This is a genomic window from Brevundimonas sp. (genome assembly GCF_036677305.1).
Taxonomy (GTDB): domain Bacteria; phylum Pseudomonadota; class Alphaproteobacteria; order Caulobacterales; family Caulobacteraceae; genus Brevundimonas.
The window spans coordinates 1-42,529 of sequence record NZ_JAKFEB010000174.1 but is presented as its reverse complement, the minus strand read 5'-3'; the positions used below and the strand labels follow the sequence as shown (position 1 = coordinate 42,529).

Below are 42,529 nucleotides of genomic sequence, written 5' to 3'. Positions count from 1 at the left end.
TCCGCGTCAGGCGCCAGGCCGGCGGAGGCGGTCTCGACGCCGGGGCGGGAGGCGAAGACCTGCTCGGCGGTGGGGGAGCGGAGGCGGTTGCGGGAGCAGAGGAAGAGGAGGTTGGTCACGCCTGACCCGCTACCATTGAGAGCACATCGCCAGTAAGAACAAACTCATGTCGTCGTCCTTTACCTGCCCAACCTGCGGCCTCATTCACGACGGCTTCCCTGCCCTGGTGTTCCAGGGACCTGCGGCGTGGGATTGGGCGACCGACGAGGAACGGAAGGCGGACTGGTCACTTCAAAGCGATTTCTGCCGCTTCAAGGACATCGACTTCTATGTTCGATGCGTTCTGGTGCTGCCGATTATCGACACCGAGCAGACACTGGAGTTCGGAGTCTGGTCGACGTTAAGCAAGGCCAATATCGACCGATACCGGGATAGTTTCGAGGACCACGACCAGTCGAAACTGGGGCCGATGTTTGGCTGGTTTTCGAACGAGCTTCCCGGCTACCCGGACACAGCCGGGCTCAAATGCCATGTGCTGCCGCGAGACCATCGACAACGTCCGCTGATTGCGTTGGAACCGATCGACCATCCGCTTGCGATCCACCAGCGAGACGGGATCACGATTGAAGAGGCAACCCGCTACTTCCACACGCACGCGGATTCGACGTGAGCCGAGCCCTAAAGCGGAATATTATCGTGCTTCTTCCACGGATTGCTCTGCTGCTTGTTCTTCAGCGTCCGTAGCGCCCGGATCAGGCGCCGCCGGGTCCCGTGCGGCATGATCACGTCGTCGATGTAGCCGAGGCCCGCCGCCACGAAGGGGTTGGCGAACTTCTCCTTGTACTCGGCCTCGCGCGCCGCCAGCGCTTCCGGATCGCCGGCTTCCTTGCGGAAGATGATCTCGACCGCGCCCTTGGCGCCCATGACGGCGATCTCGGCCGAGGGCCAGGCGTAGTTGACGTCGCCGCGCAGGTGTTTGGAGCTCATCACGTCATAGGCGCCGCCATAGGCCTTGCGCGTGATGACGGTCAGCTTGGGCACCGTGGCCTCGGCATAGGCGAACAGCAGCTTGGCGCCGTGCTTGATCAGGCCGCCGTACTCCTGACGCGTGCCGGGCATGAAGCCGGGAACGTCGACGAAGGTCACCAGCGGGATGTCGAAGGCGTCGCAGAAGCGCACGAAGCGGGCGGCCTTGCGGCTGGAGTCGATGTCGAGGACGCCGGCCAGGACCTGGGGCTGGTTGGCGACGACGCCGACGGTCTGGCCGTCGAGGCGGCCGAAGCCGGTGACGATGTTCTTCGCGAAGTCCGGGCCGATCTCGAAGAATTCGGCCTCGTCGACCGTCTTCAGGATCAGCTCCTTGATGTCATAGGGCTGGTTCGGATTGGCCGGGACCAGGGTGTCGAGGCTGGCCTCGTCGCGCTCGGGATCGTCATAGCTGTCGCGGACCGGGGGCTTTTCGCGGTTCGACAGGGGCAGGAAGCCGATCAGGCGGCGGACCTCGCTGAGGGCCTCCAGATCGTTCTCGAAGGCGCCGTCGGCGACGCCGGACTTCTGCGAATGGACGCGGGCGCCGCCCAGGTCCTCGTGGGTGACCACCTCGTTGGTGACCGTCTTCACCACGTCGGGGCCGGTCACGTACATGTAGCTCGTGTCCTTCACCATGAAGATGAAGTCGGTGATGGCGGGGGAATAGACGTCGCCGCCGGCGCAGGGGCCCATGATGACGCTGATCTGGGGGATGACGCCCGAGGCCAGGGTGTTCTGGAGGAAGATGTCGGCGTAGCCGGCAAGGGCTTCCACGCCTTCCTGGATGCGGGCGCCGCCGGCGTCGAACAGGCCGATGATCGGGGCGCCGTTGGTCAGGGCCATGGTCTGGATCTTGACGATCTTGGCCGCGTGGGCGCCCGAAAGAGAGCCGCCGAAGACGGTGAAATCCTTGGAGAAGACGTAGACCAGACGGCCGCCGATGGTGCCGCGGCCGGTGACCACGCCGTCGCCGGGGATGCGCTGGGCCTCCATGCCGAACTGGGTCGAGCGGTGCTCGACGAACATGTCGGTTTCCTCGAAGCTGCCCTCGTCCAGCAGGACGTCGATGCGTTCGCGGGCGGTCAGCTTGCCCTTGCCGTGCTGGCTGGCGATGCGTTTCTCGCCGCCGCCGAGGCGGGCGCCGGCGCGGCGCTGTTCCAGCTGTTCGAGGATGGTCTTCATGCGGCGTCTCCTTGAGCGCTGGCTTAAGGAGACGCGCGGGCGGAGGCAAGCGACCCTAGCCGGAGAATCCCTCGCCGAGGCGCGGGGTCTCGACCATGCCGGCCAGTCGCTGGAGTTCGGCGACATGGGCGGCAAAGGCGCGGCGGCCCTGGGCCGTGAAGGCCGCCCAGGTGCGCTGGCGGCCGTCGCTGGCCTGTTTCCGGAGCCTTATGTAGCCAGCGTCTTCCAGCTGTTTCAGATGTTTGGACAGGACGGAGTCCGAGACCGCGAGGGCCTCGCGGATCATGGCGAACTCCGCCTCGTCCGCCGCCGACAGGATGCCGCAGATCTGAAGCCGGCCGGGGGCGTGGATGACGGCGTCAAAACCGCTCATTCGCCGACCCCGGTTTCGCGCCGGTAGACGCGCCGCCACTGACGGGACCCGATCATGCAGAAGACGAAGGCGACGGCCATGAGGCCGGCCGCTCCGAGCGCCAGCATGACGCCCGAGGTTGCGAAATGGTTCAGCAGGATGGCGAGCACCATCAGCGGGAGCATCGCCAGACCCAGGCCGATGCCGACCCAGCGGGCGCGCCGCGGCGACAGGCCGGTGATCCCGACGCCCAGCCGGTCCGACTCGCGCCGGAAAAGCACGGCCAGCAGGATCACGCCGACAGCGACGCCGAGCGTGTTGAGGGGCATGTCCAGCACCTGCGTCCCGACCATCATGGCGCAGATGGCGGAATAGCTGAGATCGTATCGCCGTGACCCGGCCGCGACCCTGCGCTGGACATCGCGCTGGGAGCGCTGGATCGCAGCGAGCGCCTCGGCGGGCGTCGTGTTGTGGTCCGGGTCGGCCATGGCGTCTTCCTCACTTTCCGAATTGGAAAATGATCGAGACTTTCCAACTTGGCAAGCGGAAACTTTCCAACATGGAAAGTTAGCCGAGGGCGCGGAACCACCGGTCCAGCAGGACGGCCTCGGCGCGGCGGCCGGCGGTACGCGCGGCGGCCTCCTCATCGACGCCCCACTGGCGCTCCTGGAAGGCTTCGTCGAGGCGGCTGAGCTCGAAGGCGGCCTCGCCCGACACGACGCCGCGCTGGACGGCGAGGCCGAGGACGGCCGAGCCCAGCAGGGGCACGGCGGTCGCGAGACCCGTCAGGGCGAAATCGTCCAGCCGCAGGGCCAGATCCTCCACCCGGGCGATGGCCGCCGGGTCCTGGGCCCGGTGGACGATGCCCTCGGCCGGCTCGAGAACCACGCCCAGCTCCAGCGCCGCCCAGTCGCGCCAGGGCGTCCATTCGCGGGCCTGTTCGAGGGCCAGCGAGGTCGGGTGGTCGGCGAGGTAGCAGAGCAGGTCCGAACCGGCGAAGGCGGCGATCTCTTCGGCCACGGGCTGGCGGGCCTGACTGACGCGGTCGATGGCGGTGGAGGCCAGACGGGTGGCGGGCATGGTCGCCGGGTCGATGAACTCGCCCTGGGCGGCCCATTCGTCGGCGACGAGGCGGGCGGCGGCCTCGGTGGGCAGGATCAGTTGGGCGTGGGCGGGGGTCTTGGGCGTGCGGCCGTCGAGCGTGACCGCCCAACCCCCGTCCCGCTCCGCCACGTCCGCCGTGGTCCAGAAGCGTTTGAGGCGTTCCTCGGACTCGCGGAAGCCCTTGCGGGCGGCGACGTTGGGATCGAGGGGCGGGATGTGGCTCATGCGGGTCTCAGGCGGCGCGGGTCAGGTCGGCGAAGCCGTCCAGCACCACGGTCAGTTCGGAGAAGGATCGGGCGACGTGACGGGCCCCGGCGGCCTGCTGTTCCTCGACCGTGTGAAAGCCCCAGGCGACGCCCAGCGGCAGGACGCCGGCGTTGACGGCCATCGTGATGTCGTGAGCGGTGTCGCCGATCATGACGGTGCGCGCGGGGTCGCTGTCGCAGGCGGCCATGGCGGCATGGAGCATGGCGGGGTCGGGCTTGCCGGGGCCGTCCTCGGCGCAGTGGGAGGAGATGAACAGGTCGGCCCAGCCCTCGCGGGCCAGGTTGCGGGTCACGCCGCGGCGGTTCTGGCCCGTCGCCAGCGCCAGCCGCCAGCCGTCGCGGTGCAGGCGGCGCAGGGTGGTCATGGCCTCGGGGTAGAGCGGCTCCTCGTGGCCCTCGGCGTACATGCGGTTGAAGCTGGCGCGGAAGCCGGCGACGAAACGGGCCAGTTCCTCAGGGTTCAGACCGGGCTCCAGGACCGCCATGGCGTGCTCCAGCGACAGGCCGACGATCTGCCGGACGCGGTCGTAGTCCGGTTCCGGCAGGCCGATGTCGCGCGCGGCCTCGCAGGCGGCGCGGTGGATCGAGGCGCGGCTGTCGACCAGGGTGCCGTCGATGTCGAAGACTGCGAGGGGGCGGCTCACCTAAACACCGTGCATCCCCGCGAAGGCGGGGACCCAGGCTTGAGCGGCGGCAAGGGCGGTTAGTATTCTGGCGGCGCCGTCGTCCGGCAGCGGGGCCGTAGCCAAAACCTGGGTCCCCGCCTTCGCGGGGATGCACGGAATTGGAGAAATCATCGCTGCCGTCTCACCCCTTCGAACGGATCGCTCTCGTTGCCCTCGGCCTCCTCGAAGCCGAAATGGGCGAAGCCGGCCTTCATTTCGGCGCTCAGCGGGGCCTCGACCTTCAGCATGCCGCCGCGCGGATGCTCCAGCTCGATGCTGCGGGCGTGGAGCTGCAGCTTCAGAGGCCCTGACAGCTCCTTCGACTTCTCGTCCCCGTATTTGGGGTCCCCGAGGATCGGATGGCCGATGCCCGCCATGTGGGCCCGAAGCTGGTGCGTCCGGCCGGTGAAGGGGCGCAGGGCCATCCACGAGGCGCGGTGGGCGGCGCGGCTGATGGTGGCGAAGGCGGTCTCGGCCGGCTCGGCGCGCGGGTCCTTGCGGTCGGCCGGGCGCATCATCTCGAAGTCGTTGATGCCGGTCTTCTTCAGCGGCATGTCGATCTGGCCGGCCGAGGGCTTGGGATTGCCGATGACGATGGCCCAGTAGGTCTTCTTCGCCTGACGCCGGGCGAAGGCGCCGGCCAGCCGCTTGGCCGCCTCGGGACCCTTGCCCAGCAGCAGGACGCCGGAGGTGTCGCGGTCGAGGCGGTGCACCAGACGCGGGCGGTCCATCCCCTCCCCCCAGGCTGACAGCAGGCGGTCGACGTGGCGGCTGGTCTTGGTGCCGCCCTGGACGGCGAGGCCGTGGGGCTTGTTGATGGCGATGACCATGTCGTCCTCGTAGAGGACCAGCGACTTGGCGAATTTGATGTCCTGGGGCGACAGGGTGTGGACGTCGCCGGCCTGACGCGAGGTGTCGTCGGGGATCGGGGGCACGCGCACGGCGGCGCCGGCGGTCAGGCGTCCTTCGGGCTTGATGCGGGCGCCGTCGACGCGGATCTGGCCGCTGCGGGCCATCTTCTGCACCTGGATGTTGGACAGGTGCGGCCAGCGCCGGCGGAACCAGCGGTCCAGCCGGATGCCGTCCTCGGCCTCGGCGACATAGAGGGTCAGGACCTCGCGCTTGGGGGCGGGCTCGGCGTCCTTGATGGGTTCGTCGGTCAAAGGGCGGCTCCGAAGGCGCGGCGGGCGACCATCAGGCCGATAAACAGGGCGGCGATCGACAGGACCACCGAGGCGGCGACGTATCCGGCCGCCAAGGCGAATTCACGGCGCTCGATCATCAGGGCGGTTTCCAGCGAGAAGGCCGAGAAGGTGGTGAAGCCGCCCAGCACGCCCATGGCGGCGAAGAGGCGCAGGCTTTCGCTGTGAAGCCCGCCGCGGAAGGCCAGCCAGCCGACCAGCGCGCCCATCAGCAGGCCGCCGACGACGTTGGTCGTCAGCGTCGCCCACGGCCAGCCGGTCGACGGAACCAGACGGGCGACGCCATAGCGGGCGACGGCGCCGAGGGCGCCCCCGGCTGCGACGATCAGAAAACGTGTCATGATCCGGCGCTTATACCCGACGCGGCGGCAAAACGAAGGAGGCGCGCATGCTCGACCTTGGACTGGCGATTGCGCACCACGTCCTCGTGTTCGGACTGGTCGCCATGCTGATGGCCGAGCGCGTCATGGTGCAGGCGCCGGTCATCGATGTCCCGAAGCTGGCGCGGCTGGACGCCGGATTCGGCGCCACGGCGGGCCTGATCCTGGCCGTCGGGGCCTGCCGCGTCGTCTTCGGCGGCAAGGGCTGGGCCTTCTACGAGGCCAACCCCTTCTTCTGGGCCAAGCTGGCCGCCTTCCTGATCATCGGTCTGGTTTCGATCGCGCCGACAGTCCGTTTCATGGTCTGGGCGCGAGCCGTGAAGGCCGATCCCTCGTTCCAGCCGGACGAGACCAACCGGCGCAAGGTGCGCACGGCGCTGGGCGTGGAAGCCCTGCTGCTGGTTCCGCTGCTCGGCTTCGCGGCGGCCATGGCGCGATATCCGTTCTGACCGAAACTTCACTTGCCGACGCACAGGGTTAACGCCGATACCTGAGCCATGGCGCAGCTTCGCGCCATGAGGGAAGACCATCGGCCCGGGGGCGGCGATCCGCCATACTGCCGGGCTCAGGGGATCAGGGACCGCCGAAGCGTATGTCGCACGACGATCATCACCACGGGCACGGCCACGATGCGCACGGCGCGCCTTTCGACGGCGGCCACGGCGGTCAGGGGCATGACGCCCGGCTGCACGGCGCGATCCCGCCCGCGCCCAATCCGCCGCCGCCCGGCGCCGCGGACAGCCCGCACCGCGCCGCGCCCCAGCCGACGCCCCGCGCCGCCGAGCCGCTGCGCGAGGGCGAGGGCATCCTGAGGCCCATTCAGGACAGCGAGTATTTCTCGACCGCCCCGGGCGCCGAGGCGATCGTCTCGGCCCATATCGACGAATATTTCAACCAGCCGCTGGACCTGTTCCCCTTCTGGGAAGACGGCCGCAAGCCGGATCGCTTCCACGTCCTGTTCAACCGCCAGATCGAGGAGCGTTTCCCGATCGACCAGGACATTCGCAGCCATGTCCACAACTACGGACGCGGCGTGTTCGGGGCGCTGATGGTTCACATCGGGGTCAAACGGCTGAACCAGGCGCTCGCGCTGATCGCCTTCGCCGCCCTGGCGACGCTGGGGCCGACCTGGTTCACGGGCTGGACCGGATCGCCGCAGACGGGCCTCGGGCTCGCCATCGGGGCGATGATCGTGTTGTTCGGCCTGTGGTGGGGCGTCCAGGCGGTGCTGTTCACCCAGTACCGGTTCCGGCTGGAGAACGATTCCTACGAGATGTCGCGCGAGATCGTGCAGCGGACGCGCGAACTGCAGAACCTGTTCACCTCGGCCCGGGCCATGGCCGACCAGGCCGAGACCCAGTTCCAGATGGACGGCAAGGGCTGGGGCGCCCGCGCCATGTATCTGACCCGGCTGACCATGTGGCTGGGCGCGCGGATGGAATACCTCGAGAAGTACGTCCAGATGGAGCTGTGGCGCGTGCGGCGCGAGCGCTACTGGACCCGCTGGCTGCAGCGGTTCGCCACGCCCCTGATCCTGGTCGTCTGGCTGGTGCTGTTCGCGCTGGAGCCGGTCGCCGGCGACATGATGACCTTCCGAGGCCTGCAGGGGCTGGCGGTCGTGCTCGGGGTGCTGGTCAGCTGGGTTTCGTACGTGCGCTGGCGCACGCCGATGGAGGCCATCCAGCAGAAGCTGGGGGTCGAGGGCTGGGTCCGCTACGCCTCGCTGGACGTCGACAACGCCGTGGGCGAACAGGTCCGCCGCGACAAGGAACGGCTGGTCGAATACCGGGCGCTGACGCGGGGCCGGTGAAACTATCCCGCCCGTGCATCCCCGCGAAGGCGGGGACCCAGGCTTTAGCCTCGCCACCGACGCCCGGGGTTTGCGTTGGTTCGTTCAATCAGTCCGGTCGCCGCTTAAACCTGGGTCCCCGCCTTCGCGGGGATGCACGGATAGATCTTACCGCCGCAGCGAGCTCTGGACTTCCCGCGCGTCATAGGCGTTCGGGCGGTCCGGCCGGGGCCCGTTGCCCATGATCACCTCGAGGGTGGTCGAGGTGGCCGACGGGCCGCTGAAATTCAGTCCGACGCCGATGCCCACCCCGGAGGTGGAATAGTTGCCGTAGCGGCCGCCGTCGTAGGAGCTGCCGCCGAACCCGACGCCGACATTGGGCTGGAAGCTGCCGCCGCTGTCCGGGCGGCCGTCGATCCAGCGCTGGGTGACCTCGAACCAGTCATAGCCCTCCGAGGTGGTCAGTTCGGCCGCGCGCAGCAGGGCGTAGTCCGCGACGGGTCCAGCAGCGCCGACGCCGTTATAGGTGACGCGGTAGCGGTTGGATTCGATGCGCTGCTCGGCATAGCCCTGCCCGCCCGGCTTGGCTTGCATGCCATAGGGGGCCAGGCTGGCGCAGGCCGACAGGGCCAGGCCCGCGGCGACGATCAGGGGCAGGGTGAAACGGGTCATGACGGAACTCTCCGGGCGTTTCTGAAATAGCGCCGGGGAATGGCGGAGGTTCCTGTGTGCGCCAGCCGATAAAGGCTGGTCAGAGACCCGCCGCCGCCTTGAGCGCCTCGAAATCCTCGGGCGGGGGCGCCTCGACGGTGCGATAGCCGCCCTCGGGATGGGGAAAGACCAGTTTCGCCGCGTGCAGCATCAGGCGGGGCGCGGCGCGGCCGGCAAAGGTCAGGGCCCCGCCATAGCGGGCGTCCCCGGCCAGCGGACGGCCGATGGAGGCCATGTGGACGCGCAACTGGTGCATCCGGCCGGTCGCCGGATCGAGCTCGACCAGCGCGCCGTCGTCGGAGGCGGACAGGGTGCGGTAGCGGCTGAGGGCGGGCTGGGCGCCGGGCGTATCGGGGGCGACGGCGCGCATGTAGCTTTCGCGGCCGATCTCCTGACGCAGCAGCGGCTTGTCGATGACGCCGCCCGCCGGTTCGGGCGCTGCTGAGACGAGGGCCAGATAGGTCTTCTTGAACCGCCGCGCCTGCATGGCCTTGCCGAGGAAACCGGCGGCCGGCTTGGTCTTGGCCGCCAGGATGACGCCCGAGGTGTCGCGGTCCAGCCGGTGGACCAGATCGGGCCGCTTCCCGTTCGAGCGGGCGAAGGCCCACAGCAGGTCGTCCAGCGTATGCGCCTGGATGCGGCCGCCCTGGCTGGACAGGCCCGCGGGCTTGTTGAAGGCGATCACGGCCTCGTCCTCGTGGATGATCCACGAACGGACGGCGGCGATGTCGTCTTCAGACAGGGAGGCGGGGGAACGGTCGGTCACGCGCCTGCATAGGCGAAAGACCGACCGTCCGTCAGCCCCTCAGCGCAGGACGCCCGTCTTCTGCAGGGTCCAGGCGTACCAGATGAAGAAGACGCAGGCCGCGCCGATGACGATCTGCATCGGCCACATCGACCCCATGGCCTCCATGCCGTTCGACATGCCGAAGGCGTAGACCGCGCCGGCCAGCCAGCCGAGGAACGAGACGGCGAACACAGGGGTCGCCCACTTGCGGCGGAGCAGCAGGAACAGCCCGCCCAGCAGGCCGCCCCAGACCCCGATGGCCCAGGCCGCGTGGGTCCAGGCGGGCATGGCGTTGAAATATTCCAGCTGGGCTGCGGTCATGCCCATCTGGGCGAACCATTCATCACGGTTCGTCTGGGTCATGACGTAGTCGACACAGCCGAAGCCGTTCCACAGCACGCTCACTATGCCCACCACCCACAGATGCCAGGGCGTGCGGGTCGTCATTGAAGTCGTATCGGTCATCATCCCCTCCCAAGGTCGATCGATGGGCGGAGGCTAGACCCAAAAACGGTGTTACGGCAACGGTCAGTCGGGGTCCGCGGCCGGGGCGTCGGCCCGCATCGCGGCCCAGCGCTCGAGCCGCTCCTTCACCTTCGCCTCATGCCCCTCCCCCTTCGGCGCATAGAAGGTCCGGCGCTCCATGCCGTCGGGGAAGAAGTTGGCGCCCGAGAAGCCCTCGGGGGTGCTGGGGTCGTACTGGTAGCCCTTGCCGTAGCCGAGCTGTTTCATCAGCTTGGTCGGAGCGTTGCGGATGTGCGCCGGCGGCATCAGCGAGCCGGTCTCGTGCGCCGCCTTCTTCGCCGCCTTGAAGGCCTCATAGACCCCCACGGACTTGGGCGCGGTGGCCAGATGGACCACGGCCTGGGCCAGGGCCAGTTCGCCCTCGGGACTGCCCAGGAAGTCATAGGTATCCTTGGCCGCGTTCGCGACCAGCAGGGACAGGGGGTCGGCCTCGCCGATGTCCTCGACCGCCATGCGCACGATGCGGCGGGCCAGATACAGCGGATCCTCGCCCCCGTTCAGCATCCGCGCCAGCCAGTAGAGGGCGGCGTCGGGATCGGAGCCGCGCACCGACTTATGCAGGGCGGAGATCAGGTTGTAGTGCTCCTCCCGGCTCTTGTCGTAGGCGGGGGCGCGCTTCTGCAGGATGCCGGCCAGGGCCTGGACATCCAGCGGATCGGTCGAGGTCAGGTCGAACAGCACCTCGGACATGGTCAGCAGATAGCGGCCGTCCCCGTCGGCGAGCGCGAGCAGCGCCTGACGAGCTTCGGGGGTCAGCGGCAGGGTCTTGCCCTCCTGCCCCTCGGCGCGAATCAACAGTTGATTGAGAGCCTCGTCGTCGAGGCGTTTCAGGACATAGACCTGCGACCGTGACAGCAGCGCCCCGTTCAGTTCGAACGACGGGTTCTCGGTCGTCGCGCCGACGAGGGTGACGATCCCCTCCTCCACGAACGGCAGGAAGCCGTCCTGCTGGGCGCGGTTGAAGCGGTGGATCTCGTCGACGAACAGCAGGGTCGACTGGCCGGCGGCGCGGCGCATGCGGGCGGCCTCGAACGCCTTCTTCAGATCGGCGACGCCCGAGAAGACCGCGCTGATCTGCTGGAACTGATAGCCGGCGGCCTGGGCCAGCAGGCGGGCGATGGTGGTCTTGCCGGTGCCCGGAGGCCCCCACAGGATCATCGAGCCCAGACGCCCGGCCTCGACCATGCGCCGGATCGGCCCGCCGGGCCCCAGCAGGTGATCCTGGCCCACCACCTCGTCGAGGGTGCGGGGGCGCAGGCGGTCGGCCAGGGGCGCGTCGGGAGGATGGATGCCGGAGGCTTCGAACAGGTCGGTCATGCAGGTCCAGAGATAGGCGTTACCGCCGGGGTTTTCACGCGTTAGTATCGGATCGGACGCAGGAGACCGGCGATGACGGACGACACGGCTCAAGGCCCGGCCACAGGTCTGGCCCCTCACCTGACCATCCCCTCGCGCGGCGGTCAGGCGGCGATCGAATTCTACACCCGGGCCTTCGGGGCCGAGGAGGTCCGGCGGCACATGGCCGAGGACGGCGAGCGGGTGATGCACGCCTATCTGACGATCAACGGCGCGGCCGTCATGCTCAACGACGAATTCCCGGAGTTCAACGGCGAGCAGGACATCGTGCCCAGGGGGGTGACCATCCACCTTCAGGTCGACGACGCCGACGAATGGTGGAACCGCGCCATCCTGGCCGGCGGCGTGCCCCTGTTCCCGATTGCCGACCAGTTCTGGGGCGACCGCTACGGCCAGCTGAGAGACCCGTTCGGCCACACCTGGTCGATCGGATCGCCGATCCAGGGCTAGCGCACCAGCAGGGTCGCCTGCTGACCGCGGCGCTGGATCGTGACTTCCGAGCCTCGCGGAACGTTGGCCAGCTGGGCGGTCGAGGTGACGTTGCGGCCGTCGACAGCCACGATCAGATCGCCCCGGGCCAGAAACCGGCTGGCGAAGCCCCGCCGGTCGACCGCGCCGACCACGATGCCGTCGGTGAACGGGTCCGCGCCCAGCCGGTCCGCCAGGGCCGGGTTCAGGGCGATGATTTGCGCCCCCGAGAAGACGCCGTTCTGGACCACGGTCGCCTTGTCCACGTCGGCGTCGCCGGGCAGCGGCTGGACCCGCGCGTTCAGCGTCTCGGCCCGGCCGTCGCGCAGCACGGACACGCGCACGGTCTCGTTCGGCTCGCGGGTTCCAACCCTGTAGTTCAGTCCGCCCTGATCGTTGATCTCGGCCCCGTCGACGGCGGTGATGACGTCGCCGGTCTGCACGCCCGCGCGCGCCCCCGGACCGCCGGCGTAGACCTCGGTGACGACCAGTCCCTGCGGACGGTCGAGGCCGAGGCTGCGGGCGACGTCGGCGCTGACCGCCTCGCCCTTCACGCCCAGCCAGGGCCGGACCACGGCCGTGGCGCCGCCGACGGCCGAGTCCACCACCCGGCGCACCGCCGCCGCGGGCACGGCGAAGCCGACGCCCGAGGATGAGCCGGAACGCGAGAAGATGGCCGTGTTGATGCCGATCAGGTCGCCGTCCATGTCGACCAGCGCCCCGCCGGAGTTGCCGGGATTGATGGCGGCGTCGGTCTGGATGAAGGAGCCGGAATCCGAGATGCCCGTGTCGGTCCGGTTCAGGGCCGAAATGATGCCGTTGGTCACCGTCTGGCCGACGCCGAACGGGTTGCCGATGGCCAGCACCAGATCGCCGATCTGCTGTTCCTCGCGGTCGTCGATGTTCAGGGTCGGCAGCCGCTCGTTGACGCCCTCCAACTGCAGCACGGCGATGTCGGACCGCTCGTCGGCCAGAACGACGCGGGCCTCGAACTCGCGCCGGTCGTTCAGCACGACCTTGATCTGCTGCATGCCGTTGATGACGTGATAGTTGGTCACCACCACGCCCGTGTCGCGCACGATCACGCCGGAGCCGACCGAGCCGACCTGCTGTTCGCGGGTGCCCTGGCCGAACATGGACCAGAACGGGTCCTGCACGCGTTGAACGCCCCTCGCCGAGACATTGACCACGGCCGGCGCCGCCGTGCGCACCACGGGGGCGAAACTGGCCTTCATCGACATGGAGTCGCCCGGGACGATCCGGTTGTCGGCGAAGACGCCGTCCTGGGCTTTCGTGTCGTTGGGCTGGCCGCAGGCGGCGAGCAGCAGGACGGAGGCGATGGCGAGCGTACGGGTCTTCATGGTCATCCGGTTCAGTCAGAAACGCACAGGCGACGCCATTCCGCACCGGCTTTTGGACCGGATCAAGGCGTTGGCGGGGCCTCAACGGGCAGGGCGTCGCGACGTTCCTGACCCCGCCCCACCAGCCAGCCGATCACCGCCGCCAGAAGCAGGACCAGCGCCGCCAGATAGAAGGACAGGCCCGGCATCTGGATGACCGCGAACTCGCCGACAGACCGCGAATAGACCCAGCCGAAGAACAGCGGCGACATGACGCCGGCGATCGAGGCCACGCTCATGTTCGCGCCCTGAAGCTGGCCCTGTTCGTCCTCGCCGACGCGGCGGGTCATCAGGGCCTGAAGGGTGGGCATGGCGAGGCCCCACAGGGCGTTGGGCAGCATGGCGGCGATGAACCACAGGCCGTCCGGGGCCCAGCCCATGGCGGCGATCCCGACGGTGCCGCCGATGAGGCCCAGCACCATCGTCCACCGGTCGCCCAGCCGTTTGACGACCGGTCCCACCAGAACGCCCTGCACCAGCATGTCCAGCACGCCGACGAGGGCCAGCAGCAGGCCCACCTCGCGCGGCCCCCAGCCGTAGCGCCAGGCCGCATACAGCACGAACACCGCCGAGAAGACGTGGTGGGCGAAGTAGAGCAGGAAATTCACGACCGCCAGGCCGCTGAGCTCGGGGTGGCGGCGCAGCAGGATCAGGGAGCCGACGGGATTGGCCCGCTTCCAGCTGAAGTCCATCCGCTTGTCGACCGGCAGGCTCTCGGGCAGCACCATCAGGCCGTACAGGAAGGCCACGGTCGACAGGCCGGCGGCGAACCAGAAGGGCACGCGGGGCCCGAACTCGCCAAGGAAGCCGCCCAGGACGGGCCCCAGCACGAAACCGCCCGAGAAGGCCGCGCCGATCAGCCCATAGGCCCGGGCCCGTTTCTCGGGCGCGGTGATGTCGGCCATATAGGCGTAGACGGTGGTGAAGCTGGACGAGGTGATGCCGGCGATGATCCGCCCCACGGCCAGCCACCACAGGTCCGGCGCCAGGGCCATCAGCACATAGTCCAGCGCCAGGCCCGCGCAGCTGATCAGGATGACGGGGCGGCGGCCGTACTTGTCCGACAGCGAGCCGATGATCGGCGAACAGACGAACTGCATCAGGGCCCAGAGCGCCACGAAGACGCCGTTGATCACGCCGGCCTGGGCGTTGGAGCCGACGAAGTCCTCGATCAGCCGCGGCAGGACGGGGATGATGATCCCCATGGCCACGATATCCAGCACCGCCGTCACGAAGATGAAGGCGAGCGCGGCGCGATGGGTGCGGAAGCGGTTGAGGGCGGACATGGGAGGCCTTGTGGGGGACGGGCCTTCTAGCCGACCCGCATGCGCCCGTCAGCCCTGTGGTAAGGTCAGGGCGGAGGCCCCATGACCAACTTCCTTCAGGTGACGCCCTTCCTGCATGTCGCGGACCTGCAGAAGGCGCTGGACTTCTTCACGGACATTCTCGGTTTCACCGTGCCGTTCCGACAGCCGGGCTACGCCTACATCCACCGCGAGACGGTCGGCTTCCGGCTGTTGCAGACCGAGGACTGCGAGGCGACGCCGGGCCATCGCCGCTTCGCCTATTACATCGACGTACGCGACGTGGACGCCCTGTACGCCGAGCTGAAACCGAAGCTGGACACACTGCCGCCCGGGGACGTGCACGGCCCGGCGGACAAGCCCTATCACCAGCGCGAACTGCTGGTGCTGGCTCCGGACGGCGAACTGATCGCCTTCGGCATGGCCATTCCGCAAGCCGAGGTTGCGAAAGCTTAATCCGTCGACGTCTTGCGCGAACCGGCGGCGCAAGGCCAAGCTGACGGCATGACAACCGTGATCGAAACCCGTGGGCTGACCAAGACCTACGGAAAAGTGCGCGCCCTCGACGGGCTGGACCTGTCGATCCCGAGGGGTGGCGTCTATGGCGTGCTGGGCCCGAACGGGGCCGGAAAGTCGACGCTGTTCCGCATCCTGCTGGGCCTGATCCGGGCCTCGGACGGGACGGCGACGGTGATGGGCGGCGGCGTCGGCGACGTGGCCGCCATGCGCCGCATGGGCTCGATGATCGAGACCCCCCGCTTCCCGCCCTACATGACGGCCCGCCAGGTGCTGCGCTGGCTGGCGCTGGAGCACGGCGTGGCGGCCGAGGCCGATATTCCCCGCTGGCTGGACCGCGTCGGCCTGACCGAGGCCGCCGACCGCAAGGTGCGCGGCTTCTCGGTCGGCATGCTGCAGCGTCTGGGCGTCGCCGGCGCCCTGCTGAGCAAGCCCGAACTGGTCATTCTGGATGAACCGACCAGCGGCATGGATCCCCCCGGGATTCAGGAGATGCGGGCCCTGATCCGGTCCCTGGCCGACGACGACGGCGTGACGGTGGTCCTGGCCAGCCACCAGTTGCTGGAGGTCCAGCGCGTCTGCGATCGCGTCGCCATCATGAACCGCGGCAAGCTGGTGCGCGAAGGCGCGGTCAGCGAACTGACGGCGACGGGCGAACGCCTGCGCCTGTCGGTCAAGCCGGTGGAGCGGGTCGCTGAAATTCTGGGCGCGAACGGGGCCCGGGACGGCGGAGCGGTCCTGGCCAACATCGCCCGCGCCGAAGCCCCCGCCCTCATCAAGGCCCTGGTTGAGGCCGGGATCGAGATCGACGAGGCGCGCTGGGTCGGCGCCGATCTGGAGAGCGTGTTCATGAGCGAGACCGGCCATCAGGAGACGCCCCATGCTGGTTGACGCCATCCGCGCGGAAAGCTTCCGCCTGTCGAAGAACAGGACGGCCCTGTTCTGGAGTCTGTTGTTCGTGCCGATCTTCTCCCTGGTCATCGGGGCGATCACCAGTTTCGTGCTCAAGGGCAGCGAGACCAAGATTCTGGGCGACGCCCAGATGCCGCCCGAGCTGAAGGAAGCCATGGGCCGGGGCACGCTGGATATGGGCCATGCCCTGGTCGCCGGTGCAGGCGGACTCGCCAACCCGCTGGTCCTGTTGTTCGTCCTGATCGGCGCGGCCACCCTCTATGCGGGCGACTACCGCTGGGAGACCTGGCGGCTGATCAGCGCGCGCAACAGCCGCTCCAACCTGCTGCTGGCCAAGCTGACCACGGTGGCGGGGCTCGCGCTGGCGGCGATGGCGCTGATGCTGATCGCCTCGCTCGCCGAAAATCTGATCCGTGCGGCGGTGTTCGAGCGTCAGCTGACGTTCTCCATGACGGGCGGGATGGCGGGCCAATTCCTGGCCTTCACCGGCCTGTCCTGGCTTCGGATCCTTCAGTTCACGATGATGGGGATGCTGGCGGCCGTGGTGACCCGGTCCCTGCTGGCGGCGCTGTTCATCCCGCTGGTGGTCGGCGTGGCGCAGTTCTTCTCGCCGCAGATGCTGGTGCCTATGGGGATCACTCCTGACGCCTGGCTGGCCGTGCTGGTGAATCCCGGCTCGGCGACCGACGCGGTCAAGGCCCTGATCGAGGGCGGCGCCAGTGCGGCGGCCCTGCCCGACGGGATGGCGGTCAAGGCCTGGACCAGTCTTGCACTCTGGACCTTCGGTCCGCTGGCGGCGGCCCTCGCCTGGTTCCCGAGGCAGGACCTCTCGAAGGAGTAGGACCATGCTTCCGGTTCAGGCCGCCCTCCTTCTCGCCCTGGCCAGCCCCGCGACGCAGGCGCTCCCCGGCGCCCAGGTTCCGGCGGCGGGCGACCCCGTCGAGATCGAGGACGTGCTGGTCACCGGCCGGCCGCTGCGGGAAATGATCGAGAATTTCGTCGACGAGGTCGCGGAACCGCCCCGGGGGCGCGGCCCCGCCCGCTGGGACCGCAAGGTTTGCGTCGGCGTGGTGAATCTGAGGCGCGAGCCCGCCCAGGTCATGATCGATCGGGTGTCGCGCGTCGCGCTCGATATCGGTCTGGAGATCGGCGAGCCAGGCTGCAGCCCGAACATTCTGGTGCTGGCGACACACGACGCCGTCGGCCTCGCCACGGCCCTGATCGAAACCCGGCCCAACGCCTTCCGACCGAACTATGCAGGGGCCGCGCGCAGCGCCGCCGCACTGGAGCGGTTCCGGACCACGGACGACCCGGTTCGCTGGTGGCACGTGGCCATACCCATCGATTCCGACACGGGCGTGCCCGCCGTTCGAATGCCGGGAGAGGCCCCGCCCAGGTTGGCGACGCTCGGAGGCCTGTTGAGAACCGAGTTCCGCAACGACCTGCGCCGCGCCTTCGTCATCGTGGACATCGACCGGGCGGTCGGGGTGAATTTCCAGCAACTCAGCGACTATGTGGCCATGGTCGCCTTCGCCCAGATCGACCCGGAAGCGGACCTCACACCCTATCCGACGGTGTTGAATCTCTTCCAGGCCCCGTCCGCCGTCGACAGCCTCACGGACTGGGACCGGTCGTATCTGACCGCCCTCTATGACGCGGAGTTGAACCAGAAGAACCCGGACTCGCAGAGCGGGGCCGTGAGCGGCGCCATGGTCCGGGACCGCGAGCAGGCGCCTCCGGCCCGGGAATAGGTCAGAACCGCTTTTCCATCCACACATCGCAGCGGGCGTAGGGCGTCGGCTGCGGCGGCAGGTCGACGAAGCCGAACCGGCGGTACAGGGCGATGGCGTGGGTCTGGGCCTTGTTGGTCTCGAGATACAGGCGCGGCGCGCCCCCTGCCCGCGCGGCGGTCTCGCAGGCGTCGAGCAGCCGCCAGCCCAGATTCCGGCCGCGCAGGTCCGCGAGGACCATCATCTTGCCGACCTCATAGCCGCCGTCGGCCATGGCCATCAGCGAGCAGCAGCCGACGGGTCGTCCGTCCTGCTCGGCGATGAAGATGAAGCCGCCCTTGTCGAGGATCGCGCCCTGCGGGTCGCCCAGAACCAGCTGGTCCTTGGCCTCCAGCGCATAGCCGCCGGCGATCAGCCAGTCCTCGTTCAGCGACCGCCAGGCGGCGGCGTGGTCCGGGCGATAGTTTTCGATGGAGACTTCGGGTGTCGTCATGGGCCCTCCTCTCTTCATCTGGGCGTTCGATCCGCAAAGAAAAGGGCGGCCGGCGCGAACCGGCCGCCCTTCTCTTTTCGCCCCTGACCGCGGATCAGAACGTCTTGCGCACCGTCATGCCGAAGATACGCGGCTGCCCGACCGTATAGCCCAGGCGGGCCCGGCCGCCGCGTTCACGGTCGAACGACAGCAGGGCGTTCTCGTCGAAGACGTTGTTGACGTAGATGATGAAGTCCAGACCGCTGTCCATCGACACCCCGCCGCTCAGATTGAAGAGCTCGTAGCTGGGCAGTTCGAGGTCCAGCACCGTCGCGTCGTTCCCGGAGGCCCCGCCGAACGGCAGGCCCGAGACGAAGCTGCGCGGATTGTCTTCCTGATCGCTGGCCTGGGTGAAGCGGCTGCCGACGTGCTGGAAGGAGGCGGTGATATAGCCGTCCGCATGATCGTTGATCGGGCGGGTGTAGGTGGCGTTGAGCGAGATCTGGAACTCGGGCACCGACGGCAGGCGGTTGCCTTCCCGGATGCCGCCGATGACGGCGCCCGTGCCGTCCACGACGGTGGAGTCGAACTGGGCCTCCACGAAACTGCCGGAAACCCCGATCTCGAGGCCCGGCATGATCTCGCCGTAGAACTCCGCCTCCAGACCCATGGTGTGGGCCTCGGGCACGTTGAACACCACGCGCGACGAGCACGAGCCGGCGTCCAGCGTCGTCTGCAGGTTCTCGATGTCGGTGTAGAAGGCCGCCGCATTGAGGGTCATGCCGCCGAAGCGGGACTTCACCCCGGCCTCGTAGTTCCACAGCTTCTCGTCCTCATAGGACTGGAATCCGCCGAAGATGGCGGCGTCCTGCGGCGTGCAGAGGGGCAGGTTGAGCGGATCGTTGACGCCCCCGAGCCGGAAGCCCTGGGCCGCCTGGGCGTTGAAGGTGACGTCGTCTGACAGTTCATAGCTCACGAGGACGCGCGGGTTGAACCCCTGGGACGAGGTCGTGTCGGTCTGGTCGTCGCCGTTGGCGAACAGGCCGCCGGAGGTGAAGCGGCGCTCTTCCTTGAAGTCGTAGAAGCGGCCGCCGCCCGTGACGGTCCACTGGCCGAAGTCATAGCTGGCCTCGCCGAACACGGCCGCCTGGTCGATGTCATACGGAAGGTCGGCGTTGTAGGGCGAGTCAGCAGGGAAGCCGTTGGCGACGGCGGCCGACGTACCGGCGCCCAGAACGGCGTCGGTGAAGGCGTCATAGCCCGGTGTGGGCAGGCGCTGGCTGTAGCGGCGCTCGATCCGGGAATAGAAGACCCCCGCCAGCCACTGGAAGGGGCTGTCGCTGTCCGAGCTGAGCCGGGCCTCCTGGGTCAGTTGCTTGAGATCGGTCGTGTCGACCAGGGTCGACGGCAGGGTCACCGCCGCCGCCGGATACCCCAGATCGACCGACACGCTGCCCGTCAGCGAACTGGCGTCGCGGTTCAGCAGGATGCTGCGGTCGATATAGGTGCTGATCGAATCCAGGACGACGCCGCCCATGTCGAACGACATGGTCAGGTCGGCCAGCATGGAATCGTCGGCGAAGCTCTCGCTGAGCAGCAGATACTGCTCGCGCTCGCCCATGGTGATGGCCGGCCGGGTCGTGGTGAAGGGGTTGGCGAAGAGGTTGAACGCCTCCTGCCGGTTGAAGCCGTCGGCGCGGATCTCCTGGTAGACGATCCGCGGCGTGATGCTGACCGCCTCGTTCGGCTGGAACAGCACGGCCAGGCGGCCGCCCGTGCGGTGGCCGCCGTTGACGTTGTCGGTCCGCCGCCCGCCCTCGCCGAGGGCGTCGACATAGCCGCCGTAGTTGGTGTGATAGGCGACCGCCCGCACGGCGAGCATGTCGCTCACCGGCACGTTCACCGCCGCCTTCAGGTGGCCCCCGACCGTCTCGTTGTCGACCAGGTTGACGTTGCCCTCGATCAGGCCGCCGTGCTGGTTCAGCTGGGGCTGGTTGGTGATGTAGCGGATGGTGCCGCCGACCGATCCGGAACCGAACAGGGTCCCCTGGGGTCCCCGCAGGGTTTCCACGCGGTTCAGGTCGAACAGGTCGAAGTCGGGCGTGAACAGCGACAGCGAGATCACCGACTCATCGAGGTAGACGCCGACCTGCTCCTTCACGCCCGGCTGGTCGCGCACGACCTGGCCGGCGGAAACGCCGCGCACGGCCACCTGGCTCTGCCCCGGCCCGAGGTTCTGGATCGTCAGGCCGGCGACATTGCGCGACAGGTCCTCCAGATTGACCGCGCCCGATCGCTGGATGTCTTCCTGGGTCTGGGCGTTGATCGAAAAGGGAACGTCCTGGATCGTCGAGTCGCGCTTGGTGGCGGTGACGATCACCTCGTCCAGAACGGTCGGCTCCTGGGTCTGGGCCGCGGCGATCGAGGGTGCGCCGGCAAGAGCGGCGAAGGATGTGGCCGCGAGAAGCGCGGAACGCTGCAGGACGTTGAACCGGGTTAAGCGACGCATACGAGTCCCCTTCCGAAAAATTCTCCTGAAAGAGGAAAGTACCACGTCGCACGCCAAACGGGCGTCGCCGGGCGGCTCCCGGTTGCCCAAGACCGCTCGCCTGTCTCGAATTTGTCACGATTGGGTACGGCGCCGGACAAGGAAAAAGGGCGGCCGGTTCGCACCGGCCGCCCTTTTCTCAAGCCCCTGACGGGAAGCGTGCTTACGCTTCGTCGTCGCCCTCGATGGCGTAGACCGGACCCGAGTCCAGGCCCTTGGCGTCGGCGTCGCGGTCGACGAACTCGATCACGGCCATGGCGGCGTTGTCGCCGTGGCGATAGCCGGCCTTCATGATGCGGATGTAGCCGCCGTTACGTTCGGCGTAGCGCGGGCCGATCGTCTCGAACAGCTTGCCGACCTGCGGAACGTCGCGGACCTGGCTGATGGCCTGACGGCGTGCGTGCAGGTCGCCCTTCTTGGCGAGCGTGACCAGCTTCTCGACGAAGGGACGCAGTTCCTTCGCCTTGGGAAGCGTGGTCGTGATCTGCTCGTGCTTGATCAGCGACGCAGCCATGTTGGCGAACATGGCGGTCCGGTGTGCGCTCGTACGACCGAGCTTGCGATAGGCGGCGCCGTGGCGCATCGGGGTCTCTCCTACTCAACCCTGGTATCCGGCTTGCGGACCTGGGGCTCTCTCATTCTAACCGCTCCGCGACCCGACGGGCCAAGGGCGGAGGGTTGAAACTAGATCTGGTCGTCGAACTTCTTGGCCAGGTCTTCGATGTTTTCAGGCGGCCAGTTCGGCACATCCATGCCGAGGCTGAGCCCCATCGTCATCAGGACTTCCTTGATCTCGTTCAGCGACTTGCGGCCGAAGTTCGGGGTGCGAAGCATTTCGCCCTCGGTCTTCTGGATCAGGTCGCCGATGTAGACGATGTTGTCGTTCTTCAGGCAGTTGGCCGAACGCACCGACAGTTCCAGCTCGTCCACCTTCTTCAGCAGGGCCGGGTTGAAGGGCAGATCGGGCTTGCCGTCGGCGGCTTCCACGGCCTTCTTCGGCTCGTCGAAGGTGATGAAGATCTGGAGCTGGTCCTGCAGGATGCGCGAGGCGTAGGCCACCGCGTCAACCGGCGAGACGGCGCCGTTGGTTTCGACTTCCAGGATCAGCTTGTCATAGTCCAGCGACTGGCCCTGACGGGTCGGCTCGACGCGATAGGCGACGCGCTTGACCGGCGAATACAGGGCGTCGACGGCGATCAGGCCGATCGGGGCGTCTTCCGGACGGTTCAGCTCGGAGGCGACATAGCCCTTGCCGTTCTGGACGGTCAGTTCCATGCGCACCGAAGCGCCTTCGTCCAGCGTGCAGATCACGTGGTCGGGGTTCAGCACCTCGATGTCCGACGGGACGTCGATCTGGCCGGCCGTGACGGCGCCGGGGCCCGTGGCGCGCAGGGTCATGCGCTTGGGGCCTTCGGCGTGCATGCGCAGCGCCAGTTGCTTGATGTTCAGCACGATGTCGACGACGTCTTCCCGCACGCCTTCCAGCGACGAGAATTCGTGGACGACGCCGTCGATCTGGATCGCGGTCACGGCGGCGCCTTGCAGCGACGACAGGAGAACGCGACGCAGGGCGTTGCCGAGCGTCACGCCGAAGCCGCGTTCCAGGGGCTCGGCGACCAGGCGCGACTTGCGCTGCGGGTCGGAGCTCGCCTCGATCTGCGGCTTCTCGGGACGGATCAGCTCTTGCCAGTTACGTTCGATCATGGGTGTCCCTCGAAAACGGAGCGCCGGTCCCTCGCTCCTCGTCAGGGGCGGCAGGACCGGCGGAGATAGTTAGTCGGTCGGAGTTCGCTTAGACGCGGCGGCGCTTGGGCGGACGGCAACCGTTGTGCGGCATCGGCGTGACGTCGCGGATGGTGGTGATGGTCAGGCCGACCGACTGCAGGGCGCGCAGGGCCGACTCGCGGCCGGAGCCGGGACCCGAGACGTTGACTTCCAGCGTCTTGACGCCGTGTTCCTGCGCCTTCTTGCCGGCGTCTTCGGCGGCCATCTGGGCGGCGTACGGGGTCGACTTGCGCGAACCCTTGAAGCCCATGTGTCCGGCCGACGACCACGAGATCGCGTTGCCCTGGGCATCGGTGATCGTGATCATGGTGTTGTTGAAGGACGCATTCACGTGGGCGACGCCCGAGGTGATGTTCTTGCGCTCGCGCTTCTTTACGCGACCCGGTTCCTTGGCCATCGTTATCTCTTACTTCTTCTTGCCGGCGATCGGCTTGGCGGGACCCTTGCGGGTGCGGGCGTTGGTGTGCGTGCGCTGACCGCGGACCGGCAGGCCCTTGCGGTGACGCAGGCCGCGGTAGCAGGCCAGGTCCATCAGACGCTTGATGTTCATCGACGTCTCGCGGCGCAGGTCGCCCTCGACGGTGTGATCGCGGTCGATGGTCTCGCGGATCTGCAGCACTTCAGCGTCAGTCAGCTGGTTCACGCGGCGGGCGGGCTCGATGCCGACCTTGGTCGTGATTTCCTTGGCGGCGTGGGCGCCGATGCCATGGATGTACTGCAGCGCGATCTCTACGCGCTTGTTGGTCGGGATGTTGACACCAGCGATACGGGCCACGAAGCTCTCCAGATACGCGTTGGCGGACGCAACAAACGCTCCGGTCAACAGACCAGGAGCGCCGACGCCCTTCGCGGAAGCGCGCCTTATACAGGGGATTCACTCCGCGTCAACGCCTGACGCGGCTGCGGCCTGCGCCGGTCAGCGTCCGAACTGGACGAAAACCGTCACCCGCTGCCCCTCGACGGGCCGTCCCGAGGCGCTCATCGGCGGGCGGAAGCGGAAATAGGTCTCGGCCACGGTCACGGCGGCGGGCCCGAACCCCTGCCCCGGCGGCGTCTCGCTGACGATCCGGCAGGCGTCGAGGCGCTCGTCCAGGCGGATGACGCAGTTCACGGACCCGCGACCCGAGCGGCGGCCCCGGGGAATGACACGGAAGATCTCTTCCTGGCTTGCGCCACGGATGAACCGGGGGCCGATACCGCCGGAGCCTGAGCCTTCTCCGTCGCCGTCGCCCGTGCCGGTCCCGTTCCCCGTGCCGCCCTGCCCCATTCCGGGCGTCGGGCCGGCGACCGGGGCCGCGCCGACGACCAGAGCAGGCTCCGGGGCGGGCCTGGGAGGCGCGGGCAGTTCCGCCTTCGGGGGCGGTTTGGGCGTGACGTGGACGCGCGACGGCGCGGCCGGCTTGCCGCCGCCGGGATCAGGCGTGGGTTTCAGGGGCGGAGGCGGAGGCGGCGGAGGCGGGGTCGGACGGAACAGCACCACGCTCATCGGCGGGAACGGCGGCAGCATGGGCGGGGTCGGCTGGGGGCGTGCGACGATGGCGAACACCAGCGCGTGCCCGGCCGCCACGACCGCCACGATGCCGGCCGTGCGCAGCCGCTTCCTTGTCAGCCAGTGGGGTTTGATCTTCACGCTCCTGTCATGCCACCGGGGACATGAACGCGCGGGAGCGCCAAAAGGTCAGGCCTGGTTCAGGTCGCGGGGCCGTCCAGCGCCGCGTCGATGGCCGCGGCCACATCGGCGATCGCGCCCATGCCGTCGATCTCGGTCAGCAGCCGCTTGTCGGCGTAGTAGGGCAGAAGCGGCGCGGTGTTCCGGTTGTAGGCGTCCAGCCGGACCTTGAAGCTCTCGGGATTGTCGTCCGGACGGCCCTGGTCGGCGTAGCGTTTGCTGATCCGTTCCAGCAGGGCCGTGTCGTCCACCTTCAGGCGAACCACGCGGTCGATCTTCTTGCCCAGCTTGGCCAGCATGGCGTCCAGCGCCTCGGCCTGGGCCACGGTGCGCGGGAAGCCGTCGAAGATGGCGCCCCCGGCGTCCTCGGCTTCTTTCAGCCGGGCCTCGATGAGGGCGATGACGATGGCGTCGGACACCAGGTCGCCGCGCGACATGATGGCCTGGCACTCCTTGCCGAGCTCGGAGCCCGAGGCGATGGCCTCGCGCAGCATGTCGCCGGTGGAAAGCTGGACCATGCCGCGGCTCTCCACGAGCCTCTTGGCCTGGGTGCCCTTGCCCGCCGCGGGCGGTCCGAACAGGATCAGGTTCATCGCCGCCCCTCCCCCGAAGGTTCTAGCGCCGGGCCGGGGCGGTCACGCCCTTGCCCGGGGTTCGGCCTCGGCCGCGCAGCTTGGCCTTCTTGATCAGGCCCTCGTACTGGTGAGCCAGCAACTGGGACTGGATCTGCGCCACCGTGTCCATGGTCACCGAGACCACGATCAGGATGGAGGTGCCGCCGATCACCGCCGGGCCCATGCCCGAGTTGGCCATCAGCATTTCCGGCAGGAGGCAGACCGCCGTGATGTAGGCGGCGCCGATCACGGTCAGGCGGGTCAGGACATAGTCCAGGTATTCCGCCGTCCGCTTGCCCGGCCGGATGCCCGGCAGGAAGCCGCCGTATTTGCGCAGGTTCTCGGCCGTGTCCTCGGGATTGAAGGTGATCGAGGTGTAGAAGAAGGTGAAGAAGACGATCAGCGCGCCGTACAGCAGCATGAAGATCGGGCGGCCGTGCTGCATCTCCGCGGTCACGACCGGCAGCCACGCCATCCACGACGGCAGGTCGGCGTTGGCCGTCATCTGGGCCACCGTGGTCGGCAGCATCAGCAGCGACGAGGCGAAGATCGGCGGGATGACGCCGGCGGTGTTGACCTTCAGCGGCAGGAACGAACGCTCGCCCCCGGCCATGCGGTTGCCTTCCTGGCGCTTCGGATACTGGATCAGCAGCCGGCGCTGGGCGCGTTCCATGAAGACGATGAAGACGACGACGCCGATCGCCATGGCGGCGAAGAACAGCAGGGTGAAGGCCGAGATCTGACCCTGCTGGGCCAGGCCGAACATGCGGGCGATGGTGCCGGGCAGGACGGCGACGATGCCGGCGAAGATGATCAGAGAGATGCCGTTGCCGACGCCGCGCGCGGTCACCTGCTCACCCAGCCACATCAGGAACATGGTGCCGCCGGTCAGGACGGTGACGGTCGAGACGATGAAGAACAGACCGGGCTGGTCGATCAGGCCGGGCTGGGCGTTCAGGCCGACGGCGATGCCGGCCGACTGGAACAGGGCCAGGACCACGGTCAGATAGCGGGTGTACTGGTTGAGCTGCTTGCGGCCGCTTTCGCCGCCTTCCTTCTTCAGCTTCTCCCAGGGCGGATACACGGCGCCCATCAGCTGGACGATGATCGACGCCGAGATGTAGGGCATCACGTTCAGGGCGAAGACGGCCATGCGCTCGACGGCGCCGCCCGAGAACATGTTGAACATGTCCAGGATGCCGCGCTGGCCTTCGGGGTTCTGGAAGAACTGCAGGAAGGCTTCCGAGTTGATCCCCGGGATCGGCACATAGGTGCCGATGCGGTAGACCAGCAGGGCCAGGATCGTGAACAGCAAACGCTTGTGCAGCTCGGTCGCCTTGGCGAACGAGCCCATGTTCATGTTTGCTGCGAGTTGTTCGGCGGCCGAAGCCATGTGTCGTCACCCCGACTGATCAGAACGCGGCGCATCGGACAGGAATCCGTCGCCACGGTCCAGATAGGCGAAGGGCGCCCTCTTAGCGAGAGCGCCCCTCAAGCTTATTTTTTGGCGGCGGTCCGGGTCGTGCGAGCCGAGATCTTGTTGGCGTCGCCACGGGGAGCCTTGGCGGCCGGAACCTTGCCCTTGGCGGCGTTGCGCTTCTCGACGCGCGCGGCGGCCTTGGCTTCAGCAGCGATACGCTCCTGAACGACGGTGCCGCCGGCGGCTTCGATCGCCTTGACGGCGCCGGCCGAGGCCGACCAGACGACCAGGTTCAGCTTGGACTTGATCTCGCCGGTGCCCAGGATGCGGACGCCGTCCTTGACGCGACGGATCACGCCGGCCGCGACCAGGGCGTCGCCCTTGATCTCGCCCTTGATGTCCAGCTTCTTGGCGTCCACGGCGTCCTGCAGGCGCCACAGGTTCACTTCGGCCAGCTTCAGCGCGTTCGGATTGTTGAAGCCGCGCTTGGGCATGCGCATGTACAGCGGCATCTGGCCGCCCTCGAAGCCGCCGATGGCGACGCCCGAACGGGACTTCTGGCCCTTGACGCCGCGACCGGCGGTCTTGCCCTTGCCCGAGCCCGGGCCACGGCCGACGCGCATGCGCTTCTTGTGGGCGCCTTCGTTGTCGCGGATTTCGTTCAGTTTCATGTGCCTGATCCTTTCGGGTGCTAGCGCCCGGGTCAGACCCGGACTCGGCTGTTGTTCTGATCTCCCTCCCCTTTATGGGGAGGGTGGCCGCGAAGCGGCCGGGTGGGGAGGGCTCGACGAGACATCCCCGAAACGAATTGAAGGCGGCCTATAGCCGCCCCCACCCCGTCGCCGCAAGCGGCGACGTCCCTCCCCACAAGGGGGAGGGAGAATTACGCACGTTACTTTTCGACGATCTCGGTCAGGTGGGCGACCTTGGCGATCATCCCGCGGACCGAAGGGGTGTCTTCCAGCGTGGACTCGCGGCCCATGCGGTTGAGACCCAGACCCATCAGGGTGGCCCGCTGGTCCGACTTGCGGCGGATCGGCGAGCCCGTCTGACGGACGGTGACGGTGGTCTTGGATTCAGTCTTGGCCATGGTCTCAGGCTTCCTGGGCTTCAGGCGCCGCTTCCGGAGCCGAGGCGCCGTCGTTGCGACGGCCCATCAGATCGGCGACCTTCTTGCCGCGCTTGGACGCGACCTGACGGGGCGACGACTGGACCTTGAGGGCCTCGAACGTGGCGCGGATCATGTTGTAGGGGTTCGACGAACCGGTCGACTTGCCCACGACGTCCTGGACGCCGAGGGTTTCGAGCACGGCGCGCATCGGACCGCCCGCGATGACGCCGGTCCCGGGAGGGGCGGCGCGCATCATGATCTTGCCGGCGCCCCAACGGCCCGAGCCGTCGTGGTGCAGGGTGCGGTTCTCGCGAAGCGGAACGCGGATCATGGTCTTCTTGGCTTCTTCGGTCGCCTTGCGGATGGCTTCCGGCACTTCGCGCGCCTTGCCGTGACCGAAGCCGACGCGGCCCTTGCCGTCGCCGACGACCATCAGGGCCGCGAACGAGAACCGGCGGCCGCCTTTGACGGTGGCTGCGACGCGGTTGATGTGAACCAGCTTCTCGACGATGTCCGAATCCGGACCGTCGACGGCGGGAGCGTTGCGGTTGTCACGACGGTTGCGATCGTTGCCGCCGCCGCCGCGTTGGGGTGTTTGCGCCATCTGTCGCGTCCCTTAGAAGTTCAGGCCGGCTTCACGCGCGGCATCAGCCAGCGCCTTCACCCGTCCGTGATAGATGTAGCCGCCGCGATCGAAGACGACATCCTTGATGCCCTTCTCGAGGGCGCGTTCGGCGACCAGCTTGCCGATCAGAGCGGCGGCTGCGACGTCCGAACCCTTGGCCTTCTTGCCCTTCTCGCCTTCCAGCGAGGAGGCCGAGGCGATCGTGACGCCGTTCAGGTCGTCGATGATCTGGGCCGAGATGTTCTTGTCCGAACGGTGCACCGACAGGCGCAGACGGCCGTTGGCGACAGCCTTCAGGCGGCGGCGGGTGCGCTCCGTACGGCGCTGGGCTTGTTGTCGAAGAGAAAGAGCCATGACTTACTTCTTCTTGCCTTCCTTGCGCCGGACCTTTTCGCCCGTGTAGCGCACGCCCTTGCCCTTGTAGGGCTCCGGCGGACGCAGCTTGCGGATGACGGCGGCGATCTGACCCACGGCCTGCTTGTCAGCGCCCGTGATCTTGATTTCCGTCTGCTTGGGCACCGCGAAGGTGACGCCGGCAGGCGGCTGGATGTCGACGTCGTGCGAGAAGCCGAGCTGCAGCGACAGGGCGTTGCCCTTCATCGCAGCGCGGTAACCCACGCCGACCAGGTCCAGGCTCTTTTCAAAGCCCGTGGTGACGCCGACGACCATGTTGTCGACCAGGGTGCGGGACAGGCCCCACATGGCGCGCGAACGCTGGTTGTCCTCGCGGATGGCCAGGTTCAGGCCGTCGTCGCCCTGGGTGACTTCGATTTCTTCAGCCACGGTCCAGGAGCGTTCGCCCTTGGGACCCTTCACCGAGACGGTCTGGCCGTCGAGCGTGACAGTCACGCCCTTCGGGATCTCGATGGTGCGTTTTCCGATACGGGACATCTTAGTAGACCCTGCAGAGGACTTCGCCGCCCACCTTGGCTTCGCGAGCCGCGGTGTCCGACATGACGCCCTTGGACGTGGAGAGGATCGAGATGCCCAGGCCGTTCTTGATCGGCTTCAGGTCGGAGATCGCGGAGTAGACGCGGCGGCCCGGCTTGGACACGCGAGCGATCTCGGCGATGACCGGCTGGCCGTCGAAGTACTTGAGCTCGATCTCGAACTGCGGGAATTCGCCGGGGTTCTGAACCAGCGAATAGCCGCGGATGTAGCCTTCGTCCTGCAGCACGTCGAGGACGCGCTGACGCAGACGGGAAGCCGGGGTGAGCACCTTGGAACGCTTGCGCATGTGCGCGTTCCGGATGCGAGCGATCATGTCGCTCAGGGGATCGTTGATCATCATGTCTGTCGCTCCCCTTACCAGCTGGACTTGGTCAGACCCGGGATCTGACCCAGGTTGCCGAGTTCGCGCAGGGCGATCCGGCTCATCTTGAGCTTGCGATAGAAGGCCCGCGGACGGCCCGTCACTTCGCAGCGGTTACGAATCCGGTTGGCGGCCGAGTTGCGCGGCAGCTTGGCCAGCTTCAGGCGCGCTTCGAAACGCTCCTCAAGCGGGAGGGATTCATCGTTGGCGGTCGCCTTCAGGGCGGCCCGCTTGTCGGCGTACTTCGCGACGAGGGCCTTGACCATCTCGTTGCGGTTTACGGCGCTTTTCTTAGCCATGGTTTCTTTCCCTTCCCGCTCAGTTCGTCACGAACGGGAACTTGAACTCGGTGAGAAGCGCGCGTGCCTCGTCATCGGTCTTGGCCGTGGTGCAGACGATGATGTCCATGCCCCACATCTGGTCGATCTGGTCGTAGTTGATCTCGGGGAACACGATGTGTTCCTTGAGGCCCATGGCGTAGTTGCCGCGACCGTCGAACGAGGTCGGCTTCAGGCCGCGGAAATCCTTCACGCGCGGCAGCGCGATCGTGATCAGGCGGTCCAGGAACTCGTACATCTGGTCGCCGCGCAGCGTGACCTTGCCGCCGATGACCATGCCTTCGCGCAGCTTGAAGCCGGCGATGGAGTTGCGGGCCTTGGTGGCGACGGGCTTCTGACCGGCGATGGCGGCCAGATCCTTGAGGGCCGCGGTGGCCTTCTTGGAGTCAGCCACGGCTTCGCCGATGCCCATGTTGAGGACGATCTTGTCCAGCTTGGGCATCTGCATCGGGTTGGTGTAGCCGAACTTCTCGGTCAGCACGCCCTTGATGCGCTCGTTGTAGTCGCCCTTGAGGCGCGGGGTGTATTTGGTGTCGGCCATCAGATGACGTCTCCCGTCGTCTTGGCGAAGCGGACCTTCTTGTCGCCTTCGATCTTGAAGCCGACGCGGGTGGCCTTGCCGTTGGCGTCGGCGATCGCGACGTTGGACAGGTGAAGCGACGCTTCCTTGTTCTTGATGCCGCCCTGGGGGTCGGCCTGGGTCGGGCGGGTGTGGCGCTGAACCATGTTGATGCCTTGCACCAGCACGCGGTTCGTCGCCGGCAGGACCTTGGTCACCTTGCCGGTGCGGCCCTTGTCCTTGCCGGTCAGGACGACGACGTTGTCGCCCGATTTGATCTTGGCGGCCATGACTACAGGACCTCCGGAGCCAGAGAGATGATCTTCATGTGGTTCTTGGCGCGCAGTTCACGGGGAACCGGGCCGAAGATCCGCGTGCCGACCGGCTCGTTCTGCTTGTTGACGATGACGGCGGCCGACTTGTCGAAACGGATGACAGAGCCGTCCTTGCGCATGATGTCCTTGGCGGTGCGCACGACGATGGCGCGCACGACGTCGCCCTTCTTCACGCGGCCGCGAGGAATCGCTTCCTTCACCGAAGCGACAATCGTGTCGCCCACCGAGGCGTAGCGGCGCTTGGAGCCGCCCAACACCTTGATGCACATGACCCGGCGAGCACCCGAATTATCGGCTACCTCCAGGTTAGTTTGCATCTGGATCATGAGATCCGATCCTTCTTACGAGGCCGAGGCCGAGGAGTCCGACAGGACTTCCCAGCGCTTCAGCTTGGACTTGGGGGCGCACTCGATGATGCGAGCCTGGTCACCGACCTTGAGGGCGTTCGCTTCGTCGTGAGCGTGGTACTTCTTGGACAGGCGCACGATCTTTTTCAGGACCGGGTGCAGCAGCGTGCGTTGGACGACGACGACGACAGTCTTGTCGCCCTTGTCGGAGACGACCACGCCTTCGAGAACTCGTTTGGGCATCTTCGTTTCCTTAACCCGCCGCGCGGTTCGCACGCAGAAGCGTGGAAATACGGGCGATGTCCTTGCGCACTTCCGAAACGCGATGGGTCTTTTCCATCTGGCCGGTAGCGGCCTGGAAGCGCAGGTTGAACTGTTCCTTCTTGAGCTTCAGCAGCTCGTCGGACAGCTGGTCGGGCGTCTGGGCCCGGAGGTCGGCGATCTTGGTCATGCTCCGACGTGCTCCACGTGCGAGACACCGGCGTCGAGGCGGGTGACCACCTTCGTACGGACCGGCAGCTTGGCGGCGCCAAGACGCAGGGCCTCACGGGCGATGTCGTCCGGCACGCCGTCGATTTCAAACAGGATCCGGCCCGGGTGGCAGCGCGCCGCCCAGTGATCCACGGCGCCCTTGCCCTTACCCATGCGGACTTCGGCCGGCTTGCCCGTGACGGGCAGGTCGGGGAAGACGCGGATCCAGACACGGCCCTGACGCTTCATCTGGCGGGTGATCGCGCGGCGGGCCGCCTCGATCTGACGCGCGGTGATGCGTTCCGGCTCGACCGTCTTCAGGCCGTAGGACCCGAAGTTCAGCGAGAAGCCGCCCTTGGCGGCGCCGTGAATGCGGCCCTTGAAGGCCTTGCGGTACTTGGTTTTCTTCGGTTGCAGCATGACTTAGCCCTCACGGCCGCGGCGGGGACCACGGTCACCGCGCGGACCGCCACGTTCACGGCCTTCGTTGGACGACGGGCCGGAAGCTTCCTGGGCCCAGCGCTTGTCCTGCGCCATCGGGTCGTGCTCGAGGACTTCGCCTTTGAAGACCCAGACCTTCACGCCGATGATGCCGTACGTCGTCTTGGCCTGGATGAAGCCGTAGTCGATGTCGGCGCGCAGGGTGTGCAGCGGCACGCGGCCTTCGCGGTACCATTCCATCCGCGCGATTTCAGCGCCGCCGAGGCGGCCCGAAACGTTGATGCGGACGCCCTTGGCGCCGAGACGCATGGCCGACTGCATCGCGCGCTTCATGGCGCGGCGGAAGGCGATACGGCGTTCCAGCTGCTGCGCGATGTTCTCGGCGATCAGCTGGGCGTCCGTCTCGGGCTTGCGCACTTCGACGATGTTCAGGTGAACTTCACCCTCGGTGCGCGCCGAGATGTCCTTGCGGAGCTTCTCGATGTCGGCGCCCTTCTTGCCGATCACGACACCCGGACGGGCGGCGTAGATCGTCACGCGGCACTTCTTGTGCGGACGCTCGATGATGATGCGCGACACGCCGGCGGCGTTCAGGCGTTCCTTCAGCCACGTGCGCAGCTTCAGGTCCTGGTGCAGCAGGCTGGCGTATTCGGCGCCGCGGGCGAACCAGCGGCTGTCCCACGTCCGGTTGACGCCGAGGCGCAGACCGATCGGATTGATTTTCTGACCCATCAGGCGGCCTCACCAGCTTCGCGCACCACGATGGTGATTTCCGCGAAAGGTTTCAGGATGCGCGACGAGCGGCCACGAGCGCGGCTCGCGAAACGCTTCATCACCAGGTTCTTGCCCACGAAGGCCTCGGCGACGACCAGGTTGTCGATGTCGAGGTTGTGGTTGTTCTCGGCGTTCGACACGGCCGAATACAGCACCTTGCGGACGTCGGTGGCGATGCGCTTGCGGCTGAATTCCAGCTCGTTCAGCGCCTTCTGCACCGGCAGGCCGCGGATCGACTGGGCGACCAGGTTCAGCTTCTGAGGGCTGATCCGGACGTTCACCAGCTTGGCGCGCGCTTCGGTCGGGGCGACCCGACGTTCATTTTTGGTCTGGGCCATCAGTTATTTCCTTTTGGCCTTCTTGTCCGCCGCGTGCCCGGGGAACGACCGGGTCGGGGAGAACTCGCCGAACTTCATGCCGACCATTTCTTCGGAAACCGCCACCGGCACATGCTTGAGGCCGTTGTGGACACCGAAGGTCAGGCCGACAAACTGCGGCAGGATGGTGGAGCGGCGCGACCACGTCTTGATCACGTCCTTGCGGCCCGACGACGCTGCCGTCTCGGCCTTCTTCAGCAGATACCCGTCGACAAACGGGCCTTTCCAGGAGGAGCGGGCCATCGGTTAGCGAGCCTTCTTCACGTGGCGGGTACGGATGATGAACTTGTCCGTAGCCTTGTTCTTGCGGGTGCGGGTGCCCTTGGTGTCCTTGCCCCACGGCGTAACCGGGGTGCGACCGCCAGAGGTCCGGCCTTCACCACCACCGTGCGGGTGGTCGATCGGGTTCATGGCGACGCCGCGAACGTGCGGACGCCAGCCCATGTGACGGACGCGGCCGGCCTTGCCGAGGTTCTGGTTCATGTGGTCGGGGTTCGAAACCGCGCCCACCGTGGCCATGCAGCCGTCCAGGACCATGCGAAGCTCGCCCGAACCCAGACGGATCTGGGCGTAGCCGGCGTCGCGGCCGACGAGCTGGGCGTAGGCGCCGGCCGAGCGGGCCAGCTGGGCGCCCTTGCCCGGCTTCATTTCGACGTTGTGGATGATCGTGCCGACCGGCACCGAGCGCAGCGGCATCGCATTGCCCGGCTTCACGTCGACCTTTTCACCGGCAACCACCGAGTCGCCCGCCTTCAGGCGTTGCGGCGCGATGATGTAGGCCTTTTCGCCGTCCTCATAGACGATGAGGGCGATGAAGGCGGTCCGGTTCGGATCGTATTCCAGGCGTTCGACGGTCGCCGAGGCGAACTTGCGACGCTTGAAGTCGATCTTGCGGTACAGCGTCTTGGCGCCGCCGCCGCGGAAGCGGACGGCGATACGACCGCCGGCGCCGCGACCGCCCGACTTGGTCAGGCCTTCGGTCAGCGACTTCTCGGGGCGTCCTTTATGGAGCTCCGAACGGTCGATCAGCACCAGGGCGCGGCGGCCCGGCGACGTCGGATTGTAAGTCTTCAAGGCCATCTGATCAGAGCCCCGTGGTGACGTCGATCGACTGGCCTTCAGCCAGCGTCACGATCGCTTTTTTGATGTCGACCCGACGGCCCATGATGCCGCGGAAGCGCTTGGTCTTGCCCTTTTGAACCAGGGTGTTGACCTTCAGGACGTTGACCTTGAACAGGCTTTCGACCGCAGCGGCGATCTCGTCCTTGGTCGAGGTGCCGGAAACCCGGAACACGACCTTGTTCTGCTCCGACAGGATCGTCGCCTTCTCGGTGATGATCGGCGACAGGATGGTGTCGTAGTGTTTTGCGGTGGGGTTGGCGCCAGCCATCACGCGGCCTCCTTCTTCGTCTTGGCAGCCGGTTTGGCGGCCTTGGAAGCCTCGGCTTCGCGACGCGACGGGGTGTAGTCGGCGTAGGTGGCTTCGATGGCCTCGACGGCCGCCTTGGTCAGCACCAGCTTGTCCGCGCGCAGGATGTCGTAAACGTTCAGGCCGGCGTTCGGCAGGACGTTGACCATCGGGATGTTGCGGGCGGCCAGGCCGAAGTTGGTGTCGACTTCCGGGCCGGCGATGATCAGCGTGCGGGTCCAGCCCAGCTTGCCGAGCGTCTCACGCAGACCGGCGGTCTTGGCGTCCTTCAGCGAGATGCTGTCGACGACGACCAGGTCGCCGGCGACGACCTTGGAGGACAGCGCATGGCGCAGGGCCAGGGCGCGGACCTTCTTGGGCAGCGAGAAGCCGTGGTCGCGAACGACCGGGCCGAAGGCGCGCGAACCACCGACGAACTGCGGGGCGCGACGCGAACCGTGACGGGCGCCGCCGGTTCCCTTCTGCTTGTACATCTTCTTGCCGGTGCGAGAGTTCTCGTTCCGGGTCTGGACCTTGTGGGTGCCGGCGCGGCGCTTGGCCAGCTGCCAGTTGACGTAACGGGCCAGGATGTCGCCGCGGATGTCGGTGATGCCGAAGACGGCTTCCGACAGTTCGACGTCACCGGCGGCCTTGCCGTCGAGTTTGATGACAGAGAGTTTCATTACGCTTCACCGCCTTCGGTGGTTTCGACGGCCGGGGCTTCCTCGGCCGGCGTTTCAGCCGGTTGAGCCGCAGCAGCCGAACCGCCCTTGGACTTGACGCCGCCGGGGAACGGGGCGTCGGCCGGACGGGCCTTCTTGATGGCGTCGCGAACCTTGACCCAGGTGCCTTCGTGACCGGGGACAGCGCCCTTGATCAGCAGCAGGCCACGCTCGGCGTCGACGCGGAACACGGTGAGGTTCTGGGTGGTGACGACTTCACAGCCATAGTGGCCGGCCATCTTCTTGCCCTTGAACGTCTTGCCCGGATCCTGACGTTGACCGGTCGAACCGTGCGAACGGTGCGAGACCGAGACGCCGTGGGTCGCCCGCAGACCGCCGAAGTTCCAGCGCTTCATGGCGCCGGCGAAGCCCTTGCCGATGGTCTCGGCCTGGACGTCGACCTTCTGGCCCGCGACGAAGTGGTCGGCCGAGAACTCGGAGCCCACATCCATCATGGCGTCCGCATCGATGCGGAACTCGGTGACATAGGCCTTGGGTTCCACTTCCAGCTTGGCGAAGGATTCGCGCTGAGCCTTGTTGGTGTTCTTGGCCTTCTTGGTGCCAGCGCCCAGCTGGAGAGCGACGTAGCCGTCACGCTCCTGGGTACGTTGGCCGACGACTTGGCAGCCGTCGAGCTGAAGCACAGTGACCGGTACGTGCGCGCCGTCATCGGCGAACACGCGGGTCATGCCCAGCTTCTTGGCGATCACGCCCGTGCGCATCGGATCCCGCCTCTTTCTTATTAAATCTTGATCTCGACATCCACGCCGGCGGACAGGTCGAGCTTCATGAGCGCGTCCACAGTCTGCGGGGTGGGGTCGACGATATCGAGGACACGCTTGTGCGTGCGGATTTCAAACTGCTCGCGCGACTTCTTGTCGACGTGCGGCGAGCGGTTCACGGTGAACTTTTCGATCAGGGTCGGCAGCGGGATCGGACCGCGAACGGTCGCGCCCGTGCGCTTGGCCGTGTTGACGATTTCGCGCGTCGAAAAGTCGAGGACGCGGTGATCGAAGGCCTTGAGCCTGATGCGGATGCTTTGATCCATATCGGTCGTATTTCCCAAGCAGGCGAACCTGCGTCCCTGTGAACCATTTCAAAGACCGGAGGTCTTCAGGCCGAAGCCTTCAGAGTACGCACGTCCGCAAAAACGATCGGCCCACGCAGCGAACCGCGAAGGCCGTTGAAGTCCTGGGTCACTGCAAAGAACAGGTCCGAGGTCGTTCCTGCGAACCGCGTCTGCATCCCAAAAACACGCGGGATGCACAGCCGGTCCAACAAGAGTTGGCGCTTATGACGATTGAGTCCCCTTTCGTCAAGCGGCGAAACTGTGTCAGCGCGGGGTTTGCCGCCTTTCTACGGGAACGAAGGTCGACGACCGCGGGTCCCACCCCACACGCGGGTCAGGGCGGGCGCCGTCAGCCGATTGCGGCAGGCGCGAAAAAAGGCCCGGAGGGTTCCACGCTCCCGGGCCTTCTCCGTCACGGCGGCTGACAGGGAGGTCAGTTGCCGATGTGGATGTCGCCGAGACCGGCGACGGAACGCCGGACCGAGCCGGTCGCGCGGGCGATGTTCACGTCTCCGACCCCGGCGAGGGAGACGTCCACGTCTCCGGCCACGCCGTCGAAGTCGACATCGCCCACGCCGGCGACATTGATGCTGAGGGTGGGCGCGGCGCCTGCCCGGATCGACACGTCGCCGGCGCCGGCGAGGCTGATTTCCGTCGGCCCGTCGACGCGGGCGACGATCACGTCGCCGGCCCCCGACAACGAAACATCCAGGTCCCGGGTGGCTCCGGCCGTGATCGAACCGGCGCCCGCGATGGCGGCTTCCAGCCCCGAGGAGGTGCCTGCGCGGATATCGCCCGAGCCCGATATGTCCAGCGACATCCGGCCGTCCGTATTGGCGACGTTCCAGTCGCCGCAGCCGGCGTTGGCCAGTTCGATCGAGGCGGCGCCCCGGCCGATCGAGCCGAAGACGGCGCCGGACGCCTCCAGGTTCACGTCGCGGGGCGTGCGGACGACGATCAACGGCGCGTCGGCCAGATTGACCCGGCCGACGCCGCGCACCTCGACCGAGGCCCCCTCGCCCGGCGTACGGGCGTTGTCCGGGCCGGACCGGCAGTTGCGAAGGCCGTCGCCCCGGCCGAACAGGCCGCGGCGACCGCCCAGTCCGCCGTCGATACGGACATTGGCGCCCTCGCGCGTGACCTGCACGGCCGGAAGCTCGGACGAGCCCTGCTCGATCTCGACGGCGATGTCGTTGCGGTCCTCGACCACCACGGCGACACGGGCCACGGCGTGGCGGATGTCGACCTCGGGGCCGGCCTTGGCGAAGGCGGGGCCGGCCACGGCTGCGGCGGCGAGGGCGGATACGATGGCGAGTTTCATGGTGGCGTTCCTTCTACGGAATTGTGTGTCCTGGCGCGTCGACGCGGCGCTCAGCGATCGTGGCGGGCCCGGCGCACCGCTTGGCCGGCGATCACGATCTCGCCCGAACCCATGATGCTTTGCGTGACGGCCCCGGTGGCTCCCCCGACATTGATGTCGCCCGAGCCCATGATGTTGGCCTCGACGCTCGTGACCGTGCCGGGAACGTTGATGTCGCCCGAGCCCATGATGTTGGCCTCGACCGGACCATCCACCCCGCCAGCGTTGATGTCGCCGGAACCCATGATGTTGGCCTCCAGCCGTCCCGTCGCCCCAGCGGTAATGTCGCCCGACCCCATGATGTTGGCTTCCAGCCGGCCCGACGTTCCGGCGCGCATGTCGCCCGACCCCATGATGGAAAGGGACAGGGCGCCGTCCGTGTTGGCGATATTCCAGTCGCCGCAGCCCCCGTTGCCCACCTCGATCGACGAGGCGCCCCGGCCCACGGCGCCGAACACCGCGCCGCTCTCCACATTCACTTCAACGTCGCGGGGCGTGCGAATGACGACCAGCGGCGCGTCGGCCAGATTGACCCGGCCCACATTGCGGACCTCGACCGAGGAGCCTTCCCCCGGCTGACGCGCGCCCTCCGGGCCCGACCGACAGTTGCGGATGCCGCTGTTGCCGAACAGGCCGCCCCGCAGGCCGCCGTTGATGATGACGTCGTCGCCGCGGCGGCTCACCTGAACCGCCGGAAGGCCCGAGGTCCCCTGCTCTATCTCCACGCCGATATCGGAGCGGTCTTCCACGATGACCACGACGCGCGCGACCGCGTGCTTGATCTTGGCCGACGGCCCGTCCATGGCGGCGGCGGGCCCGACGGCGACGGCTGCGAGCGCGGCGGCGATGGCGGTGGCGGATACGATGGCGAGTTTCATGGCGGCTCCCTCCCGGAATGTGGCGGGAAGGTGCGACCGGCGACGCGCCGAGTCAGCTTAAATCGAGGTCATGACGCCGTTGTAAGAAAGCCGCTCAGGCCGTCAGGGCGCCCGCGCCGTCGGCCGCGCCGATCTCGGGTTCGAAGTCGCGCTCGAAATGGGCGATGCGGCTCTTCAGCCCCCCGACCCGCTTCAGCGCCAGCGAGGCGGCCCAGCGCGCGGCCAGCTCGGGCGGCGTCATCCGGTCGGTCATGCGCGGTTGTCCGCCCCGGCTGCGCAGCACGGCGTTGGTATAGAGGGCGCCGTTCCTGAACCGCGACGGCCAGGTCTGGAAATCCATCGACAGGGAGACGCAGAACCGGTCCAGGTTCTCGACCCGGTGCGGCGCATAGATGGGCCAGGTCAGGGCCTGGCCCGGCTCGAGATCCATCACCTGTGCGTCGGCCTCGAAGGCCAGCGAATAGGGCAGTTCCTCGGTCGTCTGGCGCGACACGACCTGTTCCATGTCCGCCTCGGTCAGATGCGCCTCGTCGCCCGGATAGACGAAGATCCGCTTGCGGCCGCGCATGTGGAACAGCACCACCCCCGCCGCGTCGAAATGATAGGGCACCCGCGCCTTGGGCGAGGACAGGATCAGCTGGCCGGCGTTGCGCACGGCCCGGAGGCCCGGATAGGCCCCCTGCACCTTGCGGAACGCGTCCATGGCGGCGGCCCACAGCTCGGGCCAGCCGGTCTCGACCTCGCGCAGATTGACCCACAGCCGGCCCTGCTGGATCGCCGCCAGCAGTTCCTCGCCGTTCAGCCGCCCCCGCGCGCCCGTGCGCAGCGAGACCTGACCCTCATCGTCAAAGTCGTACAGATTGATGTCGAACAGATGCGCCGGATAGCGGTCCAGCACCGCCGCCAGGGCCTCGTCCGAGGCGAAGCCCTGCTCGATCAGGCTGTGCGGATGGACCTCGGCCTGTTTGATCGGGCCGGAATAGCGGGTGCGGGCAGCGCTCATGGTGTGTCTCAGGCCGGAACGGGTCGGGTCGACGTCTGCCGGGCCTTTGCAAGCGCCGCGCCCGCCGCCTGCACCGCGCCCTTCAGCCGCGCGCCCGAGGTGGTCTCGCAGGCCTCGATCGCCGCCCAGCGCCGCCGGACGCTGGTGCGCAGCCGCTGGCCACGCTCGCCCAGAACACCGACAGCGGCTCCGCTGACCGCCGCGCCGAGGCCCGGCTTCAGCACCACGGCCTCGCGCACGATCCGCGCGCCATTGCAGAAATACTTTTTGTAGTGCTCGCCCTCGAACCCGAAATCGAAGGTGCGGTAGCCCAGCTCCGAGGCCAGCCGCATGGTGTCCATGCTCAGCAATATGCCCGGCGAGCAGCGCGCCAGGCTGGGCTCATAGCCCGGGAACCAGAAATGATACTGGTCGCCCGCGTGCAGCGAATATTCGATCGCCGTCAGCCGGTCGCCGGCCCACAGCCCCGCCATGGACGCGCCGAAGCCGTCGCGATCTTCCTTCAGCAGGGCGTGCAGCAGTTCGACCGTCCAGCCGCAGGCGAAGATGTCGTGCCGCGCCGTGCGCCGGTACTGATCCCGCTTCAGATCGATCAGCCAGTCCAGCAGGGCCGGATCGCGCAGGCCGCGCTCGACCCGCAGCGGACCCAGTTCGGCCTCCATGCTGCGGCGGGCGCGTTCCTTGTCCTTGAAGAATTTGCCCTGGTTGGTCCGGCGGTCGGCGTACCAGGCGTCATAGCCGCCCTCGCCCAGCTCGACCTGAACGGTGCGGCGATCCTCGCCGAGCCCCGTCTCGCCAACCCACGCCGTGACGTTGAGCCGGGTCGCGCCCAGCGCCCGGGCGACCTCTTCCAGAGAGGGGGCCTGGCCCGGGAAGGCGATGACGCCGTGATAGTCGTTCATGGGCGCGGCGAGGGGCTGCAGCGCCCCGCCCCGCCGCTGATGCGGGAAGAAGCCGACGATGTGGCCGGCGCGCGAGAACACCGCCACGGCCGCGTCCGGACTGATGCGGCCTGCGACCTGGGCGAACTCGGGCCGGAAATACGGGCTGTTCAGCGCCGGATCAGCCGCCAGCATGTCGCGCCACAACGCCCACCGGGTCTCGCCCAGCGCGTCGATCGCAACGATTTCCACCTCAAGCGCAGCCATTCGGTCGTCCCGCGACGGGTCCCTGACGGACCGCCTCCAACCGCGCCGTTCTAACCCGCCGCCCGTTTCGGGCCGGTGTGCGTTCATGGTGAACGGCGCATGACCGGGAGCCCCGGGGCCTGCGAGGCGTTGCCGTTGCAGAACCCCCTTCGCCGGAGCCTCTCATGACCGACCCGAACCGCCCCCCGAACCGCGAGACCGAGACCGAGGACCAGCGCACCCCGGCGCGCGAAGGCCAGCCGCCCCGCCCGGCCACCGAACCCCGGGGATCGGAAGGCTCGTCCAACTCGGGCGAGACCGCGACCGACCCGGCGACCGGCAAGCCGAACCCCTGAGGTGGAACGTGCGGGGCGGTGAGGGATTGGGTCCGGACACCTTCAAACATCGGATTCCCATGTCGCTTCGCCTGATCCTCGCCTCCGCCAACCTCGTCGCCCTCGCCGCCTGCGGCGCGCCCGATCCCGCCCAGCCCGAGCAGGGCTCACCCTCGGCACAGGCCCCGGCTCCGCAAGCCGGCGCGCCGGTCCTGACCGCCGCCCAGATCGAGGCGGGCGTGCCCCAGGCTGCAGCGGCTCCGGGGACCACGGCGCAACCGCCCGCCCCGGCGCCCGCCACGGGCGAGGCCGGGACGGCGTCCCCTGCCACCGCGCCCGATCCCGGTCTGGTGCGGCTTCAGATCCTTCTTGACCGTACGGTCTTCTCGCCCGGCATGATCGACGGCCTGGCGGGCGACAACACGCGTCAGGCCATCGCCGCCTATCGCAAGGCCAACAATCTCGGCGCCGGCGACGCGGCCGACGCCGCCCTGCTGCAGCATCTCGCCGCCGCCGACACCGCGCGGGTGATGACGCAGTACGTCGTCACGGCCGCCGACGTCGCCGGCCCGTTCAGCCCGCCGGCCCAGGGCGAGCTCGCCGACATCGCCCGCACCGGCACCAACTTCACCAGCCCGCGCGAGCGACTGGCCGAGCGCTTCCACATCACCGAGGCGCTGCTGCAGGGCCTGAACCCCGGCGTCGACTTCCGCCGCGCCGGCCAGACCATCGTCGTGCCGGCCGTGACCAATACGCCGCTGGCGGGCGTCGCCCGGATCGTCATCGACAAGACCGAACGCTCCGCCAGGGCCTTCGACGCGTCCGGCAAGCTGATCGCCTTCTATCCGGCCACCATCGGCTCCAGCGAACGCCCCGCGCCTTCGGGAACGGTCACCGTGACCGGCGTCGCGCCCGAGCCCAACTACACCTACGATCCGACACGGGTCAGCTATGACCGGGGCGACCAGAAGGTCGTCCTGCCCGCCGGCCCCAACAATCCGGTCGGCACGGTCTGGATCGACCTGTCGCGCGACACCTACGGCATCCACGGCTCGCCCGATCCGTCCAAGATCGGCAAGACGGCCTCGAACGGCTGCGTCCGCCTGACCAACTGGGACGCCGAACAGCTGGCCGCCGGGGTCAAGCCGGGCGTGGAAGTGCGCTTTATCTGACCGTCAGCTGATCAGCAGGGTCTCGGTCGGCCACAGCACATGGTGCCGCCGGTCGTCCCCTGCGCCGGTGGTGCAGCGTGCGCGGCTCAGCCGGATCAGACCGTCGGAGTCGCGCAGCACCATCCCGGCGTCGCTCACGCTGCGGACGCAGGACCAGTGGCAGTGGCGGCCGGTCAGGCTGATCAGCACCGAGCCCGGACCATTCTCCTCCACATGGTCGCGGACGGCGTCCCAGTAGCAGTCCAGCGTCACCGGTTCGGCGTTGAAGGCGCGCTTGTGGGTGAACGGCAGGCCGGTCTCGTCCTCGACATACATATGGGCGCGGCGGAGCAGCTTGCGCAGGGTCTGGACGCCCATCCCCTCGCCGGCCAGGGCGCCCGCCAGATCGCCCTCGGTCGCCAGCTCCTCGCACAGGACCCGGAACAGAGCCCGGTGATGGTCAGGCTTCAGCCGGCTGTCCCAGGTCGCGCAGACCTCATGGGCGCTGTTGATGATGGCGTAGATGCCGCACAGCGTATCCAGGCTGCCCTGTCTGAACATGTCGCCCCCCGCGAATCCCCGCCCCCAGCGGTACAGCAA

At 67.8% G+C, this 42,529-nt stretch carries 58 protein-coding genes; 10 read left to right on the top strand and 48 right to left on the bottom strand.

Annotated elements, in window-relative coordinates; genetic code table 11:
• Nucleotides 1–166 precede the first annotated feature (166 nt).
• Complete coding sequence (locus V6M42_RS10135; RefSeq protein ID WP_332678381.1) at nucleotides 167–670, top strand: DUF2199 domain-containing protein; 504 nt, start codon at nucleotides 167–169, stop codon at nucleotides 668–670.
• An 8-nt stretch (nucleotides 671–678) separates the two neighbouring features.
• On the opposite strand, the gene V6M42_RS10130 is transcribed toward V6M42_RS10135, so the two are convergent.
• The 7 genes from V6M42_RS10130 to crcB form a co-directional block, all read right to left on the bottom strand.
• Nucleotides 679–2,211 (bottom strand): acyl-CoA carboxylase subunit beta, encoded by a 1,533-nt coding sequence (locus V6M42_RS10130; RefSeq protein ID WP_332678380.1) that lies wholly within the window; start codon nucleotides 2,209–2,211, stop codon nucleotides 679–681.
• Nucleotides 2,212–2,266: 55 nt separating this feature from the next.
• Nucleotides 2,267–2,584 (bottom strand): transcriptional regulator, encoded by a 318-nt coding sequence (locus tag V6M42_RS10125; RefSeq protein ID WP_332659637.1) that lies wholly within the window; start codon nucleotides 2,582–2,584, stop codon nucleotides 2,267–2,269.
• Complete coding sequence (locus V6M42_RS10120) at nucleotides 2,581–3,051, bottom strand: hypothetical protein (protein ID WP_332678379.1); 471 nt, start codon at nucleotides 3,049–3,051, stop codon at nucleotides 2,581–2,583. Before V6M42_RS10120 ends, V6M42_RS10125 begins: the two co-directional genes overlap by 4 nt.
• A 79-nt stretch (nucleotides 3,052–3,130) precedes the next feature.
• Nucleotides 3,131–3,892 carry an ATP12 family chaperone protein gene (locus V6M42_RS10115; protein WP_332678378.1) on the bottom strand — a complete coding sequence of 254 codons (762 nt, stop codon included), beginning with the start codon at nucleotides 3,890–3,892 and terminating at the stop codon, nucleotides 3,131–3,133.
• Between the two features lie 7 nt (nucleotides 3,893–3,899).
• Nucleotides 3,900–4,577 carry an HAD-IA family hydrolase gene (locus tag V6M42_RS10110; RefSeq protein WP_332678377.1) on the bottom strand — a complete coding sequence of 226 codons (678 nt, stop codon included), beginning with the start codon at nucleotides 4,575–4,577 and terminating at the stop codon, nucleotides 3,900–3,902.
• A 149-nt stretch (nucleotides 4,578–4,726) separates the two neighbouring features.
• Nucleotides 4,727–5,761 carry an RluA family pseudouridine synthase gene (locus tag V6M42_RS10105; protein ID WP_332678376.1) on the bottom strand — a complete coding sequence of 345 codons (1,035 nt, stop codon included), beginning with the start codon at nucleotides 5,759–5,761 and terminating at the stop codon, nucleotides 4,727–4,729.
• A complete protein-coding gene (gene crcB, locus V6M42_RS10100; protein WP_332659642.1) occupies nucleotides 5,758–6,141 on the bottom strand; it encodes a fluoride efflux transporter CrcB in 384 nt (127 codons plus the stop codon). The genes V6M42_RS10105 and crcB overlap by 4 nt, the downstream gene beginning before the upstream one ends.
• Nucleotides 6,142–6,188: 47 nt before the next feature.
• On the opposite strand from crcB, the gene V6M42_RS10095 reads away from it, so the two are divergent.
• Nucleotides 6,189–6,629 (top strand): DUF2214 family protein, encoded by a 441-nt coding sequence (locus V6M42_RS10095; RefSeq protein ID WP_332659643.1) that lies wholly within the window; start codon nucleotides 6,189–6,191, stop codon nucleotides 6,627–6,629.
• Nucleotides 6,630–6,772: 143 nt separating this feature from the next.
• Entirely contained in the window at nucleotides 6,773–7,990 is a 1,218-nt protein-coding gene (locus V6M42_RS10090; RefSeq protein ID WP_332659644.1) for a hypothetical protein, read from the top strand.
• Between the two features lie 147 nt (nucleotides 7,991–8,137).
• On the opposite strand, the gene V6M42_RS10085 is transcribed toward V6M42_RS10090, so the two are convergent.
• From V6M42_RS10085 to V6M42_RS10070, 4 genes are all read right to left on the bottom strand, one after another.
• Nucleotides 8,138–8,641 (bottom strand): CC0125/CC1285 family lipoprotein, encoded by a 504-nt coding sequence (locus V6M42_RS10085; protein ID WP_332659645.1) that lies wholly within the window; start codon nucleotides 8,639–8,641, stop codon nucleotides 8,138–8,140.
• 79 nt (nucleotides 8,642–8,720) lie between these two features.
• Nucleotides 8,721–9,446, bottom strand: a complete 726-nt coding sequence (locus tag V6M42_RS10080) for an RluA family pseudouridine synthase (protein ID WP_332659646.1) — start codon at nucleotides 9,444–9,446, stop codon at nucleotides 8,721–8,723.
• A gap of 39 nt (nucleotides 9,447–9,485) precedes the next feature.
• Nucleotides 9,486–9,932, bottom strand: a complete 447-nt coding sequence (locus V6M42_RS10075) for a hypothetical protein (RefSeq protein WP_332659647.1) — start codon at nucleotides 9,930–9,932, stop codon at nucleotides 9,486–9,488.
• A 63-nt stretch (nucleotides 9,933–9,995) separates the two neighbouring features.
• On the bottom strand, nucleotides 9,996–11,309 hold the full coding sequence (locus V6M42_RS10070; protein ID WP_332678375.1) for a replication-associated recombination protein A: 1,314 nt from the start codon (nucleotides 11,307–11,309) through the stop codon (nucleotides 9,996–9,998).
• Nucleotides 11,310–11,381: 72 nt separating this feature from the next.
• On the opposite strand from V6M42_RS10070, the gene V6M42_RS10065 reads away from it, so the two are divergent.
• Nucleotides 11,382–11,798, top strand: coding sequence for a VOC family protein (locus V6M42_RS10065; protein WP_332678374.1), 417 nt, complete (start codon nucleotides 11,382–11,384; stop codon nucleotides 11,796–11,798).
• Here V6M42_RS10065 and V6M42_RS10060 read toward each other — a convergent pair.
• Together V6M42_RS10060 and V6M42_RS10055 are read right to left on the bottom strand one after the other, a co-directional pair.
• Entirely contained in the window at nucleotides 11,795–13,177 is a 1,383-nt protein-coding gene (locus V6M42_RS10060; protein WP_332678373.1) for a trypsin-like peptidase domain-containing protein, read from the bottom strand. The two genes, V6M42_RS10065 and V6M42_RS10060, sit on opposite strands and share 4 nt — an antisense overlap.
• 62 nt (nucleotides 13,178–13,239) lie before the next feature.
• Nucleotides 13,240–14,502, bottom strand: coding sequence for a TCR/Tet family MFS transporter (locus V6M42_RS10055; RefSeq protein WP_332678372.1), 1,263 nt, complete (start codon nucleotides 14,500–14,502; stop codon nucleotides 13,240–13,242).
• An 81-nt stretch (nucleotides 14,503–14,583) separates the two neighbouring features.
• Between V6M42_RS10055 and V6M42_RS10050 the strand changes: the two genes are divergently transcribed.
• From V6M42_RS10050 to V6M42_RS10035, 4 genes are read left to right on the top strand one after another with little or no spacing between them, the layout of a single operon-like run.
• On the top strand, nucleotides 14,584–14,976 hold the full coding sequence (locus tag V6M42_RS10050) for a bleomycin resistance protein (RefSeq protein ID WP_332659653.1): 393 nt from the start codon (nucleotides 14,584–14,586) through the stop codon (nucleotides 14,974–14,976).
• Nucleotides 14,977–15,024: 48 nt separating this feature from the next.
• Nucleotides 15,025–15,927: an ABC transporter ATP-binding protein gene (locus V6M42_RS10045; protein ID WP_332678371.1), complete on the top strand. Its 903-nt coding sequence runs from the start codon at nucleotides 15,025–15,027 to the stop codon at nucleotides 15,925–15,927.
• The gene (locus tag V6M42_RS10040) at nucleotides 15,917–16,789 is read left to right on the top strand and encodes a hypothetical protein (protein ID WP_332659656.1); all 873 of its coding nucleotides are present in this window, start codon (nucleotides 15,917–15,919) and stop codon (nucleotides 16,787–16,789) included. The genes V6M42_RS10045 and V6M42_RS10040 overlap by 11 nt, the downstream gene beginning before the upstream one ends.
• Nucleotides 16,790–16,793: 4 nt before the next feature.
• Complete coding sequence (locus V6M42_RS10035) at nucleotides 16,794–17,699, top strand: hypothetical protein (RefSeq protein WP_332678370.1); 906 nt, start codon at nucleotides 16,794–16,796, stop codon at nucleotides 17,697–17,699.
• 1 nt (nucleotide 17,700) lies between these two features.
• Here V6M42_RS10035 and V6M42_RS10030 read toward each other — a convergent pair whose 3' ends face one another.
• The 34 genes from V6M42_RS10030 to V6M42_RS09865 form a co-directional block, all read right to left on the bottom strand.
• The gene (locus V6M42_RS10030; protein ID WP_332678369.1) at nucleotides 17,701–18,171 is read right to left on the bottom strand and encodes a GNAT family N-acetyltransferase; all 471 of its coding nucleotides are present in this window, start codon (nucleotides 18,169–18,171) and stop codon (nucleotides 17,701–17,703) included.
• 94 nt (nucleotides 18,172–18,265) lie between these two features.
• Entirely contained in the window at nucleotides 18,266–20,659 is a 2,394-nt protein-coding gene (locus V6M42_RS10025) for a TonB-dependent receptor (RefSeq protein WP_332659659.1), read from the bottom strand.
• Nucleotides 20,660–20,861: 202 nt separating this feature from the next.
• A complete protein-coding gene (gene rplQ, locus V6M42_RS10020) occupies nucleotides 20,862–21,281 on the bottom strand; it encodes a 50S ribosomal protein L17 (protein WP_055832183.1) in 420 nt (139 codons plus the stop codon).
• A gap of 101 nt (nucleotides 21,282–21,382) precedes the next feature.
• Nucleotides 21,383–22,402 (bottom strand): DNA-directed RNA polymerase subunit alpha, encoded by a 1,020-nt coding sequence (locus V6M42_RS10015; protein ID WP_056615276.1) that lies wholly within the window; start codon nucleotides 22,400–22,402, stop codon nucleotides 21,383–21,385.
• A gap of 88 nt (nucleotides 22,403–22,490) precedes the next feature.
• Complete coding sequence (gene rpsK / locus V6M42_RS10010) at nucleotides 22,491–22,880, bottom strand: 30S ribosomal protein S11 (RefSeq protein ID WP_013268944.1); 390 nt, start codon at nucleotides 22,878–22,880, stop codon at nucleotides 22,491–22,493.
• 9 nt (nucleotides 22,881–22,889) lie between these two features.
• Nucleotides 22,890–23,258: a 30S ribosomal protein S13 gene (gene rpsM, locus V6M42_RS10005; protein ID WP_055832177.1), complete on the bottom strand. Its 369-nt coding sequence runs from the start codon at nucleotides 23,256–23,258 to the stop codon at nucleotides 22,890–22,892.
• 141 nt (nucleotides 23,259–23,399) lie between these two features.
• Nucleotides 23,400–24,113 (bottom strand): energy transducer TonB, encoded by a 714-nt coding sequence (locus V6M42_RS10000; RefSeq protein WP_332678368.1) that lies wholly within the window; start codon nucleotides 24,111–24,113, stop codon nucleotides 23,400–23,402.
• Between the two features lie 59 nt (nucleotides 24,114–24,172).
• Nucleotides 24,173–24,745 (bottom strand): adenylate kinase, encoded by a 573-nt coding sequence (locus tag V6M42_RS09995; protein ID WP_332659864.1) that lies wholly within the window; start codon nucleotides 24,743–24,745, stop codon nucleotides 24,173–24,175.
• A 22-nt stretch (nucleotides 24,746–24,767) separates the two neighbouring features.
• Nucleotides 24,768–26,159, bottom strand: a complete 1,392-nt coding sequence (gene secY / locus V6M42_RS09990; RefSeq protein WP_332659863.1) for a preprotein translocase subunit SecY — start codon at nucleotides 26,157–26,159, stop codon at nucleotides 24,768–24,770.
• Between the two features lie 104 nt (nucleotides 26,160–26,263).
• Nucleotides 26,264–26,857 carry a 50S ribosomal protein L15 gene (gene rplO, locus V6M42_RS09985; RefSeq protein ID WP_442880951.1) on the bottom strand — a complete coding sequence of 198 codons (594 nt, stop codon included), beginning with the start codon at nucleotides 26,855–26,857 and terminating at the stop codon, nucleotides 26,264–26,266.
• A 221-nt stretch (nucleotides 26,858–27,078) separates the two neighbouring features.
• Complete coding sequence (gene rpmD / locus V6M42_RS09980; RefSeq protein ID WP_292100103.1) at nucleotides 27,079–27,276, bottom strand: 50S ribosomal protein L30; 198 nt, start codon at nucleotides 27,274–27,276, stop codon at nucleotides 27,079–27,081.
• A 4-nt stretch (nucleotides 27,277–27,280) separates the two neighbouring features.
• Entirely contained in the window at nucleotides 27,281–27,901 is a 621-nt protein-coding gene (rpsE, locus tag V6M42_RS09975) for a 30S ribosomal protein S5 (protein ID WP_332659862.1), read from the bottom strand.
• A 12-nt stretch (nucleotides 27,902–27,913) separates the two neighbouring features.
• Nucleotides 27,914–28,276, bottom strand: coding sequence for a 50S ribosomal protein L18 (rplR, locus tag V6M42_RS09970; protein WP_055832163.1), 363 nt, complete (start codon nucleotides 28,274–28,276; stop codon nucleotides 27,914–27,916).
• Between the two features lie 3 nt (nucleotides 28,277–28,279).
• A complete protein-coding gene (rplF, locus tag V6M42_RS09965) occupies nucleotides 28,280–28,813 on the bottom strand; it encodes a 50S ribosomal protein L6 (RefSeq protein ID WP_056615256.1) in 534 nt (177 codons plus the stop codon).
• 1 nt (nucleotide 28,814) lies between these two features.
• The gene (gene rpsH / locus V6M42_RS09960) at nucleotides 28,815–29,213 is read right to left on the bottom strand and encodes a 30S ribosomal protein S8 (RefSeq protein WP_055832159.1); all 399 of its coding nucleotides are present in this window, start codon (nucleotides 29,211–29,213) and stop codon (nucleotides 28,815–28,817) included.
• 14 nt (nucleotides 29,214–29,227) lie between these two features.
• Nucleotides 29,228–29,533: a 30S ribosomal protein S14 gene (gene rpsN, locus V6M42_RS09955; RefSeq protein WP_056615252.1), complete on the bottom strand. Its 306-nt coding sequence runs from the start codon at nucleotides 29,531–29,533 to the stop codon at nucleotides 29,228–29,230.
• A gap of 19 nt (nucleotides 29,534–29,552) precedes the next feature.
• Nucleotides 29,553–30,113 (bottom strand): 50S ribosomal protein L5, encoded by a 561-nt coding sequence (gene rplE, locus V6M42_RS09950; protein ID WP_300467194.1) that lies wholly within the window; start codon nucleotides 30,111–30,113, stop codon nucleotides 29,553–29,555.
• Nucleotides 30,113–30,421, bottom strand: a complete 309-nt coding sequence (rplX, locus tag V6M42_RS09945; protein WP_332659849.1) for a 50S ribosomal protein L24 — start codon at nucleotides 30,419–30,421, stop codon at nucleotides 30,113–30,115. Before rplX ends, rplE begins: the two co-directional genes overlap by 1 nt.
• 2 nt (nucleotides 30,422–30,423) lie before the next feature.
• Complete coding sequence (gene rplN, locus V6M42_RS09940) at nucleotides 30,424–30,792, bottom strand: 50S ribosomal protein L14 (RefSeq protein WP_055832151.1); 369 nt, start codon at nucleotides 30,790–30,792, stop codon at nucleotides 30,424–30,426.
• A 15-nt stretch (nucleotides 30,793–30,807) separates the two neighbouring features.
• A complete protein-coding gene (rpsQ, locus tag V6M42_RS09935; RefSeq protein ID WP_055832150.1) occupies nucleotides 30,808–31,056 on the bottom strand; it encodes a 30S ribosomal protein S17 in 249 nt (82 codons plus the stop codon).
• A gap of 10 nt (nucleotides 31,057–31,066) precedes the next feature.
• Nucleotides 31,067–31,264, bottom strand: a complete 198-nt coding sequence (gene rpmC / locus V6M42_RS09930; protein WP_055832148.1) for a 50S ribosomal protein L29 — start codon at nucleotides 31,262–31,264, stop codon at nucleotides 31,067–31,069.
• Nucleotides 31,261–31,704: a 50S ribosomal protein L16 gene (gene rplP, locus V6M42_RS09925; protein WP_284223197.1), complete on the bottom strand. Its 444-nt coding sequence runs from the start codon at nucleotides 31,702–31,704 to the stop codon at nucleotides 31,261–31,263. Before rplP ends, rpmC begins: the two co-directional genes overlap by 4 nt.
• Before the next feature lie 3 nt (nucleotides 31,705–31,707).
• Nucleotides 31,708–32,457: a 30S ribosomal protein S3 gene (gene rpsC / locus V6M42_RS09920; protein ID WP_332659661.1), complete on the bottom strand. Its 750-nt coding sequence runs from the start codon at nucleotides 32,455–32,457 to the stop codon at nucleotides 31,708–31,710.
• A complete protein-coding gene (gene rplV / locus V6M42_RS09915; protein ID WP_056615236.1) occupies nucleotides 32,457–32,837 on the bottom strand; it encodes a 50S ribosomal protein L22 in 381 nt (126 codons plus the stop codon). The genes rpsC and rplV overlap by 1 nt, the downstream gene beginning before the upstream one ends.
• Before the next feature lie 3 nt (nucleotides 32,838–32,840).
• The gene (rpsS, locus tag V6M42_RS09910; RefSeq protein ID WP_332678367.1) at nucleotides 32,841–33,119 is read right to left on the bottom strand and encodes a 30S ribosomal protein S19; all 279 of its coding nucleotides are present in this window, start codon (nucleotides 33,117–33,119) and stop codon (nucleotides 32,841–32,843) included.
• 3 nt (nucleotides 33,120–33,122) lie between these two features.
• Complete coding sequence (rplB, locus tag V6M42_RS09905) at nucleotides 33,123–33,956, bottom strand: 50S ribosomal protein L2 (RefSeq protein WP_332678366.1); 834 nt, start codon at nucleotides 33,954–33,956, stop codon at nucleotides 33,123–33,125.
• A gap of 4 nt (nucleotides 33,957–33,960) precedes the next feature.
• Nucleotides 33,961–34,266 (bottom strand): 50S ribosomal protein L23, encoded by a 306-nt coding sequence (locus tag V6M42_RS09900; protein WP_183213206.1) that lies wholly within the window; start codon nucleotides 34,264–34,266, stop codon nucleotides 33,961–33,963.
• Entirely contained in the window at nucleotides 34,266–34,967 is a 702-nt protein-coding gene (gene rplD, locus V6M42_RS09895) for a 50S ribosomal protein L4 (protein WP_332659083.1), read from the bottom strand. The genes V6M42_RS09900 and rplD overlap by 1 nt, the downstream gene beginning before the upstream one ends.
• Nucleotides 34,967–35,728, bottom strand: coding sequence for a 50S ribosomal protein L3 (gene rplC / locus V6M42_RS09890; protein WP_332659085.1), 762 nt, complete (start codon nucleotides 35,726–35,728; stop codon nucleotides 34,967–34,969). Before rplC ends, rplD begins: the two co-directional genes overlap by 1 nt.
• Before the next feature lie 20 nt (nucleotides 35,729–35,748).
• Complete coding sequence (rpsJ, locus tag V6M42_RS09885) at nucleotides 35,749–36,054, bottom strand: 30S ribosomal protein S10 (protein WP_003164367.1); 306 nt, start codon at nucleotides 36,052–36,054, stop codon at nucleotides 35,749–35,751.
• Between the two features lie 454 nt (nucleotides 36,055–36,508).
• Nucleotides 36,509–37,396: a GIN domain-containing protein gene (locus V6M42_RS09880; RefSeq protein ID WP_332657823.1), complete on the bottom strand. Its 888-nt coding sequence runs from the start codon at nucleotides 37,394–37,396 to the stop codon at nucleotides 36,509–36,511.
• Nucleotides 37,397–37,446: 50 nt separating this feature from the next.
• Entirely contained in the window at nucleotides 37,447–38,313 is an 867-nt protein-coding gene (locus tag V6M42_RS09875) for a GIN domain-containing protein (protein WP_332678365.1), read from the bottom strand.
• Nucleotides 38,314–38,407: 94 nt separating this feature from the next.
• Nucleotides 38,408–39,316 carry a cupin-like domain-containing protein gene (locus tag V6M42_RS09870; RefSeq protein WP_332678364.1) on the bottom strand — a complete coding sequence of 303 codons (909 nt, stop codon included), beginning with the start codon at nucleotides 39,314–39,316 and terminating at the stop codon, nucleotides 38,408–38,410.
• Between the two features lie 8 nt (nucleotides 39,317–39,324).
• Entirely contained in the window at nucleotides 39,325–40,464 is a 1,140-nt protein-coding gene (locus tag V6M42_RS09865; RefSeq protein WP_332678363.1) for a GNAT family N-acetyltransferase, read from the bottom strand.
• A 164-nt stretch (nucleotides 40,465–40,628) separates the two neighbouring features.
• Between V6M42_RS09865 and V6M42_RS09860 the strand changes: the two genes are divergently transcribed.
• Both V6M42_RS09860 and V6M42_RS09855 read left to right on the top strand, forming a co-directional pair.
• Complete coding sequence (locus tag V6M42_RS09860; protein WP_332657819.1) at nucleotides 40,629–40,799, top strand: hypothetical protein; 171 nt, start codon at nucleotides 40,629–40,631, stop codon at nucleotides 40,797–40,799.
• Nucleotides 40,800–40,858: 59 nt separating this feature from the next.
• Nucleotides 40,859–41,950 carry a L,D-transpeptidase family protein gene (locus tag V6M42_RS09855; protein ID WP_332678362.1) on the top strand — a complete coding sequence of 364 codons (1,092 nt, stop codon included), beginning with the start codon at nucleotides 40,859–40,861 and terminating at the stop codon, nucleotides 41,948–41,950.
• A 3-nt stretch (nucleotides 41,951–41,953) separates the two neighbouring features.
• Here the strand turns inward: V6M42_RS09855 and V6M42_RS09850 are convergent.
• Nucleotides 41,954–42,529, bottom strand: a 576-nt coding sequence (locus V6M42_RS09850; protein WP_332678361.1) for a hypothetical protein, incomplete at its 5' end; no start/stop codon positions are given.

Excerpts from the sequence above, each read along its gene's own strand:
- rplB (WP_332678366.1), bottom strand. The coding sequence starts at position 33,956 with ATGGCCTTGAAGACTTACAATCCGACGTCGCCGGGCCGCCGCGCCCTG.
- rpmD (WP_292100103.1), bottom strand. The coding sequence starts at position 27,276 with ATGGCCAAGACTGAATCCAAGACCACCGTCACCGTCCGTCAGACGGGC.
- V6M42_RS10015 (WP_056615276.1), bottom strand. The coding sequence starts at position 22,402 with ATGATCGAACGTAACTGGCAAGAGCTGATCCGTCCCGAGAAGCCGCAG.
- V6M42_RS09995 (WP_332659864.1), bottom strand. The coding sequence starts at position 24,745 with ATGAACCTGATCCTGTTCGGACCGCCCGCGGCGGGCAAGGGCACCCAG.
- rplX (WP_332659849.1), bottom strand. The coding sequence starts at position 30,421 with ATGGCCGCCAAGATCAAATCGGGCGACAACGTCGTCGTCCTGACCGGC.
- V6M42_RS10070 (WP_332678375.1), bottom strand. The coding sequence starts at position 11,309 with ATGACCGACCTGTTCGAAGCCTCCGGCATCCATCCTCCCGACGCGCCC.
- rplP (WP_284223197.1), bottom strand. The coding sequence starts at position 31,704 with ATGCTGCAACCGAAGAAAACCAAGTACCGCAAGGCCTTCAAGGGCCGC.
- V6M42_RS10135 (WP_332678381.1), top strand. The coding sequence starts at position 167 with ATGTCGTCGTCCTTTACCTGCCCAACCTGCGGCCTCATTCACGACGGC.
- V6M42_RS10045 (WP_332678371.1), top strand. The coding sequence starts at position 15,025 with ATGACAACCGTGATCGAAACCCGTGGGCTGACCAAGACCTACGGAAAA.
- rpsJ (WP_003164367.1), bottom strand. The coding sequence starts at position 36,054 with ATGGATCAAAGCATCCGCATCAGGCTCAAGGCCTTCGATCACCGCGTC.
- rplV (WP_056615236.1), bottom strand. The coding sequence starts at position 32,837 with ATGGCCCAGACCAAAAATGAACGTCGGGTCGCCCCGACCGAAGCGCGC.
- V6M42_RS10075 (WP_332659647.1), bottom strand. The coding sequence starts at position 9,932 with ATGACCGATACGACTTCAATGACGACCCGCACGCCCTGGCATCTGTGG.
- rpsQ (WP_055832150.1), bottom strand. The coding sequence starts at position 31,056 with ATGCCCAAACGAGTTCTCGAAGGCGTGGTCGTCTCCGACAAGGGCGAC.
- V6M42_RS10065 (WP_332678374.1), top strand. The coding sequence starts at position 11,382 with ATGACGGACGACACGGCTCAAGGCCCGGCCACAGGTCTGGCCCCTCAC.
- rplO (WP_442880951.1), bottom strand. The coding sequence starts at position 26,857 with ATGAAACTGAACGAAATCCGCGACAACGAAGGCGCCCACAAGAAGCGC.
- V6M42_RS10030 (WP_332678369.1), bottom strand. The coding sequence starts at position 18,171 with ATGACGACACCCGAAGTCTCCATCGAAAACTATCGCCCGGACCACGCC.
- V6M42_RS10090 (WP_332659644.1), top strand. The coding sequence starts at position 6,773 with ATGTCGCACGACGATCATCACCACGGGCACGGCCACGATGCGCACGGC.
- V6M42_RS09870 (WP_332678364.1), bottom strand. The coding sequence starts at position 39,316 with ATGAGCGCTGCCCGCACCCGCTATTCCGGCCCGATCAAACAGGCCGAG.
- rpmC (WP_055832148.1), bottom strand. The coding sequence starts at position 31,264 with ATGACCAAGATCGCCGACCTCCGGGCCCAGACGCCCGACCAGCTGTCC.
- rplQ (WP_055832183.1), bottom strand. The coding sequence starts at position 21,281 with ATGCGCCACGGCGCCGCCTATCGCAAGCTCGGTCGTACGAGCGCACAC.
- crcB (WP_332659642.1), bottom strand. The coding sequence starts at position 6,141 with ATGACACGTTTTCTGATCGTCGCAGCCGGGGGCGCCCTCGGCGCCGTC.
- V6M42_RS10060 (WP_332678373.1), bottom strand. The coding sequence starts at position 13,177 with ATGAAGACCCGTACGCTCGCCATCGCCTCCGTCCTGCTGCTCGCCGCC.
- V6M42_RS10130 (WP_332678380.1), bottom strand. The coding sequence starts at position 2,211 with ATGAAGACCATCCTCGAACAGCTGGAACAGCGCCGCGCCGGCGCCCGC.
- V6M42_RS10095 (WP_332659643.1), top strand. The coding sequence starts at position 6,189 with ATGCTCGACCTTGGACTGGCGATTGCGCACCACGTCCTCGTGTTCGGA.
- rpsN (WP_056615252.1), bottom strand. The coding sequence starts at position 29,533 with ATGGCTAAGAAAAGCGCCGTAAACCGCAACGAGATGGTCAAGGCCCTC.
- rplE (WP_300467194.1), bottom strand. The coding sequence starts at position 30,113 with ATGGCCGACACCAAATACACCCCGCGCCTCAAGGGCGACTACAACGAG.
- V6M42_RS09860 (WP_332657819.1), top strand. The coding sequence starts at position 40,629 with ATGACCGACCCGAACCGCCCCCCGAACCGCGAGACCGAGACCGAGGAC.
- V6M42_RS10040 (WP_332659656.1), top strand. The coding sequence starts at position 15,917 with ATGCTGGTTGACGCCATCCGCGCGGAAAGCTTCCGCCTGTCGAAGAAC.
- rplR (WP_055832163.1), bottom strand. The coding sequence starts at position 28,276 with ATGGCTCTTTCTCTTCGACAACAAGCCCAGCGCCGTACGGAGCGCACC.
- rpsC (WP_332659661.1), bottom strand. The coding sequence starts at position 32,457 with ATGGGTCAGAAAATCAATCCGATCGGTCTGCGCCTCGGCGTCAACCGG.
- V6M42_RS10115 (WP_332678378.1), bottom strand. The coding sequence starts at position 3,892 with ATGAGCCACATCCCGCCCCTCGATCCCAACGTCGCCGCCCGCAAGGGC.
- V6M42_RS10035 (WP_332678370.1), top strand. The coding sequence starts at position 16,794 with ATGCTTCCGGTTCAGGCCGCCCTCCTTCTCGCCCTGGCCAGCCCCGCG.
- V6M42_RS10120 (WP_332678379.1), bottom strand. The coding sequence starts at position 3,051 with ATGGCCGACCCGGACCACAACACGACGCCCGCCGAGGCGCTCGCTGCG.
- rplN (WP_055832151.1), bottom strand. The coding sequence starts at position 30,792 with ATGATCCAGATGCAAACTAACCTGGAGGTAGCCGATAATTCGGGTGCT.
- V6M42_RS09880 (WP_332657823.1), bottom strand. The coding sequence starts at position 37,396 with ATGAAACTCGCCATCGTATCCGCCCTCGCCGCCGCAGCCGTGGCCGGC.
- V6M42_RS09855 (WP_332678362.1), top strand. The coding sequence starts at position 40,859 with ATGTCGCTTCGCCTGATCCTCGCCTCCGCCAACCTCGTCGCCCTCGCC.
- V6M42_RS09865 (WP_332678363.1), bottom strand. The coding sequence starts at position 40,464 with ATGGCTGCGCTTGAGGTGGAAATCGTTGCGATCGACGCGCTGGGCGAG.
- rplC (WP_332659085.1), bottom strand. The coding sequence starts at position 35,728 with ATGCGCACGGGCGTGATCGCCAAGAAGCTGGGCATGACCCGCGTGTTC.
- rpsE (WP_332659862.1), bottom strand. The coding sequence starts at position 27,901 with ATGGCGCAAACACCCCAACGCGGCGGCGGCGGCAACGATCGCAACCGT.
- V6M42_RS10025 (WP_332659659.1), bottom strand. The coding sequence starts at position 20,659 with ATGCGTCGCTTAACCCGGTTCAACGTCCTGCAGCGTTCCGCGCTTCTC.
- V6M42_RS10085 (WP_332659645.1), bottom strand. The coding sequence starts at position 8,641 with ATGACCCGTTTCACCCTGCCCCTGATCGTCGCCGCGGGCCTGGCCCTG.
- rplD (WP_332659083.1), bottom strand. The coding sequence starts at position 34,967 with ATGAAACTCTCTGTCATCAAACTCGACGGCAAGGCCGCCGGTGACGTC.
- V6M42_RS09875 (WP_332678365.1), bottom strand. The coding sequence starts at position 38,313 with ATGAAACTCGCCATCGTATCCGCCACCGCCATCGCCGCCGCGCTCGCA.
- secY (WP_332659863.1), bottom strand. The coding sequence starts at position 26,159 with ATGGCTTCGGCCGCCGAACAACTCGCAGCAAACATGAACATGGGCTCG.
- V6M42_RS09900 (WP_183213206.1), bottom strand. The coding sequence starts at position 34,266 with ATGGCTGGCGCCAACCCCACCGCAAAACACTACGACACCATCCTGTCG.
- V6M42_RS10055 (WP_332678372.1), bottom strand. The coding sequence starts at position 14,502 with ATGTCCGCCCTCAACCGCTTCCGCACCCATCGCGCCGCGCTCGCCTTC.
- rpsS (WP_332678367.1), bottom strand. The coding sequence starts at position 33,119 with ATGGCCCGCTCCTCCTGGAAAGGCCCGTTTGTCGACGGGTATCTGCTG.
- rplF (WP_056615256.1), bottom strand. The coding sequence starts at position 28,813 with ATGTCCCGTATCGGAAAACGCACCATCGAGATCCCGAAGGGCGTGACT.
- V6M42_RS10125 (WP_332659637.1), bottom strand. The coding sequence starts at position 2,584 with ATGAGCGGTTTTGACGCCGTCATCCACGCCCCCGGCCGGCTTCAGATC.
- rpsH (WP_055832159.1), bottom strand. The coding sequence starts at position 29,213 with ATGATGATCAACGATCCCCTGAGCGACATGATCGCTCGCATCCGGAAC.
- V6M42_RS10050 (WP_332659653.1), top strand. The coding sequence starts at position 14,584 with ATGACCAACTTCCTTCAGGTGACGCCCTTCCTGCATGTCGCGGACCTG.
- rpsK (WP_013268944.1), bottom strand. The coding sequence starts at position 22,880 with ATGGCCAAGGAACCGGGTCGCGTAAAGAAGCGCGAGCGCAAGAACATC.